Raw genomic sequence first — 57062 nt, 5'->3', positions numbered from 1 at the left:
GCTTGAGACCCTAAAGGAGCGGGAGATCACCTTTGTGGTGACGACCCACCACAAACGTCTGGCTTCCCTGATGGCAGGGGAGGAGGATGTGGAGCTGGTGGCGGCACTCTACGACGAAGAGCGTCGGCAGCCCACCTTCACCTACCTGGAGGGGAGCATTGGCAAGAGCTACGCCTTCGAGACGGCGGAGCGCTACGGGATCCCCGCCAGTGTGGTGGCCAAGGCGCGGGAGCTCTACGGGGAGGACAAGGAGCGGCTCAATGAGCTGATTGAGCAGTCTACACGCCTGGAAGCCGAGATGCGGCGCAAGATCGACGAAGTGGAGCGCAGCACCGAGGCGCTGCGGCGCAAAGAGGAGCAGCTCAAGGCACTGGAAGAGAAGATGCGCGAAGAGCAGCGCAAGGCGCTCTCAACCCTGGAAAACCGCTACAACGCGGCGACCAAACGGGCCCTGGCCGCTCTCAAAAAGGCGGAGAACCCCGAAGCGAGGCGCCTGCTCAACGAAGCCCACCGCCACAAAAACCGGGCCAGGATGCGGGAATCCAAGGCCGAGCCACTTCAGCTCAAAGTCGGTGACCGGGTCAAATACCGCTCCCACACCGCCGAGATCCTTTCGCTGAAGGAGAAGGAGGCGATGATCTCCGTCGACGGCCTCAAGATGCGGGTGCCCCTCTCAAAGCTTCGCCCTGCCGCCGCGACCCCCAAGGTCAAAAAGCCCAAGCCCGTCAGTCAGGTCAAGGTCGAAAAGAGCGATCGGGCCCCGCTGCACATCAAGCTCCTGGGGATGCGGGCCGACGAAGCCGAGGAGGCGCTGGACGCCTTCCTCTCCAATGCCCTGCTGCACGGTCTGGGCGAAGTGGAGATCATCCACGGCACGGGCACCGGAGTGTTGGCCAAAGTAGTGAGCGACTATCTCAAGCGCCATCCGAGGGTGAAGAACTTCTACCGTATGCCCGGCAATATGGGGGCGACGATTGCGGAACTTTAAGCGCACCCGCTATAATTATCAAAAGATATTTTTAACCAAGGAGTACCGGTGAGCCTCAAAGAGGAATTGAACTATGTCAAAGAGGAGCTCAGCAGCGACGAAAAACTGCTGGAGAGCGCCTTCAAACTGGAACGCTTTTATAAAAAGAACAAAGTGGCCATCTGGGCGGTAATCCTTGTTGCGGTCCTGGGATTCGGAGGCAAAGCGATCTACGGGGCCTATCAGGAGCATCTCGAAGCCAAAGCCAACGAAGCGCTGCTGCGGCTGGAGAAAAACCCCGCTGATCAGGCGGCTCTGAAGGAGCTGGAGAGTGCCAACCCCAAACTCTACGCCCTCTATCGCTATTCGACGGCGGTAGATCAGGGAAAGGTCGAGCCGCTGAAATCCCTCGAGGGTTCCGAGGATCCCAGACTCAAGGATTTGAGCACCTACCACGTAGCGGTACTCTCCAAAAAGCCCGGGAACTCCCGCTACTATCACGATTTGAGCCTGGTGGAGCAAGCCTACGAAGCCCTCAAAGCCGGCAAAAAAGCCGAGGCCCGTTCCAAGCTGGCCCTCATCGGCGAGAACTCTCCGGTGGCGGGGATTGCGCGGTTGCTGCGTCACGCGACACTTCAATAATCCAAGAAGAGGTTCCTCTATGAAATCATCACTCATTCTCAGCGGGGCGCTTGCCGGAGCGCTTCTTCTTGGCGGTTGCGGCAGTTCCTTTTTCAACAGCCGCAAGAGCTTCGAACCGGAGCAGACCCTCAGCGCCTCCTCCGCCATCACCCCTTTCGACAAAGAGGCGGTAGATGTACGCCGTGACGGGGTGACGTTTGAGGACGGAAGCTTCCTGACACGCAGCGGGCTGAGCTCCATCCGGCTGCCCAAGGGCTTCCGCTTCGTCACCCGTTCGGGCAACAAGGTCCTGGCCGCCGACGATACTGGAGCCTTCAAAGTGATCGACGCCCGCAGTGGCAAGGTGATCCACAGCGGCAAACTCAACTATCCTCTGGTCTCGGCGGCGATCCGGGGGAACCGGATCTTCTATGTGAGCCAGGACAACCGCTTCGGCGTCTACAGCCTCTCCGCCAAAAAGAGCCTCATCTCCGCCAAGGTGGGCCGGGCCTTTGCGGTGGATACCCGCATCGCCAATCCCATCAGCCTCGGGAATATGCTCGTGGTCCCCACCCTCGACGGCAAGCTCCTGATCCTCAATCCCGCCAACCCCCGTCAGGCCGGGGGAATCGCCATCGGCAGCTCTTCCAATCTCAACAATGTCATCTTCCTGACCAAGCTGGGGAATCGGATCATCGCCGCGACCCCCGGCAAACTCATCAGTGCCGCTCCGGGATCGAACCACAAATATGAAGCTCCAGTGGCCGATGTCACCGTCTCGGGCCACACAATCTATTTGCTAACGGTCGACGGCCGGGTCATCAAGCTTTCCCCGACGCTGAAGGTCCTGGCCCAGAGTAAATTCCCCTACGCCCAATTCGCCACTATCGCTGTGGTCGGCGGCAAAGTCTACGCTCTGGACCGCAGCGGCGCATTGATCGTGATGGACCCCTCCCTGAAGAAGAGCCGAATCTACGATGTGGGCAGCGTGGATGATTACGCTTTCGTCGCCGGCCACAAGCTCTACAAGGATGATGAGGTCATCGACCTCTCCAAACTCGGCTACTGAGATGGATCGTTCGGCAGCGGAGATCCTCGAAGCCTTCGCCGAGTACCTCCAGATCGTCAAAGGGCTCAGTCCAAAGAGTATCGACTCCTATCTGACGGACCTGCGGCAGCTGGCCGAGGAACAGGGAGACCTCCTGAAGCTGGAAACCGAATCGATCCTCGCTTTTCTCTCCCGATTTGACAACAAACGTACCCTCAACCGCAAACTCGCTTCCATCAACGCCTTCGTCAACTTTTGCCATCGTGAAAAGCTGGGCACTTCAAGGGTCAAGATCCCTATGGCCAGGGTCCCCAAAACTTTGCCGAAATATCTAAGCCACGAAGAGATCGAGGCGGGGCTGAGGTACATCGACCGCAGCACCCCGATCGGGCGGAGGGACTATGCGCTGATCCTCTTCCTCTACGCCAGCGGCTGCCGGATCAGCGAAGCCCTGGCGGTACAGCGGGGGGATCTGGTCGATGGATGGTTGAAGATCCGCTACGCCAAAGGAGCCAGGGAACGGATGGTACCGCTGGCTCCCGCGGCGCTCAAGGCTCTGGAAGAGCACCTGAAAGAGAGTGATATCGCCTCTCCCTATCTTTGGCTCAACTATCGGGGGGAGCCCCTGAGCCGGGTGAGCGCCTACAAGATCGTCCGAAAATATCTGGGGGTCTCCCCCCACGTATTGCGCCACTCCTTCGCCACGGCGCTCATCCTCGGCGGGGCGGATCTGAGGGTGGTGCAGGAGCTCTTGGGGCACAGTTCTCTGATCACGACCCAGATCTATACCCATATCGAGCGGCAGCATCTGCGCCGCACGGTGGAAACGTATCATCCGATCAACCGGATCTGATTGGGTGTTATCGGGTCGGGTTATTCGGAGGCTTTGAGGATGCGGGGAAGGGTGATGCCGGTCTGTTGCTGGTATTTGCCCCGGCGGTCGGCATAGGTGGTTTCACAGGGTTCATCCCCCTGGAGGAAGAGTACCTGGGCGATCCCCTCGTTGGCGTAGATCTTGGCCGGAAGGGGAGTGGTATTGGAGATCTCGATGGTGATGTGCCCTTCGAAACCAGGCTCGAAAGGGGTGACATTGACGATGATCCCGCAGCGGGCGTAGGTGCTCTTGCCCAGGCAGATCGCCAGCACGTCAGGGGGCATGCGGAAATACTCCACCGTCCGCGCCAGGGCGAAAGAGTTGGGAGGGACAATGCAAATGTCGCCTTTGAAATCGACCACGTTGTTTTCGCTGAAATCCTTGGGGTCGACCACTTCGGCGTTGATGTTGGTGAAAATTTTGAATTCGTCGCTGACCCGGATATCGTAGCCGTAGCTGCTCAATCCGTAGCTGACGACCCCTTCCCCGACCAACCCTTCGCAAAAGGGTTCGATCATCTTATGTTTGAGTGACATTTCCCGGATCCATCTGTCGGCTTTGAGTCCCATCTCTCTCCTTCGATTTTTACGGTTTTTCGACGATAATCTGCCGATTTTTTACAATTATTCCGCGAAAACGCATTGTTTATGCAAGTATGGATATAATATGCCATTATATCTCAAGGGCTGTTTCCCACCCTTGAAAACAGAGGAGAAAGAATGAAATTTGATGAAATCAAAGAGTTGATGCGCCTCTTTGGCAAAAGCAAACTCGATCGGATTCAGATCAAGCAGAAAGATTTCGAGATCGAGATGGAAAAGGGCGGAGAGACTGTCGTCGTGGAAGCGGCTCCCTCGGCGCAGGTTCAGGCTACACCGGCTCCCGCGGCGATTCCCGCCTCTTCGGGTAGTAATGCTGCTGAAGCGGCTCCCGCTCCCGAGGCCAAGAAGGGAGAGCTGATCACTTCACCCATGGTCGGGACTTTCTATGCTTCCCCCTCTCCGGATTCTCCTCCGTTTGTGAAAGTAGGAGACACGGTCCGCAAAGGCCAGACCCTTTGCATCCTCGAGGCAATGAAGATCATGAACGAATTGGAGGCGGAGTTCGATTGTAAGATCCTGGAAGTCCTGGTCGAAGACGGGGAACCGGTAGAGTATGACAAGCCCCTCTTCCGGGTGGAGAGACTCTAAATGGCCGAGATCAAACGTATCCTCATCGCCAACCGGGGCGAGATCGCCCTGCGGGCCATCCGCACCATCAAAGAGATGGGCAAAGAGGCGGTAGCGGTCTACTCCACCGCCGACAAGGACGCCCACTACCTCAAGCTGGCCGATGCCGCTATCTGTATCGGCGGCCCCAAGTCCCAGGAGAGCTATCTAAATATCCCTGCCATCATCTCCGCGGCGGAGCTGGCGGAGTGTGATGCGGTCTTTCCCGGTTACGGCTTTTTGAGCGAGAATCAGAACTTCGTGGAGATCTGTGAGCATCACGGCCTCAAATTCATCGGTCCCAGTGTCGAAGTGATGCAGATGATGGCCGACAAATCCAAAGCCAAGCAGGTGATGGCCGAAGCGGGAGTCCCCACCATCCCCGGCAGTGACGGGGCGGTTGCAAATGCCGAAGAGGCCAAAAAACTGGCCAAGGAGATCGGCTACCCGGTAATCCTCAAAGCCGCCGCCGGCGGCGGAGGCCGGGGAATGCGCGTGGTCGAGGATGAGAGCTACATCGAAAACGCCTTCCTCGCCTGCGAAGCCGAAGCGGTCAACGCCTTCAGTGACGGGACGCTCTATATGGAGAAGTTCATCGAAGCCCCCCGCCACGTGGAGGTGCAGGTAATGGGTGACAGCCACGGCAACGCCATCCATATCGGGGAGCGGGACTGCTCCATGCAGCGGCGCCATCAGAAACTCATCGAAGAGTCACCCGCCCTGGTGCTCGACGACGCCCGGCGCAAAGAGCTCCACGAAGCGGCGGTTCGGGCGACGAAACATATCGGCTACGAGGGGGCCGGGACCTTCGAGTTTCTCGTGGACAAGCACAAGAATTTCTACTTCATGGAGATGAATACCCGTCTTCAGGTAGAGCACTGCGTCAGCGAAATGGTCAGCGGCCTCGATATCATCGAATGGATGATCCGGGTCGCCGAAGGAGAGGCGCTCCCTCCCCAGGAGGCGATCACCCTCAAGGGCCATGCCATCGAGTGCCGCATCACCGCCGAGGACCCCGTGAGCTTCCTCCCCAGTCCCGGCAAGATCCAGAAATGGATCGCCCCCGGAGGCAAGGATGTCCGCCTCGATACCCACGCTTATTGCAACTACATCATCCCCACCTACTACGACTCCATGATCGGCAAAGTGATCGTCTGGGGCGAAAACCGCGATCGGGCCATCGCCAAGATGCGCCGTGCCCTGGACGAGTTCGAAGTGGGGGGTGTGCGCACCGTGATCGAATTCCACCGCAAAATGATGCGCAACCCTGATTTCATCTCCAACAACTTCGATACCAAGTATCTGGAAAATTACAAAGGCTGAGAGCGTGAAAATTCTCGTCACCGGCACCGCCGGTTTTATCGGTTTTCACCTCGCCAAGCGGCTCCTGGAACGGGGCGATGAAGTGGTGGGCCTGGACAATATCAACGACTACTACGATCCGAAAGTCAAGTACGGCCGCCTGCGGGAGACCGGGATCGAAGGGGATGAGGCGATCGAGTATGCCAAACCCGTTCAAAGCAGCCGCTACGAAAACTACCGTTTCATCAAGCTCAATCTCGAAGACCGTGCCGCCATCGAGGAACTTTTTGAAAAGGAGCGTTTCGATGCGGTGTGCAATCTGGCCGCCCAGGCGGGGGTGCGCTACAGCCTGACCAATCCCCATGCCTATGTCGACAGCAATATCGTCGGTTTCGTCAACATCCTGGAAGCCTGCCGGCATAATGGAGTGGGCCACTTGGCCTATGCCAGCAGTTCCAGTGTCTACGGGCTGAATGAGACGATGCCCTTCAGTACCCACGACAACGTGGATCATCCCATCAGCCTCTATGCCGCCAGCAAAAAGTCCAACGAACTGATGGCCCACACCTACAGCCACCTCTACGGTCTTCCTACCACCGGCCTGCGCTTCTTCACCGTCTACGGCCCCTGGGGACGCCCCGATATGGCCCTCTTTCTCTTCACCAAAGCGATCCTGGAAGATCGTCCCATCGATGTCTACAACTACGGAGAGATGCAGCGGGATTTCACCTATGTCGACGATATCGTCGAAGGACTGGTCCGGGTGATCGACCATCCCCCCAAAGGCAATCCTGAGTGGAGCGGCAAAGCCCCCGATCCCGGCAGCTCCAGAGCTCCCTACAAAATCTACAACATCGGCAATAACAACCCCGTCAAACTGATGGATTTCATTACGGCTATCGAAGAGGCGATCGGGAAGGAAGCGAAAAAGAATCTTCTGCCGATCCAACCCGGTGACGTACCGGCCACCTATGCCGATGTCAGTGACCTGATCGAGGACCTGGGTTATAAACCTGAGACTCCCATCAAAGAAGGAATCAATCGTTTTGTAGAGTGGTATCGTCAGTTTTACAATGTGTAATATTGAAACAGAAAGGGACTAGCTGCTTCAATTGTGTTTAAAATATTATATAGATTTGTCGTCATTAGCTTACAATTGATGATCAATAATCAAAAGGAATAATTATAAAAAAAATTCTATTGGCTACTCTCTGTGTCGTGGGTCTGCTTTCTGCTTCCGTGGATATCAACAATGCTACTGTCGAAAATTGACAACGCTCAAAGGAATCGGTGCAGCTAAAGCTAAAGCGATCGTCGAGTATCGGAAAAACCAATGTTTTAAAAAGGCTGAGGATTTGACGGCGGTGAAAGGGATTGGAAAAGCCATAGTGGCAAAGAATAAAGATGAAATCATCGTTGGAAAATGCCCGGCCAGAAAATAGTTTGGAAGCATGATCTTCCCTTTGCCTGATCCCCTCTCACGAAGAGATGGGAGATTGGCCTTTCTTTTATAAATTGTAATATACTCTCTCAACATTTCGACTTGTTTTATTTCAGTCTCTACATTTCTTAAAAAATGCCCATAACTTTATTCCATAGATAATGATACAATATATCTACAAATCAAATAGAGAGGAATAGGTATTTTTGAAGTCGGTAAAATATGAATCTGATTCAATAGAAAGATTGATTGATTGTAAAGATAGTATGACATAAATATAAAAATACAATCAATTGGAATTTATAAATAACTACGATGAAATAATATTTGATATGAAGAAAAACAACTTAATTAAAAAAATATATAGTTTAATGGGAGAAAGTGATAAGAGGTTTTTTGCAATTCTTTTCTTATTTTCCATTGTTGTTTCTATTGTGGAAATTCTTGGTGTTGCTGCCATTATGCCATTTATATCCGTCGCAACGGATTTTGATTTGATTCATGAAAAATGGTATTTTTACTTTTTTTACAAAACATTTGGTTTTTCAAACCCTGTGAATTTTGTCATAGTATTTGGCTTAGTATTGTCAGGATTCTATATCTTTCGCAGTGTAATAAACTATTTATATTTTCATTTACTCGCGCGATTTTCAAAAGGAAGATATTATTCAATTGCTATAAAACTTTTTCAGAAATATTTAGATAGAAGCTACCGGGATTATATTGCAAGCAGCAAAGCGGAGTTGACAAAAGTACTTGTAAGCGAAGGTCAAAATATGACACAAGTCCTCTCATCACTCCTATTTATGATGAGTGAGATTATCATCATCATTATTATTTATGGAGTTCTTTTATGGCTTGACTGGAAGATTACTCTTTTGATTACACTTTTTTTATTGATCAATTTTATTATTCTTTTTAAATTGGTATCATTGAAGATTAAGGAGGCGGGGAAGGCGAGGGAAAAATATGAAAGGGATTTTTTTAAAATCATTCATGGTGTATTGGGGAATTTTAAAATTATAAAACTGAGTAATTCAGGAGAAAAATATCTAAATAGATTTCAACAAGCAATTGATCGTCTGTCAAAATCACATATTCTTTATGATTCACTTAGAGAGTTACCTCGGCTTTATCTTGAATCGATGGGATTCATTATTTTAATATTCATTATTTTATATTATATTTATATAACAAAATCAGATATTACAAAATATCTTCCTATTGTTTCGGTTTTCGTTCTTGCTTTATATAGATTATTGCCATCTTTTCATAGAATTTTTGGTTCCTACAATCATATTCTTTACAATTATCGTGCGATTGAACAGATTTATGATGAGATGCTTTACAAAAGTGAAAATTATGGAGATAAACCAATAATATTTAAAAAAGGCATACAATTAAAAGATATATATTTTTGGTATCGGCCTGGTAAAATTGTGCTCAACGGTATCAGTTTTAATATTCGAAAAGGTGAGAAGGTTGGCATTATAGGAGAAAGCGGGAGTGGAAAATCGACATTGGTTGATATTCTTATCGGCTTGTATCGTCCTATGAAGGGATCGATTTATATCGATGATATAAAATTAGACGAGAATAATATCCGAAGCTGGCGTAGAAAGGTTGGATATATTCCTCAAAAAATAGAATTGATGGATGGTACGGTGGCGGAGAACGTGGCTTTGGATGATGCTTATGATGAAAAAAAAGTAAAAGAGGTACTCAAACAGGCTAGTTTGTTGGATTTTTTTGAGAAGGAGCATGAGGGGATAGAAACACCGATAGGAGAAGATGGTATTAAATTGAGCGGTGGACAGAGACAGAGAATCGCTATTGCAAGAGCGCTCTATCATGATCCTGAGGTCCTTGTGCTTGATGAAGCCACCAGTGCATTGGATATGGAGACCGAGCAAGAGATTATGAGGGAGATCTATAGTTTAAAAGGAGGGAAAACACTAGTTATTGTTGCCCATCGTTTGAGTACGCTCGAGGCTTGTGATACCATTTATCATTTGAAAAACGGGAAAATCTATAGAGATGAACCGTAGAACCCTTTCCCCTTTGGTGACTGTGCTGATGCCAGTTTATAATGGAGAAAAATATCTTAAGCAGGCTATTGAAAGTATATTGAATCAGACATTTTCCGATTTTGAGTTTATTATTGTGGATGATGGTTCAACGGATGGTTCAGCCAAGATTGTTACCAGTTACAATGACCCTAGAATTAGATACGTGAGAAATAAAAAGAACATGGGGATTGTTTACTCCTTGAATTTAGGTACTGATCTGGCGAGGGGGAAATATATAGCGCGGATGGATGCAGATGATATTTCTCTACCGGAAAGATTGGAAAGACAGATCCATGTTTTAAAAGAAGATAATACAAAAGTATTATTTTCAACGATTAGACTTATAGATGAGCATAATAGATTTATAGGAATTTGGCAAGATGATAAAAATTGTAGAAAATTGAATGAACTTATTGAGATGCTACCTGTCAGAAATTGCTTAGCGCATCCAACCTTGATGACAGAGGCTTCATTGCTGAAGCGTTATCGATATAATCGATATGCAAAACATGCTGAAGATTATAATTTGTGGTTGCGAATGATTTCTGATGGTATTAAATATGTGAAAATTGATGAAGAACTCCTCTATTATCGTGTGCATCAAGATTCAATTACCAAATCTCAAAGTAGGGATCAAATATCAAGTTACAAAAAGAACATATTAGCCAAATTTTGGCACTTACTATACAAGATAAAAAAAATCTCCATCAATGCTTTCGACTGGAGGGTCGCTAAATATTTGATCGTGGATATAGGTAATATGTCGAAAGAAATATTAAAAGAGCCTTTGAAAAATATATTGATGATGATGGGGAGATATGGTTGGTACCTATATCCAATGCACATCGATACGGATATATTGTTTGTTTTTAATACGTGCGATATGGGGGGTGCAGAAAAGGTACATTCGGAAATATTAAAGGTGGCTCAGAAACATAAAAGCATTACCCTGTTGACGAGTAAAAGCAGGGATAGACATTTTTGTAATGAATATAGACGATTGACACAATTGATAGATTTGTCCTGGTTGTCGAATTATATTTTGGGGAGATGGCTCGTTGCGGGATATATGCAAATAATGATTGAAAACTCGAATTTAAAAATATTATTTGGCTCCCGTAGTGGCCTTTTTTACGATGTTTTAAATACAAGAATTTATGACAAATTAAAAGTAATAGAATTGTTTCATGCAATGGATGGTAATCTTGAATATTATTCTATCTACAAAAGTGACTTGATCGATACACATATATTTATTGATGAGGGTACAAAAGAAAATTATTCCTATTTAATGGAAAAGCTTGGAATCGACCCTAAGATGAAAAATAAGAATATTTTGATAGAAAATGGTGTATCTATTCGTAATTTAGTGGATTCGCATCAAGATAAAAAGTCTTTGAAGGTTCTATATGTTGGAAGAGATGCCCCTGTAAAACGGTTGCATCTTATTCGGGATGTTGCAAAAAAATTAAAGGATATCTCATTTAAATTCGTAGGAGTTTCTCCTAATCATATGGACAGTAAAAATATAGATGCTATTGGAAAAGTCTACGATCTTGATCCATATTATTCTGATGCGGATATTCTACTGATGACATCAAGTAGAGAAGGGTTCCCAATGGCTATTATGGAGGCGATGGCACATGGAGTCGTCGTCATTTCAACAGATGTTGGTGGGATCTCGAAGCATGTAAAAAATGCGTATAATGGTTTTCTGATCAAAGGAGATGACGAGAAGATGATCATTGAAGATGCGGTGTCCATTATTGGATCCTTGGATCGAGATAGAGATAAACTGAAGAGTATGTCAATCTATGCCTATGAGTATGCCAAAAAACATTTCGATATAAAGCATTTTTACAAAAAATATGAATCTTTGTTCGAAGATGCTCTTTACGGAGCGAGTCTTGAGTAACATAGATTTTGTTCTCTTGTGGGTGGATGGTAACGATCCTGAGTGGCAAAAAGATAGAGAAAGATTTTCAGGGGAAAATGGAGATAACCGTAATATTCGTTTCAGAGATTGGCAAAATCTTAAATACATCTTCAGGGCATTTGAAAAGTTCACACCTTGGGTAAGAAAGATACACTTTGTCAGTTACGGTCATCTGCCTACTTGGTTAAATAGAGAACACCCCAAAATCAACATTGTCAATCATCAGGACTATATTGACAAAGAATATCTCCCGGTATTTAATGCCAACCCTTTGGAAATATCTATGCATAAAATCAGAGATTTATCTGAACAATTTGTTTACTTCAATGATGATACATTCATTATAAAGGCTGTAAAAGAGGAGAGATTCTTCAAATGGGGGTTGCCACGTGATGTGGCAGTCAGTAATGCACTCTCATCCTCAATAGGTGTAGGGCATTTTGTATTAAATGCCGTGGAGATACTTAATAGACATTTCAGCAAACATCAGGCGATAAAAGAGAACTTGCCCAAGTGGTTTTCTCTCTTGTATGGGAAAGAGATGATCCGGAATGCGGCATTACTCCCCTGGCCCAGATTTACAGGATTTGTAGATCCTCATATGCCTCAGCCCTTTCTTAAGTCAACTTTTAAAGAAGTGTGGGATTTGGAGAGGGACAGACTGGAGAAAACTATGCGATCCCGTTTTCGAGATTGTGAAGATGTCAATCAATACCTTTTTCGTTATTGGCAGCTTGCAAAAGGAAATTTTATTCCTGTTTCTATGAAAGATACGAAGTATCTAACCTTAACACCCGAAGGGATTGAACGAGGAGAGCTGGAAGAGGCATTGCTCTCGGGAAGATACCGAATGGTATGTCTTAACGACAGCGAAGCTATTGGGGAGGAAGAATCATTCGAGTGGGCCAAAAAAAGGGTCATTGAGATTTTTGACAAGCTTTTGCCTGAGCCATCATCATTTGAGGTGGATCAATGAGAATTGCTTTTGTCGTTCCCTCTCTGATTCGAAGCGGGCCCATCAAGGTGGTCCATCAACTCGCTCATGGTCTGGCTTCGGAACATGAAGTAGTTGTTTTCTATCTGGAAGAGCGCACGGACAGGGAGAAGCTTGATTTTTCTGTACCGACAAAAAAACTCTCTTTTTTCTCGCCTCTAGATTTTTCGAATTTCGATATTGTCCATTCACACACGATCAAGGCAGATCTTTTCGTCGCAATACACCGAAAAAATTTTAGCAGCACAAAAACCGTTACCACTTTACATAATTATGCAAAAGAAGATCTGTTATTTTCTTATGGGAAAGTGAAGGGAGGGTTGCTCCTTTGGCTTTGGGAATGGGCTACAAACGGGTATGATCGAATCGTTGTTCTTTCTCACCATGCTGAATCCTATTATCGTAAGCTCTGGCAAAAGCGAGATTATTATTGCATCTATAATGGAGTTGAGTGTCCTTCCCCTATTAGTGATAAAAAAAAGATATACACTGAGAAGAGGGTGCGTATCGGAGTTATCGCTTCTGCAGGGGGGCTTAACCGGAGAAAAGGAGTCGATCAGATTATCCGGGCATTGACAAAGCTCCCTCGCTATGAGCTTCACGTAGCTGGGGCCAGAACGGAAGAGACCAGGAGTCTTGAAGCACTTGCCGAAACACTTGGAGTAAAAAAGAGAGTTCTGTTTCACGGATATGTCAGCGATATCGCTTCGTTCATTGCCGAGATAGATTTTTTTATCGTTGCTTCCCGCTCTGAGGGCTTTCCTTTGGCACTTCAGGAGATCGCTTGCAAGGGAAAGCCGCTTATATGTTCGGATATTCCCCTCTTTCGGGAGATCTTTACCGAAGATGAGGTGCGTTTTTTTGAATTGGAAAATATTGAAAGTCTTGTGCGGGCTATCGATGGATATGAACAGGTGGGGGCAGGATATGCTCAAAAAGCACATTCCCGTTATTTGGCGGAATATACACCTCAAAAAATGGTCGAGAATTATCTGCGAATATATGAGGAGCTGATGAAATGATAAATAGACAACAAATCTAATGTATAATTGTTGAAAACAGAGGATGAATAATGTCTGACGAAATAGATTTTGTATTGCCTTGGGTTGATGCAAATGATAAGGATTGGCAAAAATCAAAAGACTATTATTCTCCTGATTTGTGCAATATGTATGATAATGATAAAGGTATCATTAGATACAGGGACACAAAGACACTTAAATATGCCTTGAGAAGTATAGAAAAATATTGCCCTTGGTATAATAAAATACATTTGATAACAAATGGGCAGAAGCCGGAATGGTTGAATTTCGATCATCCGAAAATAAATCTTATAATACATGAAGAATTGTATTTTGATAAAACCCATTTACCTACTTTCAATTCTTCTTCAATAGAAATGAATTTGGCAAACCTAAAAAATGTCAGTGAAAAGTTTATTTATTTAAATGATGATTTTCTTATATTTAATAGACTTACTAAAGATAGATTTTTTGTGGATGATAAACCTGTTGATTTTCTGGTGCACGGCTGGATTCCGAGAAATAGGATATATCAATTTTTAAGAGATGACTCAAGCTGGGTAAAATCCCTTAATAATAATATTAAACTAATAAATTCTATAACCACCCCAAGTAAAATAAAAGACAAGAGGAATGTATTTTTTAATCCTACTTATTCCATGAAGGATAAAATAAGTAATTTTCTATTACTTAACTTATATAGGAGATATTTTTTTATATCCCACTGGCATAATGCACAGCCATACACTCTCTCAGTTCTCAAAGAGGTCTATGAAAGATTCAAAAAACCCATGCTTGAGTGTTCCAAGAATAGATTTAGGAGCGACAATGATTTAACTCAATATCTTTATAGATATTATCATTTAGCAACCGGAAAATTTTATCCATATAAATATAATGATTTTTACTATGCCAATATCACTTCTTATACAGCTCTTGAGTCCATCTTGGAAGAATTAAAAGATGCTAATTTTAATTTTGTTTCTATTTATGACAACTATAGAGATGAAGAGTCTGATGATATTTTAAAGAAATTGACAAATTTTTTAGAAGATAAATTCCCAGAGAAAGCAAGTTTTGAATTATGAAAAGTATAGTTGTTATAATGAGCGTTTATAAAGGGGACAGCTTGCCTCTTCTAAGAGAATCATTAGGAAGCCTATATGAGCAGACCATTAAAGCCGATATCCATATATGGATTGATGGTCAAATTAATGAAAATATAAAAAATTTCCTTTATTCTGAATTTAAAAAAGGAAATATTAAATTTATTGGAGAAAATAAAAAAAATCTTGGTTTGGCTTATAGCCTCAACAGTTTACTTAAGTTGGCTGTAGATAAATATAAGTATATTGCCAGAATGGACGCAGATGATATATCTATGCCTTACCGTATAGAAAAACAGTTTAATTTTATGGAGGCTCATCCTGATATCGACGTAGTGGGGGGATATATTGAGGAGTTTTCTGATGATGGTGAGTACATAAAAAAGGTAACCTATCCTCTGACTCACGATGAAATGTATTGTTTTTTCAAAAAGAGGGTGCCATTGGCGCATGTCACCGCTTTCTACCGTCGCACATTTTTCGAAAAAGCGGGGTTCTACCCCACGAAATCACTGCGGAATGAAGATACCTTAATGTGGATGAAGGGTTTTGAGGATGGATGTCGTTTCGCCAATATCCCCGAGGTGCTTGTTCGGGTTCGGGTCAGCCCCTCTTTTTTTGACCGCAGGGGAGGCATCAAGAAGGCTTGGCGTGATTTTCGTGACCGAATCGAAGTAATACGGACGCTAGGCTATAATTTTGATGCTTATCTTTATGCCTTGGCTCTTTTTCTGGTCAATATCTCTCCAGGAAGTGTCAAACGATATTTATACAAGAGGCTACGATGAAATTTTGGAATGAAAGTCACCAAGGAAGAATCCATAATGGGAAATTGCTTTTATTGATAGCGATAGCCTACTTCTTTAGTGTGGTCGTACGTTTTATATGGATACAGTGGGCCATCCGGCATCCCGAGTTTTTCTGGAATGGTCAATTGATGATCAATACCAACGACGGTTATTTCTTTGCTTCGGGAGTGCAGCAAGCACTCTATGGAATGCATATAAATAACCCGAGAATTCCCCGGTTCTGGGATTACGGCCTTGTGGCGATCAGTACGTGGATCGTCAAATGGACCCATTTAAGTCTAGAGACGGTTATTCTCTACCTTTCCGGTTTCATTTCTTCATTGGTTGTCATCCCTGTGGTCCTCATCGGAAGCTTGTTCGGCCGGACTCTTTGGGGATTTTTGGCGGCTTTGCTGGCTTCGATCACCTGGAGTTACTACAACCGCACGATGTTCGGTTATTACGATACAGATATGTTCAGCGCTATGGCGCCGATGTTCATTCTCTATTTTTTGATGAAGAGTGTTGTCGACTTTCGGCTTCAGACTGCCCTTTACGCTGCGATCGCTATTGCTCTTTATCCTTTTCTCTATGATCAGGGGAGGGCGATCGTTTTCGCGATGGGCTTGATTTATGCCGCCTATCTCATTTGGCAGCATCGAAAAGAGCGGGTGACCTATGAATCTCTGATCCTTGTCTTCGTTGCTCTGACCCCGTTCAAACTTCCGGTTCCCTGGGAGTATGGGGTTCATCTGCTCCTGATCGGAGGGCTCTATATTTTTCTGTGCCGGGCGAACATTCCACTTCAAAAACTCATTTGGAGTGCTGGGGGACTTTTTGTGCTCTTTCTGGTCCTGGGGGATGTCTTCCCTCTGATCTGGCACAAGGTCCAAACCTATGTGGTTACCGGAACCAATACCGAAGGGAAACTACACTTCTTTGCGGTCAATCAGACGGTTCGGGAGGCCGGGAGGATCCCCTTTGAAATTTTTGCCGATCGTATCAGCGGATCGATTCCTGCCTTTTTCCTCGCGCTGATCGGTTATTTGCTGCTGCTTTGGAAATATCGGCCTTTCGTTTTATCGTTGCCATTGATGGGAATCGGCTTCTTTGCCTGGTGGGGTGGTTTGCGTTTTACCGTTTATGCGGTTCCTGTGGCGGCATTGGCGGCGGTTTATCTCTTTGTGTGGATTGGAGAGCAGCTCAAAGATCGTCGCCTGGCACTCGGACTGCCTGTTATTGCCACACTCGCGATGCTTTACCCCAATATTACACATATCATCGGATATAAAGTCCCTACAGTGTTTAACCGGGACGAGGTGAAAGATTTGGTGAAACTGGATCGGAATGCCTCTTCCCGGGACTATACGATTTCTTGGTGGGATTATGGCTATCCGATCTGGTTCTACTCCGATACCTGTACGCTCATCGATGGCGGGAAACACGACGAAGACAATTTTATCGTTTCGAAAATCCTTCAGACCGATTCTCCGACTTTGGCGGCGAATTTGGCACGCTTGGCAGTTGAGAGTTATGTCACGGACCCCGAACATCGAAAAGTGGCCCCTAGGATTTTTTCCAAGAATGATCCGAGCCTGCTACTCGACCGTTTGGCTGCCGATTCGTATCCCCTTCCAAAAAAGAGTCGGGAAATCTATCTCTATCTTCCCTATCGGATGATGGGGATCTTCCCGACGGTTATGCTCTTCGGCGACCTGGATCTGAAGACAGGAAAAGCTCTGAGGAAACCTTTGTTTATGACGACGACCCCTATTGGAGGGGAGGGAGATATGATCCGACTCTCCAATGGCCTTCTCCTTGATCTGAAATCGGGATATCTTCTTGAGGGGCGAGAGAAAAAGATTCCGTTAAAACGTTTGGCAGTAGCGGCCCTGCAGAAGGACATGAAGATCAAGACAGAGACCTTTAACTATCGTCCGGAGGGGAAATACAGTGCCGTTTATCTGAAGAGCTACCGCCGGATCATTTTGATGGACAATCAAACCTTTAGGTCGCTCTATGTGCAAATGTTTATGTTGGGCAATTATGATGATCGTTTGTTCGAGCCGGTTGTTCTTTCTCCCTATACCCGGATCTATCGTCTCAAGAGGTGAGGATGTTTACACGGCATAAAAGGCGAATTAAAAGGCTCTTTGATTTGTCGTTCTCACTCCTGCTCCTTCCTGCGCTGCTTCCCGTGATTGCTGTGGCGTGGGTCATCGCTGCTCTTGAAACGGGAGAAAACGGGTTTTTCCTTCAGGAGAGGATTGGAGAAGGGGGACGCCCTTTTCGTCTTATCAAGATTAGAACGATGAAGCAAATCGAAGGATTCGATTCGACGGTGACAACCGGGATCGATCCCCGGATTACCCGGAGTGGAAAAATCTTTCGCCGTCTCAAGATCGACGAGTTGCCGCAAATCTTCAATGTCTTAAAAGGGGAGATGAGCCTGGTGGGCCCTCGTCCCGATGTGCCGGGTTTTGCCGATCGATTGGAGGGAGAGGATCGAATCATCCTCTCCGTACCTCCCGGGATCACCGGCCCGGCATCGCTGAGGTTTCGAAACGAGGAGGAGCTTCTGGCCAGAGTAGAAGATCCGGAGCGTCACAATCGCGAAGTGATCTGGCCTGAAAAGGTCCGGATCAACCGTCAATATCTCGAAGAGTGGTCGATCAGGAAAGATTTGTCCATTCTATGGCAGACAATAAAGGGTGGCCATGTCTAAACGTCTTTACCTCTCTCCTCCTCATATGGGTGGGAATGAACTTCGTTATATCCAAGAGGCTTTCGAAAGCAACTACATCGCGCCGCTGGGGGCCTTCGTGGATCGCTTCGAGGAGGCGGTTGCTTCTTTTTCCGGGGTAAAGGCTGCAGCGGCGCTCTCATCGGGGACGGCGGCGATTCATTTGGCCCTGCGCCTCACCGGAGTGGGAGAGGGGGACCGGGTGCTCGCCTCGACTTTTACGTTTGTCGGATCGGTAGCTCCGATCCTCTATCAGGGGGCCGAGCCGGTCTTTGTCGATTCCGACAAGCATTGGAATGCCGATCCCAAGCTGGTGGAAGAGGCGATCCTGCGGGAGAAACCCAAGGCTTTCATTCTGACCCATCTCTATGGCCAATGTGCCAAGGTAGATCAAATCGCCGAGCTTTGTGAAGCCCACGGAGTCACTCTGATCGAAGATGCGGCCGAAAGCCTGGGGGCTACACTGAATGGACGCCAGAGTGGGACCTTCGGCCGCTTCGGAATCTATTCTTTCAACGGCAACAAGATCATCACCACCAGTGGTGGAGGGATGCTGGTCTCCGATGAAGAAGAGGCGATCGCCCATGCGAGAAAACTTGCCACTCAGGCGAGGGAGCCTTTTCCCTGGTATGAGCACGAAGAATTGGGATACAACTACCGTATGAGCAATGTCCTGGCGGCTATCGGTGTGGGGCAAATGGAAATTTTGCCGGAGCGGATCGAGGAGAAGCGGCAGATCTTCGAGTGGTACCGGGAGGCACTCAGTGATTTGGAGGGGATCGAATGGATGCCTGAGATCCCCGGTAGCCGGGGCAACCGATGGCTGACAACCCTGACCTTGGCCCAGGGGGATCCGATGCGGATCATTCAAGCCTTGGAAGAGGCGAATATCGAGGCGCGTCTTCTCTGGAAACCGATGCACCGCCAGCCCCTCTTCGCCGGGGCAAAATGTTACGGGGGAGCAGTGAGCGAGGAACTTTTCGCACGAGGACTCTGTCTGCCCAGCGGAACCGCGATGGGCCGAGAAGATGTGGAACGGGTGGCGTCGGTCTTGCGGCGGGAGTTGGTATGAACCTGGAAAAGTGGCTGCATCCTACTGCCGGAAAACGCTTCATCTTTTTTCTATTGGCGGATATCCTACTCTCATTATTTACACTCTACAGCGCCTATCTTCTCCGTTTCAATTTTCATATTCCTCCCAAATATTTGGACCACTTTTGGCTCATTTATACCGTGCTAACGGCTCTGAAGATCGCGGCAATGGCTTGGCGGGGGCAGTATCGAATTGTCTGGCGTTTTTTCGGTTTAGGAGATGTGCGGCGTGTGCTGGAAGCCCACATCGTGGCTTATGGACTCTTCGGTATTGTTCTCTATTTTTTCCGTAGCGACTTCCTGCCCTTTCCTAGAAGTGTTTTTATCATCGACTTTTTCCTCTCTTTCCTGCTCCTGAGCGGTCTGCGTATGGCCAAAAGGGTGCTGATGGAATCGGGGATACGTGGCGGGTACAAACCGACCCTGATTGTGGGGACGGGTGGAGGTGGTCCCGCTGTGATCAAGGCGGTCACCCAGGCCGAATCTGCTTACAAGCCGGAGGCGATTGTCGCCTGGAAGGACCCCGGTCTGGAGGGAAGCCGCATTGAAAATCTGAGGATATACGCTCCGGACCGGCTTGAAGAACTGATCGGACGTTACCGGATCCATACGGTGATCGTCGCGGAGGAACTGGAAGCGAAAGAGCTCAACCGTCTGATCGAACGTCTTGAAAATCTGGGGGTCCGGGAGATCAAGAAAATTCGTCTTCTGGGTGAGGGGAAGGAGCGTTTGGAAGAGATTCCCATCGAAGAGCTGCTTGCCCGTCGGCCCAAGGATCTGGACCGGGAGGCCATCGGGGCATTTCTTCAGGGAAAAAGGATTCTCATCACCGGCGCCGGGGGGAGTATCGGAAGTGAAATTTGCCGTCAGTGTCTCGCTTATGGGGCGAAGCGTCTGATTCTGGTGGAGAATTCGGAATACAATCTCTACCGCATCAGCGAAGAGTTGGAAAAGGATCGGATCGTTCCCCGCCTGGTTTCTGTGCTGGACAGGGAACGGCTGGAGGAGGTTTTCAAAGCGGAGCACCCCGACGTTGTCATCCACGCCGCTGCCTTCAAACATGTGCCCCTCTGTGAGCTCAATCCCGATACAGCGATAGAGAACAATATTCTGGGAGCGATGAATGTCATCGATCTGAGCATCCGCTACGGGGTGGAGAAAGTGGTGAATATCTCCAGCGACAAAGCGGTGCGCCCGACGAATGTGATGGGGGCCACCAAGCGGATCATCGAGCTTTATGCCCAGAATGTTCCCAATGACAGGACAGAGATCGTTTCGGTACGTTTCGGGAACGTCCTGGGTTCCAGCGGAAGTGTGGTCCCCAAATTCAAAGCCCAGATCGAAGCGGGCGGTCCGGTGACGGTGACCCATCCGGAGATGACCCGCTATTTTATGCTGATCCCCGAAGCGTGTCAACTGGTTTTGCAGGCGGCGGCGATGGCCCAGGGGGGAGAACTCTTTATCCTCGATATGGGGGAGCCGGTCAAGATCGTCGATCTGGCCCGGAAAATGATCCGCCTCTACGGTAAAGAGGGGGAGGTGGATATCGTCTACACCGGATTGCGCCCGGGAGAAAAACTCTACGAAGAGCTTTTGATTAATGATGCCGAGTGCAAGACCCGTTACGAGTCGATCTATGTGGCGGGACGGAGCAACTATCCCATCGAAAAGCTCCGCGCAGATATCCGGCACCTATTGGAGGCGAAAGATAAGCGGGTCTTACTCAAAGAGATTGTTCCCGAATACACTCCTTCCCAAAGGTGCATCTAAAGCCCACCCTTTTGGCATTCACCAGCTTTCGCCTATGCGTCGTTGCACTTTTTCGACTTGGCTATGGTCAGGACTTTAAAAGTGCGCCTTGCTTAGACAAAAGCCGGTGATGTGATGCACATCCAGGGGCTTCAGAGGTGCCCTTAACCCTTTTGGGGTAAAATTCCCTCAAAGATTTCTTGACAAAGGCACAATGATGGTTGTTACCCGTTTCGCCCCCTCTCCCACGGGGTATTTGCATATCGGGGGCCTGCGCACGGCCCTCTTCTCCTGGCTCTGGGCCCGCCGTAACGGCGGAAAGTTCCTTCTGCGGATCGAAGATACCGACCTGAGCCGGAACAAGGAGGAGGCGCTTTCCGCCATTCTGGAAGCCTTCGACTGGGTAGGTCTCGATTATGACGGAGATGTGGTCTATCAATCCCAGCGTTTCGACCTTTACAAAAAATACATCGATCAGCTCCTGGAAGAGGGTAAAGCCTACAAGTGCTATATGAGCAAAGAGGAGCTCGACGCTCTGCGCGCGGGGCAGATGGCGCGGGGCGAACGTCCCCGCTACGATGGCCGCTACCGGGATTTCACCGGGACGCCTCCGGAGGGGGTGGCCCCGGTGATTCGGATCAAAGCCCCCACGGAAGGGGAGATCGTCTTTACCGACGGGGTCAAAGGGGAGATCCGGATCGCCGCCAGTGAAGTGGATGACTTCATCATCGCTCGCAGTGACGGGACGCCGACTTATAACTTCGTCGTCGCGATCGATGATGCCCTGATGGGATTGACCGACGTAATCCGGGGAGACGACCATCTCTATAACACTCCCAAACAGCTGGTGGTTTACGAAGCGTTGGGTTTGACCCCGCCGCGCTTCTACCACGTGCCGATGATCCACAACGAGCAGGGCCGCAAGCTCTCCAAACGGGACGGTGCGATGGATGTGATGGAGTACAAACGTCAGGGCTTCCTGCCCGAAGCGCTACTCAATTTCCTGGTGCGCCTGGGCTGGAGCCACGGGGATCAGGAGATCTTCAGCCGCGAAGAGATGCTGGAGTGGTTCGATCCCCACGAGATCAACAAGAGCGCTTCGAGCTATAATCTGGACAAGCTCCTCTGGCTCAACGCTCACTACATCAAAAACACCCCCAATCAGAAGCTGGCGAAACTCCTGGAGGATTTCGGGGTTTCGATCGGCGATCACGACCGGATGGAATTTCTGCTCGATGCTACCAAAGAGCGGAGCAAAACCCTTGTGGAGCTGGCGCAGAATATCCAAATGATCCTCGAAGCCCCCGCCGAATACGATCCCAAAGCGGTCAAAAAGGCATTCAAAGGGGAAGCCTTCGAGATTCTGCGTGCCTTTGCCGCCAAGCTTCGGGAGGCTGAGGGACTTCATCTACCCAGCGATTACCATAGGCTGATGGAAGAGTTTGTCAAGGAGCGGGAGATCGGTTTCGGAAAGATCGGCCAGCCTCTGCGGGTGGCTTTGCTGGGGAAGATGAGCGGTCCCGGGATGGATGAGGTGATGGCGATTTTGGGCAAGGAGGAGACGATCGCGCGGATCGAAAAGGCGATTGAAACGCTGGAGCCCAAAGAGTAGGGTGAGGCCTCCGCAACCTCTATATTCCTTTTTCTCCTCTCCTCGTTCCCACGCTGCGCGTGGGAATGCATATGCATATGCTTGTAATAGCTATCGTGTGGATTCCTACGTTAACGTGGGAACCAGAAAAAAAGAATCCTAAATTCGCCATTCTCAATTTTCCATTCTCAATCGTCTAGCCGCTTTCAAGAAGCGCTGAAGGCTCTTTTTCTCTTTCCATCCGAGGCGGTAGTCGATATGTTCCAGATACCACTGCAGCTCTCTGGGAGAGATATCTCGCTTGGCCGCCGCGCGTTTGAGTAGATAGCCCGGAATGCGGTGCCGTTCCCGGCGGGCGAAGTCTCGGGCCAGCCGGCGGATTTTTTTGCCGTTGCGGGTGTAGCAGAGGCGGGCAAAGACAAAGGGGAGTCCGGTGCGTTCTTTCCAAACCTCTGCCAGATCGATTCCCTCACCTCCCTCGAGATAATGGACCAACGCCTTATCTCCGATGAGGACTCTTCCTTCCAATCCCAGAACCTGTGCCAGGGCATTAGAGCTGGCGGATTCCCGGTCATCCTGCCGGCTCCCGGGGATCAACAGCACACTGCGTACCGCCCCGTCGGCGACGATGCCTAGATCGGTGCAGGGCGCTTTGGCGCTGGCGATGCTGGAGATAAAGGCTGCATCGATCTCGTGGCGTCTGAAGCGGCGGTTGATGACACTGGGAACCGCCCGCTGCCAGCGAAGCATTTGGGCAAATTGGGTCGAAGGGGTGCGCCGCTTCATATAGACTTGAAAGGGAAGGAGGTTGAGATAGGAGATGGAGCCGAATTTCAGCATAAGGCTCCTTTGAGAGTCTTATGCCGGATGGAAGATAGAAGATGGAGGATGGAAGATGAAGGATGAAAGATTTTGGATTTTGGATTTTGGATTTTTTTTGATGTAAATACCTTCTTACGCAAAGTGTTCTCTAATTCCTCATTCCTCATTCCTCATTCCTCATTCCTCATTCACTCGTGCCATTATATCCCAAGCTTCCCTTTTGGTATAATCGTTCCGATTCCGAGTGAGGGGGGTTAGTATGGTCAAAGTGGAGTTTCTGGGGCCGATCGCACGAGAGCCGATGGAGCTGGAAGTCTCTTCCCTAGCGGAGCTCTCCAAGGTGCTCTTTGAAGAGGAGACGATCCGCCCCTGGCTGGAGAAGTGTGCCGTGGCCGTTAACGATGTGATGGTCAAAGATCCCAACCATCCTCTAAAAGACGGGGACAGGGTTTCGATCTTGCCGCCGGTGTGCGGCGGATGAGCGAATTCACGAGTGAGGAGTGAGGAGTGAGGAGTGAGGAGTTTGAGAAAGAGAATGGTTCTGGAGGGATGGAGCTTTACAATGGTCCGCTAGATGTGAAAGAGATCTTCGGGCGCTGGCTGGATGAGGAGTCTGAATCCAACTATGGGGCCTATGTCCCCTTTGTGGGGACGATCCGGGCGGAGGATGGGATCGAAGCTCTGAGTTTCGACATTTACGAGCCGGTGCTGCGCAACTGGTTCGATGCTTGGCAGGAGCGGGCTGCACAGCGGGGGGCGAAGATCAAAATGGCCCACTCCATCGGTGATGTCCCGGTGCATACTTCTTCTTATGTGGCGGCGGTCTTTTCCCCCAGACGCCGGGTGGCATTGGAACTGATCGACGAGTTCGTGGAGGATTTCAAAGCCAACGCTCCCATTTGGAAGTATGATGTTGTCGGCGGGAAGCGGATCTATGCCGAAGATCGCAGCACGCCGATGGAGGGAGCGGGGCTTTTGGCCGGAGGCCAAAAGCGGTGAATGATGAATGGTGAAAGGTGAATGATTTCGGTTTGCGTTGCAGCGCAAAGCCTTTATTTTAAACGCGGGCATAGTCCGCACCATAACTTTTCACTATTAACTGTTAACTATTAACTTTGAAAAGGAACTTTTCAATGTCTTTTATGCATTTTGATGAATCGATGAAAATTTTAAACGAACAGCAAATCGGAACCTATAAAATGGAGCGTCGGCCTCTGCTTTCGGCCCGGGGATATATTCTCGCGGAGGATATCGTCGCCGAGGAGAATTCTCCCGAAGCCCCCACTTCGGGGATGGACGGTTATGCGGTGCGTCACGAGGATTTGGCGCTGGGTCGATTGAAGATCTCTGGGATCAACCCCGCCGGAAACTCTGAGCTGGAGGAGCTTCGGCCTGGGGAAGCGATCAAAACTTTTACCGGCTCCCTGATGCCCCCGGGGAGCGATACTCTGATCCCGATCGAGAATGTCACTGTCGAGGGGGATGAGATCATCATCGACGAGCCGGTGCCCTATGGTTTTTCGGTCCGGCCGGTGGGGGAGAACTATGTCGAAGGTGAGCGGCTGATCGCCGCGGGAACCCCCATCGACTATCCCCAGATCGGAGTGCTCTCCAGTCTCAACCGCTGCCACGTGACCGTTTATGCCAAGCCGAGGGTGGCGATCCTGGCCACCGGATCGGAGCTCTTGGAGCTGGGGGAGCCCCAAAGTCACACCGGGCAGATCCGCAGCTCAAACAATTACACCATCGGTGCTATCGTCGAGCGCTACGGGGCCGAGGCAATCCATATGGGATGTGTGGGGGATGATCGGAAACGGATCGCCGCAGCGGTGGACAATGCCCTGGTCCAGGCCGATATCGTCGTGAGTACCGGCGGGGTGAGCGTGGGGGATTTCGATTTCGTCAAAGATGTGGTCTATGCCCTGGATGCCGAAGTCCTTTTCAAAGGGGTGAGGATCAAGCCCGGGCAGCATATTATGGTGGCCCGCCGGGGAGATCAGTTCATCGTGGCGCTGCCGGGTTTTGCCTACTCTTCGACGGTCACGGCGCTGCTTTATGTCGTTCCGCTGATTATGAAGCTCCAAAATACCCAAAACCCCATCGAACGGGTGAGGGCCACATTGCGAGAGCCCTTTAAAAAGCGCTCCAAAAAGGCAGAGTTTACCGCCTGCAATCTGCGCCTGGAATCCGGGGAGTATTTCGTGGATTTCCAGGGGAAAAAGAGCGGGACCAGCGCCATCCTGACCAATATGCTGGGGCCGGTGGGTCTGCTCTATACTTCCGAAGATGAGGGAGACAAAGATGCCGGGGAAACGGTGGAGGTTCTCAAAATTCTTTAGACGCCCACTTTTCACTTTGCCCTCTTTTTAGCCCTTCAGCAACCTTTTTTCGATATAATCTAATGATTTTATAATTTTTCCGGGACATTCCCGGGATATGGAGCGTGATTTATGGCTGAATACGGTGCCGGAAATATCAAAGTACTCAAAGGGCTCGAAGCGGTCCGCAAGCGCCCGGGAATGTATATCGGGGACACTTCGGTCAAAGGGCTGCACCATCTGATTTACGAAGTGGTGGACAACTCCATCGACGAAGCGATGGCGGGCTATTGTGACAAGATCAAAGTGACCCTCACCGGCGAGGGTTCGGCGATCATCGAAGATAACGGGCGGGGGATTCCCGTCGCAGAGCACCCTACCGAGAAGATTCCTGCGGCGACGGTGGTTCTGACGGTGCTTCACGCCGGTGGAAAATTCGACAAGGATACCTACAAAGTCTCCGGGGGTCTGCACGGCGTCGGGGTCTCTGTCGTCAATGCGCTTTCCGAAAAACTCCATTTGACTGTTTTTAGGGAAGGACAGGTTTATGAGCAGTGGTTTGAGAAGGGGATCCCCGTCACACCCTTGGAAGTGACCGGTAAGACTCGCAAGACAGGAACCAAGATTGAATTCTGGCCCGATCACACCATTTTCACAGAAACGGTGGAGTTCAAAGACGAGATTCTCACCAAGCGCTTCAAAGAGCTAGCCTATCTCAACTCCCGTATCACCATTGATTTCAAAGATGAGCGCAACGGCCTCAAAGAGAGTTACCACTTCGAGGGGGGTATCCGCCAATTCGTCGAGGATATGCATACCAAAGAACTCCTCTCCTCCCCCCAGCTCTTCGAGGGGAAGGCGGACGATATCGAGATGGATCTGGCCTTTATGTACCAAAATGCCGACAGCGATAAAGTTATTAGTTTCGTCAACAACATCAAAACCGCTGACGGCGGGACCCACGAAGCGGGATTTCGTGCCGGATTGACCCGGGCCATCTCCAACTACATCTCCAAAAACGCCAACGCCAAAGAACGTAACACCAAAATCAGCGGTGATGATACCAAAGAGGGCTTGGTGGCCGTCGTCTCCGTTCGGGTTCCCGAGCCCCAGTTCGAAGGGCAGACCAAAGGAAAGCTGGGGAGCAGCTATGTCCGTCCCCTGGTACAGAAATTCACTTATGAGCGGATAAGCAAATACCTCGAAGAGAACCCCATTGAAGCCAAAGCGATCATGAACCACGTCCTTCTGGCGGCCAAAGGGCGCGAAGCGGCCAAGCGGGCCAAAGATTTGGTCAAGCGCAAGGACTCCATGAGCGTCGGTACTCTCCCGGGCAAACTGGCCGATTGCCAGAGCAAGGACCCCGGTATCAGCGAACTCTATCTGGTGGAGGGTGACTCCGCCGGCGGTTCCGCCAAGCAGGGGCGTGACCGGGTCTTCCAGGCGATCCTGCCGCTGAAGGGAAAGATTCTCAACGTCGAAAAGGCACGTCTGGAAAAGATCCTCAAATCCGACGAGATCAAAAATATGATCACGGCCCTGGGCTGCGGGATCGGTGATGAGTTCAACGAAGAGAAGCTTCGCTACCACAAAATCATCATCATGACCGACGCCGACGTCGACGGGAGTCACATTCAGACCCTGCTGATGACCTTCTTCTTCCGCTTTCTGCGTCCGGTGATCGAAAAAGGCTATCTCTATCTGGCCCAGCCCCCCCTCTACCGCTATAAAAAGGGGAAGAATGAAACCTACCTCAAGGACGACAAGGCGCTTAACGATTTCCTGATCGAGAACGGGATCGATGTGCTGGAGTCGGAGAGTATGGGCAAGCAGGATCTGATCGAACTCTTCAAACTGGTCGCCTATTATCAGATGACCCTCAAAGAGTTGGACAAACGGTTTGCCCTGGCCGAAGTGATCCGCTATATGATCGAACATCCCGATATGGTGGGAGAAGAGAACCAAAAGTTGGCGGCGGCACTCGAAGAGTATATTCTGAGTCTCGGTTACAATATCCTCAACCGCAATGTCACCGAGGAGAAGATCCATTACTATGTCCAGACCAACGAGGGATTGGAGGAACTGATCGTCGATGACCAACTCTTCACCAACCCCCACTATAACGAAGCCCTCTACATCTACGACAAGATCCGGGAGCGGCTCACCGACGAGTTCCGCGACAAGGACCTGTTGGAGCTGCTGGATAAAATCCTGGCCTCTGCACGAAAAGGCGCCTATATCCAGCGTTACAAGGGTCTGGGGGAAATGAACCCGGAGCAGCTTTGGGAAACCACAATGGATCCAGAGAACCGCCGCCTCCTGCAGATCACCATCGAAGATTTCGAGGAGGCGGATAAAACCTTTATGCTCTTTATGGGTGACGAAGTGGAACCGCGTAGAAACTACATCGAAACGCATGCCAAAGATGTCAAACACCTGGATGTCTGATGTTGCGTTCCGTCCGTGAAGAACGCGCCCGTCACTTCAAGCTCGCTCTGAGGATTACCGTTCCGGTTTTAATTTTCGTTTTGCTTCTGACCTATGTCTTTTTCTTCAGAGAAGAGCCCTTTAAAATCGGAACGGAATCGATCCTTGTTTTTAGCGGTATGGTTTTCGTTGTCGTCTATTTTGTCTTCTTCGCTCTCGAATTGAGTAGAAAAGAGACACTCTTGGACCGGACCACCGAAAGTTATCACTATGACGCTTTTTTGGAAAGAATCTACCGATATCGTCCTAAAACACTTGCCGCGATACAGATTAAAAACCTGAATGTTATTAATGAAAATTTTGGTGTCAGGCGTACCGACAATATTCTGAAGCGATTTGTCGAGGTGCTCGATGATGCAATCGTTGAGCAGAATATAAAGGATGGATATATCGGCAGGAAAAACGGAGGAGAATTTCTTCTGGCGCTCAACGATGAACCTGAAACGGTGCGGAAAGAATTAGAGCGATTCTGTAGGACTCACACCGAGATCGACGGAATAGAAATAGATTGCGCTTTTGCTGTGATACGAAACAATATCGACGATCCGGACAAAGCGGTAGAGCAGTTGAGAGATCTCCTGGCTCAAAGGGAGAGTTTTGATCGTGCACTTCAAACGGCTAAAATCTCTGATGCGCGTAGTCTCTCCGAAGAGGAACAGGCGGTAGTCGATGCTTTGGAGCGAAAAGATTTGGAATTTCATTTCCGTCCCCTCCAAAACCTGAAGACCGGGAAGAAGGATATCTATGAAGTGGCGGTAAAAATGCGGGATGCTTCGGGAAATCCGATCGCCCCACGCGATTTTCTTCCTATCATCAACCGCCGGGATCTCGGGGATGTTTACGATCTTTTGATCTTGGAGCGCGTTTTGGAAGATGCTTTGCTCTTGGACGAGGAACTCTCTCTGAGTTTCAATCTCTCTCCTTTTTCCCTGCGCAAAGAGCATTTCATGGAAGAGTTTTTCCAACGGATCGAAAACTCGCGTATCACGCCCCGCCGCCTGATCGTCGAACTCTATGAGCGGCAGCGGCACCATCGGCTGGAGGAGTATCTGGAGCGTTTGAAGCGAATCAAGCGCAGCGGCGTTCGGCTCTGCCTGGACAATTTCGGTTCCAGCAATGCCTCGATGGAATATCTCAGGCATTTCCCCTTCGATATGATCCGATTCGATCGGGAATATACCTTCGATGTGGAAGCGGGAAAAAACCTCTCCATACTGAAGTCTTTCATCAATATGGCTCAGGAGATGGGGATCACGACCGTGGCCAAATGGGTGGACAAAAAAGAGAAAATCCATCAGCTTGAAGAGTTGGGGGTCGACTATATCCAGGGATTTGCCACCGGAAGAGTCCTCAAAGAGGAGGAGCTCATTGAGCGCTACAATCCCCTGAGAGACAATAAGGAGTCTTAGAATGAAATACGGCGAGAAAGAGATCAAAGATTTCGATATCAATAGGGCAGAGAATTTTTGGTCCAATGAGCATGAAAAAGAGTATACAATCGATATTGAGCTTCCTGAGTTTATGTGCAGATGCCCCCGCTCGGGCTATCCCGATTTTGCGACGCTCCATCTGAGCTATGTTCCGGATAAAAAGGTCATCGAGCTCAAAGCGCTGAAACTCTATATCAACAGTTTTATGGACCGTTACATTTCCCACGAAAATGCGGCCAATGAGATTTTTGACACGCTCTATGGAAAACTAAAGCCAAAACATATGAAGTTGGTTGCGGATTTCAATCCCCGGGGGAATGTCCATACGGTGATCACGATTGATAGTGATACGATGTAATTACTTTGCAACTTTCTCTTTATATTTTGTGGCATAATATAATCGTATCCACAGAACAATAATAAGGAGGAAGGAACATGAGCAAAAAAGATGAGAAGCTGGCCCTTTACAAAAAAGCGGCCAAAGAACTCAACCTCAATCTAGACGAGGAGTTGATCGAGAAGGTAACCAACGGCTTGGGGCCATCGATCTACAATAGAGATGCCGAGACCGTTTCCTGCTCCGATGCTTCGGAGTTGGAACGAGTACGGAAGAACTTTTTGAAAAAGAAACTGGGGCTTACGGAGAGTGATGACAAACTTGATGCGGTGATCAAAGAGGTGTGTCAAGAGATGGGCAGCTCAAACCGCAACAAATATCGTGCACTCTTCTATGCTCTCCTGGCTAAGAAGTTAAAAAAAGAGTCCGTTTACGCCTGAGAGCTGAGGCTAAGCCTTGTCGAGGCACTTTCAAGTCTGCGAATATAGGCGGCAAGCTCTGCAGCTGTCGACAAGCCCGACTTCAGGGCTTGAAGAAGGATTTTTCTATCTTTCCTGATTTTCATTTCATCCCTTTCCAAATCTTTTATTTTAGAATTGTTTCATAAATTTAAAATACACACTCACAATATTTCAATATGACATATTTTAAAGAAATTGATACTATAATTAAGAATATTAATGCACTAAGGAGCAGTTATGGTGGATTTCAATGAAGTGATCGAGAGAATAAAGGATATCATTTCGACGAAAAAGATCGGCGGAAAGGTTTACGACAAAGATGTCGCGGCGGAACTGGGGATCGGGCAAGCGACATTCGCCACGATGAAAAAAAGGGGCTCCATTCCCTACAAGGAGATCATGGAGTTCTGTGCCCGGCGAAAGATCAGCATCAACTGGCTATTTTTTGATCAGCCGGCGGAGATGCTGGTGGAAGAGACAGGGAAATTTTTCCGAGTCCGCTATTTCGCCGATATCCGAGCCAGTGCCGGGGGAGGGGCGGATGTCTTCAATGAGAATTATGAGTATATCGATGTGGACCGCACGCTGATGGAGAATCTGGTCGGAGCTTATCCTTCCAAAGGAATCGAAGCGATTCATGTGGAAGGTGAATCGATGGAGCCTACACTGCCTGACGGTTCGATCGTCTTTATCGATCGAGAGCAGACGGACCCGAGTAAGGACGGGATTTTCGTGGCGGCGACGGGAAACGGTCTTTTCATCAAAAGAATACGCCGCCGCGCGGACGGGATGGTGGAACTGATTTCGGATAATCCTCTCTATACTCCGGAAGTATTGTCTCCCGATCAGGTAGAGATCGTGGGGCGGGTGGTCGGAAACATTGAAAGACTTTAAAGGAAGATCAATGACTTCTTGCCAGACTGCCCTAGATATGAAGTAGCGAGGAGTGAAAATGATATGTGATAGCGTGGCTGAACATATCCGGGAATGCAAAATCACACAATGGGAGGAGATTGTGGAAGATCGGGATTTTTTCTGCGTGGACAGAAGTGAAAAATGTCACGAAGTAGGATATAACAATGACGGCTACTCCCTGGCGATGGCTGCAGGGATAGTGAAAAGGGGGTATCTCTGATGTCTGAGAAAGCACTGGATCTGAGTCGGGGAAATATTTTGAAACTTCATACCCGGGCACAATTGCAGGATCGGGATCTCTATAGTTTTTTGAGTGAGACCTTCCCCGAGCTTCCGGTAGAGGATCGGCTCAAATATTTGGCAGCCATTCTCAATGATTTTTTTGAAGAGTACGATTTCGATCCGGAAGACGAGATGAGCCGAGACGGATACAGGATCAAGCGTTTCTATCCCCGAAAGGTTCTGGACAATGCCGAGGGAGAATGAAGATCTCGATGGGGCTTTGAGAGCATTTTGCCATTGTCTGAGCCGGGGGGAATTTTTCGAAGCGCACGAAGTGCTGGAGGAGGCGTGGCATCCCCTCCGCCGGCGCAATGACCCCCTGGCTTCGCCGGTCAAGGGACTGATCAACGCAGCGATCGCCTTCGAGCATCTGCGACGCAAGCGCCCCAAGTCCCGCCGTGTCGCTGCGATGGCGATGGAGGGGTACCTCAAAAGAATTCGACGGGAGAAACGCTTGGATGCGGCCTATGAACTGGTCGAATCTCTGAGACGGTCCTGGGAGATCTGAGTCAGTTTGTTTTGGAAAAGCCTCTCTGTTTCAGGGCTTGCCGGAGCTCTTCGGATCGTTTCCCCTGAAGCTCGAGTGTTTCCTCTTTGAAAGTCCCGCCGCAGCCGAGCTCTTTTTTCAAAGAGGAGAGGAGTCGAGATTTCTCTTCGCGGGGAAGCCGGAAAGGGCTGCACAGGGTGACCCATTTCCCCCGCCTCTTTTCCAGGCGGATTTTCAGTGTATGCTTTTCGGGAGGCAAAGCGTCTTCCGAGCTCTTCGATTTCTTTTTCTGCTTGTTGTCGCTGGACCATCCCGCATCTATTTTTGCACCTATTTCGAACATACTTCTCCTTTTCCTAGCTAAAGATTGCCTAGATATTTAGACCGCTCAAAGCGCATCCTCATCGATTGCATAGAGGATTTCTCTGCGGATTTTCTTTTCCCGGATCTCCAAAAGCTCCAATCCCGGGATCGGGAGGGCTAAAAGCTCCTCGAGACTTTCGACCCTGTTAAGCGCCAAATGACGCAAGACCCATCCCCGATAGGCTTTGGCCCAATGGCTGACCACTTTGCCGTTTTTGAGAAATTTCATCGTTGTATGAGGATGGGAGGGTTTGTAGAATTTGTCGTAGTAGCCGGCGCGAAGATCCAGAATATCTACCGAATCGAGTGATCGGTCCAGCAGCGGTGTGGCTGCCGCTTTGTATTCCTGTTCTGTGCGAAGTTCACCCAAGGGGTTTCCCTGTTTCAGGCGGTATTCCGGAAGGGGATCGCTGGCCCGGACCGGACCGAAAAGATTGGAGAAGATAATGAGCTGTCTGTCGACATACTCTTTCGCTTCGGCGGGGAGGGAAGGGTAGTCCAGATATTGATAGGCCACTCCCGAGTAACGCTCGACCGCTTTGAGTACGGGACTTTTCAGGGGATCCAATGCGGCGTAGTATTTGATCTCCTCCTCCTTTTTAAGACCGAAGAGGGTTTGCAATCTATGAGGATCACCGCTTTGCAGTATATCCCGGTAAACCGAGAGAAGCCTCTTGCGAAGCGGGCAAAGTTCTTCAAAGAGGAGTGCGCAGGGATCAAAGGTTCCGGAACCGCCCTGCCGCTTTCCTTCGCTTGGAGCCAGGAGTATTTTGAGCATAGAAAATTTCTCCAATCTTATGTAATGGATGAATTATACCCCATTGCCTGAAAGAAAATTGTCAAAATCTCGCTTGTTTAATGATTGTTTAAGGAACTCTCGATTATAATTCGGGTCCATTTTGCGATGGAACACGGTGCTGGTGTAGCTCAGTTGGCTAGAGCAGCTGATTTGTAATCAGCAGGTCGCGGGTTCGAGTCCCATCACCAGCTCCATTGCAAAAAAGAATCGTGTCAGTGTTTGACCGGTATTATTTTATCGATGGTGAGATACTCAAGTGGCCAACGAGGGCAGACTGTAAATCTGCTGGCTTTTGCCTTCGGAGGTTCGAATCCTCCTCTCACCACCATAATGACGCGGGAGTAGCTCAGTTGGCTAGAGCGTCAGCCTTCCAAGCTGAGGGTCGCGGGTTCGAGTCCCGTCTCCCGCTCCAAAGATACTGGGAGCTGAATAACTGTTCTGCATTTTTCTTTGAAAATGTATCTTCACAGTTGAAGCTTACACACTGATAACAATTCACCATATCTTTTCAACGCCCAGATAGCTCAGGGGCAGAGCACTTCCTTGGTAAGGAAGAGGTCGGCGGTTCAAATCCGCTTCTGGGCTCCAGACTACCATACTAATCGGCTGAATATGGACAGGAGTACAACCTCGGGGTTGGAGTCTTGTCCATAGTGTTGGGCATGGGGTCTAAGCAGATTCTGATATAATATCAGCCGCAAATTACAAAGCTAGGAGAACACAATGGCTAAAGAAAAATTTGAGCGTACCAAACCTCACGTCAACATTGGTACCATCGGTCACGTTGACCACGGAAAGACTACGCTGACCGCTGCCATCACTGCAGTGCTTGCCAACAAGAACAACTCGGAGATGATGGACTACGATCAGATCGACAACGCTCCCGAAGAGCGCGAGCGCGGTATTACCATCGCAACTTCTCACGTTGAATATGAGACTGACAAGCGTCACTACGCTCACGTCGACTGCCCCGGCCACGCCGACTACGTCAAAAACATGATTACCGGTGCGGCTCAGATGGACGGTGCGATCCTGGTTATCGCCGCGACCGACGGCCCGATGGCTCAGACTCGTGAGCACATCCTCCTCTCCCGCCAGGTTGGTGTTCCTTACATCGTTGTCTTCCTGAACAAAGAAGATCAGCTTGATGAAGAGGACAAAGAAGAGATGCTCGAACTGGTCGAGATGGAAGTTCGCGAACTCCTCAACGAGTACGAGTTCCCCGGTGACGACACTCCCATCGTAGCCGGTTCCGCCTACCAGGCACTCGAAGAGGCCAAAAAAGGTCAACTGGGTGAGTGGTCTGAAAAGATCCTCAAGCTGATGGAAGAGGTAGACAACTACATTCCCGATCCCGAGCGTGAGACCGACAAGCCCTTCCTGATGCCCATCGAGGACATCTTCTCCATCCAGGGGCGTGGTACCGTTGTTACCGGTAAGATCGAGCGTGGTAAAGTCTGCGTCGGTGACGAAGTAGAGATCGTTGGTCTGAAAGATACTCAGAAGACGACCGTTACCGGTGTCGAGATGTTCCGTAAAGAGATGGATTGCGGTGAAGCAGGTGACAACTGTGGTGTCCTCCTCCGTGGTACTGCCAAAGAGGATGTTCAGCGCGGTATGGTTCTCTGCCAGCCCGGTTCCATCACTCCTCACACCAAGTTCGAGGCTGAGGTTTACGTCCTGACCAAAGAGGAAGGTGGTCGCCATACTCCTTTCTTCAACAACTATCGTCCTCAGTTCTACGTCCGGACAACCGACGTAACCGGTTCCGTTATCCTCCCCGAGGGTACCGAGATGGTTATGCCCGGTGACAACGTTAAGCTGAATGTTGAGCTGATCGCTCCGATCGCTCTCGAAGAAGGAACCCGCTTCGCTATCCGTGAGGGTGGTCGGACCGTTGGTGCCGGTGTTGTTACCAAGATTATCGAGTAATTACACCCAAAGCCGGTTTAACCGGTAAAGATTGGAGTAACGATGAGAGAAACTGTTCATCTCGGTTGTGAAAAGTGCACACGTCGCAATTACCACACAACCAAAAACAAGAAAAACACCACAGAGAAACTCGCCCTGCGCAAGTATTGCAAGTGGTGTAAGACCCATACGGTCCATAAAGAGATGAAGCTCTAAGAGGCTTCGCTCTTCTTATCAGATAGGCCAATAGCTCAGTTGGTAGAGCACTGGTCTCCAAAACCAGGTGTCGGGGGTTCGAGTCCCTCTTGGCCTGCCATCAAGAAGGTAGATATGAACAAACTGATAAAGTTTATCAAAGACGCAAAAGTAGAACTTGATAAGGTCATCTTCCCTACCAAGGTACAAGTCCGTCAAGCTTTCGTAGCTGTCGTGCTTGTAGTGACCGTAATATCTATTTTCCTGGCACTGGTCGACATGCTGATGTCGGCCATTGTCTCTTCAACCCTATAAGCAAGGCTTTCAACGATGGCTCATCAATGGTACGCAATCCAAACCTATGCGGGAAGTGAACGCTCCGTCAAACGCGCGATCGAACAGATGGTCGAGGATTACGGTCTTCAGGACCGCATCGACAAGGTCGTTGTCCCGACCGAAGAGGTGATCGAGGTCAAAAACGGCCAGAAAAAGATCACGGAACGTTCGCTCTATTCCGGATATGTCTTCGCACATATCGATCTGGATACCGATCTCTGGCACAAAATCCAGAGTCTTCCCCGAGTCTCCCGCTTCATCGGTGAGCAAAAGACGCCGACTCCCCTGAATGAATCGGACATAAAGCTGATTCTGGAGAAGATGGAGAACAAAAAACCTCCCCGTCCGAAAGTCGATTTCGAACCGGGTGAGATGGTACGTATTATTGATGGACCATTTGCGAACTTTACCGGAATGGTTGAGGAGTACGATCTTGATCACGGAAAGTTGAAGCTCAATGTATCGATCTTCGGGCGGAACACTCCTGTCGAGATCGACTATACCCAAGTGGAAAAAATAATCTAAAGTAAGGAACAGACGATGGCAAAGAAGATTGCTGAAAAATTCAAATTGATGATTCCTGCCGGACAGGCCAACCCCTCACCTCCGGTCGGTCCCGCTCTCGGTCAGCGCGGTGTAAACATCATGGAGTTCTGCAAAGCGTTCAACGAAAAAACCAAAGACAAGATGGGGTTCAAAATCCCCGTCGAAATCACCGTGTATACCGACCGCAGCTTTACCTTCGAAACCAAGCAGCCGCCTGCTAGCGACCTGATTATGAAGGAAGCCGGTATCAAGAAGGGAAGTGATAACCCCCTTCTGAACAAAGTAGCTACCATCACCAAGGAACAGCTGCTCAAAATCGTCGATCTGAAGATTGAAGACCTCAATACCGACGATCGGGAACAAGCGGCGAAAATCATCGCCGGTTCCTGCCGAAGTATGGGTGTCGAAATCGTCGACTGATCCTTTGACCACTTGGATCCAAAAGAAAGTGGGAGCCTATTTAAGCGGAGAATGAAATGTCCAAGAAAATGAGTAAAAGAAAACAAGCTCTTCTCGAAAAAATCGATAAGAACAAAGCTTACGGTGTCGAAGAGGCTGTCAAGACGGTCAAAGACTTGAAATCTGCCAAATTCGACGAAACCGTTGAGATCGCGATGAACCTGAATGTCGATCCACGCCATGCGGATCAGATGATTCGCGGTTCTGTCGTCCTTCCCCACGGAACGGGAAAAAATGTCCGTGTCGCCGTTTTTGCCAAAGGTGACAAGGTCGACGAGGCCAAAGCAGCCGGTGCCGATTTGGTCGGTAGCGACGAATTGATCGAGCAGATCCAAAACGGAAATATCGATTTCGATATCGTTATCGCCACTCCCGATATGATGGGTGTCCTTGGTAAAGTCGCACGGATCCTTGGGCCCAAAGGTCTGATGCCAAACCCCAAGACGGGAACCGTAACCATGGATGTCGCCCAGGCTGTCAAAAACGCCAAGGGTGGTCAGGTCAACTTTCGGGTCGACAAAAAAGGAAATATGCATGCCGGTATCGGCAAGGCAAGTTTCGGTGAAAAAGAGTTGATCGAAAACCTCACGGCGTTTGTTGAAAAGATCAACCGCGCCAAGCCTGCCAGTGCCAAGGGGCGCTACATTCAGAATGCAGCCCTCAGCCTGACAATGAGTCCTTCTGTCAAGCTCGATACCAACGAGCTGATGGAGATCAAATAAGGCCTGATCGGGCCTTCATCTTGACTGAAGACAATAGGGGCGCAAGCTTAAATACGATCTTCCATCTTTGGGAGATCGCCCTGTCAGGGGAAGCCCTGTTGGAAGTCTGAAAGGAGAAACGATGACCAGAGCAGAAAAAGAGCAGCTTGTCGCTGAGCTGACTGCAGCTTTCAGCGAGTCAAACGCTATTGTAGTCTGTGACTACAAAGGTTTGACCTGCCAGGAGCTCGAGCATGTTCGCCATTTGGCGGCGCAGAACGATGCGCACGTCAAAGTCGTCAAGAACACGCTGGCAAGCCTGGCACTGAAAAATGCGGGCATCGACGATCTGCAGCTTCGCGATACCAACCTGATGGTTTGGGGCGAAGATCAGATTTCGACCTGCAAAACAGCCGACAAAGCCGCAACCGAGTTCAAGAACCGCTTTGTAATCAAAGCCGGTGCCCTGGAAGGCAAATCTGTCGACCTGGCTACCATCATGGCTATGGCTAAACTGCCCAGCCGTGACGAACTGATCGGTATGCTTCTAAATGTCTGGATGGCTCCGATCCGCAACTTTACGATTGGATTGGATGCTCTTCGACAGAAAAAAGAAGAAGAGGCATAAGCGAGGGTGAGTCACGCCTGGTGCGATGACTCTTTTGTAAGTGATAATATATAAGCAAAAGGATAGAACATGGCATGTACAAAAGAAGATGTACTTGAATTCATTTCCAATCTGAGCGTTCTCGAGCTCAGCGAACTGGTCAAAGAGTTTGAAGAGAAATTCGGCGTTTCCGCCCAGGCGACTGTCGTCGCTGCCGCTCCCGGTGCTGCCGGTGGTGAGGCTGAAGAAGAGCAGACTGAATTTGATGTCGTTCTGACCAGCCCCGGTGCGAAGAAGATCAACGTCATTAAAGTAGTCCGTGCTGTCACCGGTCTTGGCCTCAAAGAAGCTAAAGCCGCTGTTGAAGAGACTCCTACTGTTATCAAAGAGGGTGTCTCCAAAGAGGAAGCCGAAGAGCTCAAAAAACAATTCGAAGAAGCCGGCGCTACCGTCGAACTCAAGTAAGAAACCTTTTCGGGGCTTGGCCCCGGTTCCTCCCTGATACGGATGCAGAGAGAAACTATTTTCAATAGTTACTTTGTGTATCTGCGTACAGTACCAACCACAGAAACCATACATTAAGGTCTGCCAATGTTAAATTCACTCCACTCCGGAAACAGGCTTCGTGTCGACTTCTCCAAAACCCCACGACAGATCGAGATTCCTCACCTACTTCAGCTCCAGCAGAACAGTTACGAGAATTTTTTGATGATGGATGCGAAAGATCGCTCCAACAGTATCATTGAGAAGGTCTTCCGTTCCTCGTTCCCGATCCACGATCAGCAGAACCGTATCACCCTCAGCTACAAGGGGAGTGAAATCATCAAGCCCAAGTACACCATTCGCGAATGTATGGAGCGGGGATTGACCTATTCGGTTTCCCTCAAGCTCAAGATCGCTCTGACCATCTGGAACCGTGACGAGAGGACCGGAGAGCGCCTCGATCCCAAAGAGATCAAAGAGCAGGCGATCTATGTTCGTGACATTCCTCTGATGACCGATCGAACCTCCTTTATCGTCAACGGTGTCGAGCGGGTCATCGTCAACCAGCTCCACCGCAGTCCCGGGGTTATCTTCAAAGAAGCTGAGGCGGCGACGGTCGCGAACAAGCTGATCTACTCCGCCCAGATCATCCCCGACCGGGGGAGCTGGCTCTACTTCGAGTATGACGCCAAAGACATCCTCTACGCCCGGATCAACAAGCGCCGGAAGATTCCTGTAACGATCCTTTTCCGTGCGCTCGACTACACCAAAGAGGATATTATCAAACTCTTCTACCCCACCAAAGAGATTCATATCCGCGACGGACGGTTCATCGTCCGTTTCGACCCGGCCGATTTCGTCGGAAGGGCAGAGTATGACATCCGGGACGTCGACGGCAACGTGATCGTCAATATGGGCAAGCGTTTGACCAAGAAGAAGGCCCAGAAGCTGGCGGATGAGGGGCTCGAATGGGTTGAGTATCCCGTGGAGATCCTTATGGATCGCCATTTGGCGGAACCGATCATCGACCAGGAGAGCGGTGAAGTTATTTACGATGTCATTACCCAGCTCGATGAGAACAAGATCCGCAAAATCGTCGAAATGGGGATCGAATCTTTCAAAATCGCCGACGATCTTGCCGAAGGCACCGACAGTTCGATCATCCGTTCCTTTATCGCCGATCAGGAGAGTCTGAAACTTCTGAAACAGACCGAAGAGATCGATGACGAGAATCTGCTCTCCGCGATCCGCATCTATAAAGTGATGCGCCCTGGAGAGCCGGTGACGCCCGAAGCGGCCAAAGCCTTCCTGCGGCAGCTTTTCTTCGATCCAGAGCGTTATGACCTGACCAAAGTCGGTCGGATGAAGATGAACCATAAACTGGGTCAGGATGTTCCCGAGTATGTGACCGTCCTGACAAGCGAAGATATCATCAATACCGTCAAATACCTGATCAAGGTGAAAAACGGCGAAGGGCAGATCGACGACCGGGATCACCTGGGGAACCGGCGGATCCGTGCCATCGGGGAACTTCTGGGCAATGAACTGCACAACGGCCTGATGAAGATGCAGAAGGCGATCAAAGACAAGATGACCACCGTCAGCGGTTCTCTGGATGATCTGATGCCCCACGATCTGGTCAACTCCAAAATGATCACCAATACCATTTTGGAATTCTTCTCCGGCGGTCAGCTGAGCCAGTTTATGGACCAGACCAACCCCCTCTCGGAGGTGACTCACAAGCGTCGTCTCTCGGCCCTGGGAGAAGGCGGACTGGTCAAAGAGCGTGCCGGCTTTGAAGTCCGGGACGTCCACCCGACCCATTATGGCCGGATCTGCCCCATCGAGACGCCGGAAGGTCAGAACATCGGTCTGATCAACACCTTGGCAACCTACGCCAAGGTCAACGATCTGGGCTTCATCGAAGCGCCCTACAAGGTCGTCAAGGATCGCAAGGTCACCGACGAGATCGTTTACATCACGGCGACGCAGGAAGAGAACAAGGTGATCGCTCCCGCTTCGACCAAAGTCGATGAGAACGGTTACATCGTCGAGGACCTCATTGAGACACGCCTCAACGGAAACATCGGGCTCAACGAAGCGGAGAAGGTCAACCTAATCGACGTGGCTCCCCTGATGGTTTCCGGTGCGACCGCGGCCCTGATTCCCTTCCTGGAACACGACGACGCCAACCGGGCCCTGATGGGATCGAACATGCAGCGCCAGGCCGTTCCTCTGCTCAAACCCGAAGCTCCCATGGTGGGAACCGGAATGGAAGCGATCGTCGCCAGAGATGCCTGGGAAGCGATCAAAGCCAAGCGGACCGGCGTGGTAGAGAAAGTCGACGCCCGGAACATCTATGTCAAAGGTGAAGACGAGAACGGTCTCTTTATCGACCACTATGTTCTCGAGAAGAATATGCGGACCAACCAGAACACCAGTTTCGGTCAGGTCCCCATCGTTCACGTGGGCCAGGAAGTTAAAAAAGGGCAAGTGATCGCCGACGGTCCCAACATGGATCAGGGGGAGCTCGCCATCGGGAAGAACATTCTCGTCGCCTTTATGCCCTGGAACGGTTACAACTACGAGGATGCGATCATTCTTTCCGAGAAACTGATCCGTGAAGACACCTTTACTTCGGTGCACATTTACGAAAAAGAGATCGAAGCTCGGGAACTCAAGCACGGAACCGAGGAGATCACCCGGGATATCCCCAACATCCGCGAAGAGGATCTGATGCACCTCGATGAGAGCGGAATTGTCAAGATCGGAACCCATGTCAAACCCGGCATGATCCTGGTAGGAAAAGTCTCTCCCAAGGGTGAGATCAAACCGACTCCCGAAGAGCGGCTGCTGCGGGCGATCTTCGGCGACAAAGCGGGCCACGTGGTCAACAAGTCCCTCTACTGCCCCGCATCGATGGAGGGAGTCGTCGTCGACATCAAGATCTTTACCAAAAAAGGTTATGAGAAGGATGCCCGGGCGATCCGCGCTTACGAAGAGGAGCGGGCCCGCCTCGATCGGGATCACCATGACAAACTGCTGATGATTGACCGGGAGGAGATTCTCCAGATCACTTCGTTCCTGGCCAAACAGCCCCTGGCTCAGGATGTGACGGTCGGTGAGAAGACTTACAAGGCGGGGGAGAAGATCCCCGAAGAGGAGATCGCTTCCATCAACCGCTTTGCTCTGAGAAACGTAGTCGCTTCCTATCCCGAAGAGGTGCAAAAAGAGTATGAGGCGATGAAAAACTCCTTCCTGAAGCAGAAGAAGCGCCTCAAGACCGAGCACGAAGAGAAGCTGCAGATTCTGGAGAAGGACGACATCCTTCCCAGCGGTGTGACCAAGCTGGTCAAAGTCTACATCGCCACCAAGCGGAAGATCAAAGTCGGGGACAAGATGGCGGGACGCCACGGAAACAAAGGTATCGTCTCCAACATCGTTCCCGAGATCGATATGCCCTATATGGAAGACGGCACGCCGGTCGATCTGATCCTCAACCCGCTGGGGGTCCCCTCGCGGATGAACATCGGTCAGATCCTGGAGGTCCACCTGGGGCTCATCGGCAAAAAGCTTGGAGCCCAGATCCAGGAGATCTACGAGAGCAAGCGCGCCGATTTCGTCAAAGAGCTGCGTGCCAAGATGAAAGAGATCGCCGACACCGCCAAGCTGATGAAGGCCAAGAACGAGCTGGAGACGATGAGCGACGAGGAGCTCCTGGAGTATGCCCGCGATTGGGCCAAAGGGGTTAAGTTCGCCGCTCCCGCCTTCGAATCACCCAACGAAGAGGAGTTTGCCAAACTCTTCGAACTGGCCAAGATCGACAGTGACGGCAAAACGGTTCTCTACGACGGTAAGACCGGTGAGAGGATGCTCGAGCGGGTCAATGTGGGCTATATGTATATGCTCAAACTTCATCACCTGGTCGATGAAAAAGTCCACGCACGGAGCACCGGCCCCTATTCGCTGGTCACCCAGCAACCGGTGGGCGGTAAGGCCCTCTTCGGAGGCCAGCGTTTCGGAGAGATGGAAGTTTGGGCCCTGGAGGCATACGGTGCCGCCCATACCCTCAAAGAGATGCTCACCATCAAGTCGGACGACGTCGAAGGACGTGCCCGGGCCTACCGCGCCATTACACGGGGCGAGAGCGTACCCGAGTCGGGAATTCCCGAGACGATGTTCGTTCTGACGAAAGAGCTGCAGGCACTGGGTCTGGATGTGGAGCTGTATGAGAAGAAAAATGAAGAGGAAGAGAGTGAAGCATGAGTAAGAGTCTTGAAAACCTTGTCCCCATCGATATGAGTGGTGAAGAGCGTCCCCGTGACATCGAGGCGCTCCAGCTTCGGGTCGCCAGCCCCGAAAAGATCCTCTCCTGGAGTTACGGCGAAGTCAAAAAGCCCGAGACCATCAACTACCGGACCCTCAAGCCGGAGCGTGATGGACTTTTCTGTGCCAAGATTTTCGGACCGATCCGGGATTACGAGTGTCTCTGCGGTAAATACAAAAAGATGCGCTACAAAGGCGTCGTCTGTGAAAAGTGCGGGGTTGAAGTCACCAGCTCCAAGGTCCGCCGCGACCGTATGGGCCACATCGAGCTGGTCGCTCCCGTCGCCCACATCTGGTATGTCAGCTCCCTTCCCTCCCGGATCGGAACCCTGCTCGGGATCAAGATGAAGGATCTGGAGCGCGTGCTCTACTACGAAGCCTACATCGTCAAAACCCCCGGGGAAGCCTATTATGACAGCGAAGGGACTTCTCCTGTTCAAAAATACGATGTGCTCAACGAAGAGCAGTATCAGCACCTGAGCAAGCATTTCGCCGAGACGGGATTTGATGCCCGGATGGGCGGTGAAGTGGTGCAGGAACTGCTGGCGGAGCTGGACCTGGTTGAAATGCTGATGCAACTCAAAGAGGAGATCGCCGCGACCAAGTCCGAGGCCAAGCGCAAGACCATCGTCAAGCGTCTGAAGGTCATCGAAGCTTTCCTCGATTCGGGCAACCGCCCCGAATGGATGATGCTGACCTACCTGCCGGTTCTGCCTCCCGATCTGCGTCCTCTGGTCGCCCTCGATGGCGGTAAATTCGCCGTCAGTGACGTCAACGACCTCTATCGCCGGGTTATCAACCGCAACCAGCGTCTGAAGCGCCTGTTGGAGCTTGAAGCCCCTGAGATCATCGTCCGCAACGAGAAGCGGATGCTGCAGGAGGCGGTGGACGCCCTCTTCGACAACGGACGCCGCGGCAACGCCGTCAAGGGAGCCAACAAACGTCCCCTCAAGTCCCTGAGTGAAATCATCAAAGGAAAGCAGGGGCGTTTCCGCCAGAACCTGCTGGGTAAACGGGTCGACTTCTCCGGACGTTCCGTCATCGTCGTCGGTCCCGACCTGAAGATGGATCAGTGCGGACTGCCCAAGAAGATGGCTCTGGAGCTCTTCAAGCCCCACCTGATGGCCAAACTGGAGGAGAAGGGGTACGCCACGACCCTCAAGCAGGCCAAGAAGATGATCGAGATGCAGACCAACGAAGTCTGGGAGTGCCTCGAAGAGGTGGTCGAGAGCTATCCCGTCCTCCTCAACCGGGCACCGACGCTGCACAAACTCTCGATTCAGGCTTTCCACCCCCGCCTGATCGAAGGGAAAGCGATCCAGCTCCATCCTCTGGTCTGTGCCGCGTTCAACGCCGACTTTGACGGGGACCAGATGGCGGTCCACGTACCTCTGAGCGACGAAGCGATCGCTGAGGCGAAAATCCTGATGCTCAGCTCGATGAATATTCTGCTGCCCGCATCGGGTAAGGCGATTGCCGTGCCCTCCCAGGATATGATTCTGGGACTCTATTATCTTTCTCTGGAGAAAGCGGACGTCAAGGGAGCCCACAAGCTCTTCTCCAATGTCGATGAAGTCCTCATCGCCTACGAGCAGCAGACCCTCGACCTCAATGCGCGGATCCGTACCGTGGTCGACGGCAGCATCGTCACCACTACCGTCGGTCGTCTGATCCTCAAGTCGATCATGCCCGACTATGTGCCCGAAAACCTCTGGAACCGTGTCCTGAAGAAAAAGGACATTGCCGGCCTGGTCGACTATATCTATAAGCACAGCGGGATCAAGCTGACGGCGGAATTCCTGGACAACCTCAAGGATATGGGATTCAAGTACGCCACCCACGCCGGCGTCTCCATCTCCGTCGACGATATCAAGACGCCGGAAGCGAAGGAGCGGATCGTTCGGGAAGCCAAAGAGAAGGTTTACGAGATTCAGAAACAGTTCGCTGCCGGTTTGCTGACCGAGCAGGAGCGCTACAACAAGATTATCGATATCTGGACCGATGCCAACAACGCCATCGCCGATGAGCTGATGAAGCTGATCAAGGAAGACAAAAACGGATTCAACTCCGTCTATATGATGGCGGACTCCGGAGCACGGGGTTCGGCGGCTCAGATCCGCCAGCTCTCCGGTATGCGGGGATTGATGGCCAAATCCGACGGATCGATTATTGAAACGCCCATTACTTCAAATTTCCGGGAAGGGCTCAACGTGCTGGAGTACTTCATCTCCACCCACGGTGCGCGGAAAGGTTTGGCGGATACGGCGCTCAAGACGGCCAACGCCGGATACCTGACCCGGAAGCTGATCGACGTTGCCCAGAATGTCAAAGTCTCGATGGAAGACTGCGGAACCCACGAAGGGGTCGAAGTCTCCGACATCCTGGTCGGTAACGAATTGATCGAATCCCTCGCCGACCGTGTCTACGGTCGTGTGGTAGCCAAGGATGTTCTTGACCCTGTCACCAATGAAGTGCTTCTGGTCGAGGGACAGCTCATCGGTGAAGAGGAAGCCCGCCTGATCAAAGAGGCCGGTGTCCGCTCGGTCGTGATGCGTGCTCCCGCTACCTGTAAAGCGCCCAAGGGAATCTGTGCCAAGTGCTACGGATTGAACATGGCGGAAAACCGCTTGGTCAAACCCGGCGAAGCGGTCGGAGTCATCGCTGCCCAATCCATCGGTGAGCCCGGTACCCAGCTGACCCTGCGGACCTTCCACACCGGGGGTACCGCGACCGCGGGCAAAGAGGAGCGCCAGGTCGTCGCGACCAAAGAGGGCTTTGTCCGCTACTACAACCTCTCGGTCTACCGGAACCGTGAAGGGAAGCTGATCGTCGCCAACCGCCGTAACGCGGGTGTCCTGCTCGTCGAGCCCAAGATCAAGGCACTCTTCGACGGGAAACTCTCCGTCGTCAACACCCACGACGAGGTCGTCCTACTTCTCAAAGGCAAGGATGAGGAGAAGAAATACACCTTCCGCCGCTCCGATGTCGCCCGGGCCAACGAACTGGCCGGTGTCGGCGGTAAAGTGGAAGGGAAAGTCTTCCTCCCCTATGAGAACGGGACCGAGATCAAAGAGGGCGATTCCATCGCCGAAGTGATCAAAGAGAGTTGGAACGTCCCCAACCATATCCCCTTCGCCAGTGAGTTGAAGGTGGAAGACGGCGCTCCCGTTACTCAGCCGGTCAAAGCCGACGCTCGGGGTCGTGTCGAGTATTTCCTGCTCGTCGGGGATTACCTCGAGCCTACCGACACCATCAAAAAGGGTGAACCGGTGGAAGAGAAGGGGCTTTTCGCCGTCATCGTCGACGAGAGCAACCGCGAAGCGGCGCGTCACTATATCTCCCGGGGCTCCATCATCCAGGTGGATGCCGGAGAGCAGATCGAACGGGGTGGCTTGATTTCCCAGCCCAAGGAACAAACCCAGATCGTGATCGCCGAGTGGGACCCCTACTCCGATCCGATCATCGCCGAGCAGAATGGACGGGTCAAATTCGAAGACATCATTCCCGGTGTGACCGCCAGCGAGCAGTTCGACGAACTCACCGGAGAGTCCCGCCTGGAGCTCAACGAGTATATTCCCGCGGCCTACAAACCGTCGATTCTGTTGGCCACGGAGGATGGAGAGATCGTCCGGTACAACCTGGATCCCAAAACCATTCTCTTCGTCCAGGACGGTGAAGAGGTCCAGATCGCCGACATCCTGGCCAAGAAGCCCAAAGCGGCCATCAAATCCAAGGATATCACCGGCGGTCTTCCCCGGGTCTCCGAACTCTTCGAAGCCCGCCGCCCCAAAGACATCGCCCTGATCGCCAAGATCGACGGTGTGGTCAGTTTCGGTAAGCCTCTGCGCGGCAAAGAGCGGATCATCATTACCGGAGACAACGGCCAGGTGACGGAGCAGTTTGTCGACAAAGGCAAGACGATCCTCGTCCATCCCGGCGAATATGTCCACACCGGTGAGCGCCTGACCGACGGTTTCGTCTCCAGCCACGATATTCTCGAAGCACTGGGTGAGAAGGCGCTCTACGAATACATCGTCAGCGAAGTCCAGCAGGTCTACCGCCGCCAGGGGGTTAACATCTCCGACAAGCACATCGAGATCATCGTTTCCCAGATGATGCGCCAGGTCAAGATCATCGACAGCGGGGATACCCGCTTTATCGCCGGAGATATCGTCTCCAAGCGGAAGTTTATGGAAGAGAACGCGCGGATTGTCGAGCGGGGCGGTGAGCCCGCCATCGCCGAGCCGATGCTGGTGGGAATCACCCGGGCCGCGGTCGGTGCCGACAGTATCATCTCCGCCGCCTCCTTCCAGGATACCACCAAGGTCCTCACCTCCGCCTCCATCGCCGGAACGGTAGATTATCTGGAGGACCTCAAGGAGAACGTCGTCATCGGACGTCTGATCCCGGTCGGTACCGGAATGATCCAGCCGGATAAACTGAAATTCTTTACTGCCGAGTAACTCCGCTACGCCTGGAACGGAATTCCCGGCCGGTACGGGATTCAATGATTTTTAAGTCTTCTTGACTATAATTACTGCCTATTTTTCCGTCGACAGCTCAAGAAGAGGCTCGCAGCGAGCCGCTTCTCGAGCTGTCTCAGCCCGGATTCAATTCTCTTAGAGAAACTCTATATAAAACAAGCATGAAAGGATGCAACTTTGCCTACCATCAACCAGTTGATCCGCAAAGAGCGGAAAAAGGTGATCAAAAAGTCCAAATCACCTGCCCTAGTAAACTGTCCTCAGCGTCGCGGTGTCTGCACCCGCGTCTATACCACGACCCCCAAGAAGCCGAACTCCGCGCTTCGTAAGGTCGCGAAAGTCCGCCTCACCAGCGGCTTTGAAGTCATCTCCTACATTGGCGGTGAAGGTCACAACCTTCAGGAACACTCCATCGTTCTGGTCCGCGGCGGCCGGGTCAAAGACCTTCCCGGTGTGAAGTATCACATCGTCCGCGGTGCCCTCGATGCCGCTGGAGTCGCCAACCGGAAGGTTTCCCGCTCCAAGTACGGAACCAAGCGGCCCAAGTAAGCCGAATTTTTTGCACGCGGCTCTGTCCGCCAAAATCAGGCTTCACCGATCAACCTTCGCGGGTGAAGTTTGAGTAAATCAATTGTCGATTGAAGAAAGGAAAGATTGATGAGAAGAAGAAGAGCGCCTCAGCGTCCGGTCATGCCGGATCCTGTTCACGGAAGTAAAGTCCTGACCAAGTTTATCAATGCCGTCATGCTTGACGGCAAAAAGAGTGTCGCCCAGAAGATCATGTATGGTGCCCTGGAGAGAATTGAATCCAAAACCGGTGAAAAGGGTATTGATGTCTTCAACAAGGCGATGGAGAATGTCCGCCCTGTGATGGAAGTCAAAAGCCGTCGTGTCGGTGGAGCCACTTACCAGGTTCCCGTCGAAGTTCGCCCCGTTCGCCAGCAGTCTTTGGCGATCCGCTGGATCGTTGAAGCGGCACGCAAGCGTAATGAGCGGACAATGGTCGAGCGCCTGGCCAACGAGCTGATGGATGCCGCCACCGAAAAGGGTGCGGCATTCAAGAAGAAGGAAGATACCTACAAAATGGCCGAAGCCAACAAAGCCTTCGCCCATTATCGCTGGTAAGAAGAAGGAAAAAACATGCCCAGATCACATCCCCTGGAAAAAGTACGAAACATCGGAATCGCAGCCCACATCGACGCCGGAAAGACCACCACGACCGAGCGGATCCTCTTCTATACCGGGGTCAGCCACAAGATCGGTGAAGTCCATGACGGTGCCGCCACCATGGACTGGATGGAACAGGAGCAGGAGCGCGGGATCACCATTACCTCCGCGGCGACCACCTGTGAATGGAAAGGTCATCAGATCAACATTATCGACACTCCGGGCCACGTTGACTTCACCATCGAAGTCGAGCGTTCTATGCGTGTCCTTGACGGTGCGGTCGCTGTCTTCTGTTCGGTCGGCGGTGTCCAGCCCCAATCCGAAACCGTTTGGCGTCAGGCCAACAAATACCATGTTCCCCGTATGGTATTCGTCAACAAGATGGACCGGACCGGTGCGGACTTCTTCGAAGTCGAGCGTCAGATCAAAGATCGCCTCAACGCCAATCCAGTTCCCATTCAGATCCCCATCGGTGCCGAAGAGGATTTCAAAGGGGTTGTAGACCTGGTCGAGATGAAAGCGGTCATCTGGGACGACGATCAGTCTCTGATGGGGCAGAAGTACGAGGTCGTCGATATTCCCGAAGATCTTGTCGAACTGGCTGAAGAGTACCGTGAAAAGATGATTGAAGCGGTCGCCGAAACCAGCGACGAACTCCTCGACAAATATATGGAGGGCGAAGAGCTCACCAAAGAGGAGATCAAAGCGGGTCTGAAAAAGGGATGTATCGATCTGAGCATCGTTCCCATGACCTGTGGAACCGCCTTTAAAAACAAAGGGGTCCAGACACTGCTCGACGCGGTCGTCGATTACCTGCCTTCTCCTACCGAAGTTCCTCCCATCCGCGGTGAGTACGAAGACGGTACGGAAGTCTATGTCGAGTCGACTGACAACGGTCCGTTCGCCGCACTGGCGTTCAAGATCATGACCGACCCCTTCGTGGGTCAGCTGACCTTTATCCGCAGCTATCGGGGGGTCCTGAAGTCCGGTTCCTATGTCTACAATACCAGTAAAGACAAGAAAGAGCGCGTAGGTCGTCTGCTGAAAATGCACTCCAACAAGCGCGAAGAGATCAGTGAACTCTACGCCGGTGAAATCGGTGCCGTCGTGGGTCTGAAATATACTCTGACCGGCGATACTCTGGCCGATGAGAAAGACAAAGTCATTCTCGAAAAGATGGAGTTCCCCGATCCGGTTATCTCTGTCGCCGTCGAGCCCAAGACCAAGGCCGACCAGGAGAAGATGGGAATCGCCCTTCAGAAATTGGCACAGGAAGATCCCTCTTTCCGTGTAACAACTGACGAAGAGTCCGGCCAAACCATCATTTCCGGTATGGGTGAGCTTCACCTGGAGATCCTGGTCGACCGGATGATGCGTGAATTCAAGGTCGAAGCGGAAGTCGGTGCTCCCCAGGTCGCTTACCGCGAAACCATCAAGGCTCCCGTCAACCAGGAGTACAAATACGCCAAGCAGTCCGGTGGACGCGGTCAGTATGGACATGTTTTCCTGAAGATCGAGCCTCAGGAGCAGGGTGCCGGATACGAGTTTGTCGACGAGATCAAGGGGGGAGTCATTCCCAGAGAATATATCCCCGCCGTCGATAAAGGTATTCAGGAAGCGATGCAGCGCGGTATTCAGGCGGGCTATCCCGTCGAGGATGTCAAGGTGACCCTCTACGACGGAAGTTACCACGAAGTCGACTCTTCGGAGATGGCCTTCAAACTGGCCGGTTCTATGGGCTTCCGCGAAGGGGCCAAAAAGGCCAACCCCGTTATCCTCGAGCCGATCATGAAGGTCGAAGTCGAAGTCCCCGAAGAGTATATGGGTGACGTCATCGGCGATATCAACAAGCGCCGCGGTCAAATCAACGGTATGGGTGATCGTGCCGGTAATAAAATCGTCGACGCCTTCGTTCCCCTGGCGGAGATGTTCGGTTACTCCACCGACCTGCGCTCCATGACCCAGGGCCGGGCTACCTACGCGATGGAATTCGATCACTACGACGAAGTTCCCGCGAACGTGGCCAAAGAGATCATCGAGAAGCGCAACGGCTGATCGGGCCGGACCGCTTAAACGATACTCTCGATCTTTCGATAGATCGAACCTCCTTTGCAGAGCGTACTTTCATAAAGTGCGATCTCGGGGAGAATCTCTCCAAGAATTTCTTCTCTGTATTTTTCCAACAACTTTTTGTATTCCCGCCAATTAACGATCTTTTCAATCCGACAGAGGGTTACATGGGGAGTGAAACGATAAGGTTCCAGTCCATTGTTTTTCATTTCCCGGGCTTTTTTGTAGAGGAGGGGATCATGGGCTTTTAGGTGAAAGACCCTGGGTGGCCTGCCGAAGCTGCCGAGCCCCTGGAGTGGAATCGGTGCTTCCAATGCTGTGAGATGACGCAATTTTTTCCGCCAGGGTTCGGCCGCAGGTTGATCGCCGAGAAAGATCCACGTCAGATGCAGGGCATTCTCTTCGACCCATCTGCCCTTCAAGACAGCGGAGAAATCCTGACGCAACTGCGTATAATTGTAAATAAGAACGGGTGAAGCGATAAAAAGGCGCATAGGGTATTGTGCCATAACAGGATAATTCGACAGGAAGAAAAAGTTTGAAGATGCTTCGCGTTGAAAAGATGACGGAGAGATCGGTGAACTATCGGAAAAAGCCTTTTATCCTGTATCCCTGCTGATGAAGGGTCATACTTTTGAGTAGTTTGTTGATATTGATCATTCCGACGTACGTACCGTCGGGCTTGACATATGGAACGTGATCGGCATTTAAAATGGAAATAGCTTTGTAGAGGTCCTCTTTGACCGATTGGTCACTGATTGCAAACGGGCGCTTACTCATCAGGTTGCTTACTTTAAGAGCCTTTCTCTTTTTCGTTCTGATAAGTCTGCTCTTTCTGACATCGCGAAGTGAGAGAATGCCGATGAGTTTGTTCTCCTCGTCGACTACCGGCAAATAGTTACTGTGGGCCTTTCTGAAACGACGCAGGATTTTGTTCAGGACATCATTCGGTTTGATGGGCTCAATTTTATCGAGGTAGTTTTCAAGTTTGCACGTGTTGAAAAAATTCAAAACACCCGGATCTTCAATGTCGATACCTCTTTGAAGCAAACCTCTCTTGAAGTAGGATCCGGATTCCGACTTGGCTACGATATAGGCAGCGATGGATGATGTAATCAAAATGGGCAGAAGCATCTGATATGAATGTGTCAATTCAGTAATGATGACCGCGCTTCTCAATGGGGCCCTCGATACGCCCGAAAGCATCGCGGCGCTTCCCACGAGGGCAAAAACCCTGGGATCTATCGCTGTCTGGAAGTGGCTGATCTCCCCACCCAGCCAGTATCCTCCAAAGGCACCGATGAAAATTGACGGTGACATCATCCCCCCGAATATTCCGCTACCGATGCTTAAAATGATGGCAAGAAGTTTTGACGCCATAATTTCGAATGCCGTATCGGATTTGTATCCGGCAGAAAAGATTTGATTGATATACTCATATCCGACCCCCTTTATTTGGGGCTCCAATACAATCAGCACCCCCACAAAGAAACCGATGAAGACGATGATATATTTCCACTTGTAGCGATATTTGTAGCGGAGTTTTCTCATCCGTTTGAGTGAAAAGGTCAGAACAAGAGCGATGAGGGCGAAAAATATTCCCGCAAGAGGCATGTATTTGAAATAGGCGTCGCTGTAGTGCAGGGGAGGAACATAAAAGGCGGTATAGTCACCGATAAATTCCCTGGCGACCATGGTCGAGGTTGCACAGGCAACGACCAGCGGAATAATAATATATGAGTTGATACGGCCGATGATGATTTCAATGCCGAATATCACACCGGCAATAGGCGCATTGAAGGTTGCCGCGATCGCGGAGGAGACTCCTGCACTGAGATAAATCGGCATATTGATACGCTGAGTTTTTACCGTCAGCAGAAAAACTTCGCTCAAAAGCCCTCCCAGTTTGGCGATAGGTCCCTCCCGGCCTATGGGGACACCGAACCCGATGCTCAAGGAGGTAAAAAGCAGGACCAGAAAACCTTTGATGAATGAGAATCGCCCGCTAAGGAGTGAAATCTTTTTGGCAATTTCATCTATGGTCACATTGGCGCGATCGCGCAAAAAGTTGTTGATGGTGATGTGGGAGAGATAAAAGAGAAGAGGCATGCTCAGCAGATAGAAATCTATCGATCCTATGGCGTCGATTTTATCGTACTGATAAGAGAAGAACTGTATAAAAATTCGAAACAGATATGCGGAAAAACCGCCTATCAGGCCGATGATGATCGGCAATATGAAAAAATGCAGCAATTCCGGAATGAACATTATGCCTCTTTGGGCGGATAATTTCTGGTCGTAGGAGTGAAATCCTTGAGATTACTGCGGAAAATATTCTCCTGGCCAAGGTATAGGCTGTAGCCGAAACTCACGATATAACTGGTGATGACAGCAGCCGTCATGGGGATGACCACATCATCATGGCTCATTTCGGTAATCATTACTATGGCTGCGAGCGGTGTTTTGGCTCCGGCCGAGAGTCCCGCCCCCATACCCGCAAGAGAAAACATAACGATCTGATCAGGGAAAATGTGCCCAAAAATATTTCCCGTAGCGGCGCCTATAATCAAGACAGGCAGGATCAGTCCTCCGGGAATACCGAAACCGAGGGTAAAGCTGGTGATAATGATCGTAAAGAAAATAATTGCCATGTCGATCAGAATGGAAAACTTTATCTGGGCGAGATTTGAGAGTATATTCATATGCACAGGCGCGGAGAGTATATCGGGGTTTTTACTGATAAGATAGAGCAGCACCATAAAAGGAATCGCCATGACGGTGCCGACAACCGGTCTTCTGCCAATCGGTATCATTCTCGAGACTTTGACAAAAAAGTGAAAAAACAGAGTGTAGGCGTAGATAATCAAAGAGACGACAAAACCCATCGCGATGATATAGGGGATGCTGTCGAGTGTCCAGACCGCTTTATGGGAAAGCCTTATGAAAGCATGGTTGCCGCGAAAAAAGGAAAAGGTAAGATAACTCACGATGGAAGAGACGATCATCGGCACGAAAGGCCTGTAGTCGAAATCGTACATATTCTCAATTTCCATTGCAAAGATCGAGCTGCCCAGAGGCGCTTTGAGGAGTGCGCCGGTAAAAGCGCCTCCCCCGATAAGCCCAAGCATGTTTTTGAATTTTTTCCCAAAACCGTAGGCTTTTCCTACCCACTCTCCAATCGCTATTCCGAGAAAGAAGGATGGCCCCTCCCGACCGGCTATGAAACCGCCCGAAAGTGTCAAAATCGAAACCAGAAGTTTCCCGATGATCGTTCTGAACCTTATATACTTTTTCGTTCGGAGATGCAGAATGGAAAATCCGATACCGGGTCCGGCTACTTCCGGATTGTTTTTGATCACCGCCCCCGTGACTGCCGCGACGAGGATGGGATAGATGAAAAGATAAATCGTATCGGTTTTTAAATAACTGTTGATCCCGACCAGAAGCAGATCCATGAACGATGCGATGATCCCCATAGTTATACCGATCGCGATGGAAAGAGGAAGCCATCTTCCAAGAAAAAATATAATCGAGATGGAGTCGATTTTTATATTCATGTTTATAGAGCAGAGATCTTTTTTGCACAATCTTTTTAATCTCTCTCGGACCTCCACTTTCCGGTCACCGAAAATCAAATGCTTAATAAGTCTTTTCATCATCTGGGTCCATTCTCAATCTTTATGCCAAGCAACCCTCAATCAAACAGCGAAAAATTCAAACACACCTATATAATAGCAGATGGCTTATAAGGAATATAAGGGAATGGAATTTTCACGTTATACACGATGACCTCTCCCCCTCCCGGGTTCTGTCGGTTTGGGGTAGGTGGGGTATCGCGTCATAAGGGGAGTTTGGCTTTGGAACCAAAAAAATCGAAGGTAGCGGCCTGGGTGGTCTTTTATGGAGTGAGCCTGACGCTGACGGGGCTCCTGGCGGCCTTTTTCGAACCGGCGGCATCGGTTTTGAGGAATTTGGCCCGGAACACGGGCCAGGGGCCGGCGATTTTGATCCCCCTGGCTTTTCTCCTGCTGAGCTTTCTCTACGCTTTTATCCGGGCACGCTCCGAAGCGAAAAAGGAGCGCTGGGTGGCGGCCTATGGATGGCTGCTGGGGAGTGCGGCGCTTGCGGTGATCCTGCTCTATCTCTATCTGAGCCGGCAGGCCGCCTCTTGATCAGAGATCCATCTTCCGCACATCGAGGAACGTGCCGCTGGGATGACGCAGTGCAGCTTCACAGGCTGTGAGGAAACGCTCTGCAGCGGTTTCAGGGCGCAGAATGGGGCCGTCTTTTATCCGGCGGATCGAAGGAAACTCTTTCTCGTCTTCACGGTGAAGGATCTTTTCCAGCATCGGGGTCAGGACGACTCCGGGGGCGATGGCGCTGTAATGGGTCCAGGGCTTTTCGGCGGCATAGACTTTGATCATCATATTGAGTGCTGCTTTGGAGATGGAGTAGGGGCCCCAACCCTTGGAACCGTTGACCGCGGCCCCGGAGCTGACGGCGACAACCTGTTTGGGACGTGCATGGCGGTCCAGGGTATCGATGATCTGCTTGTTGGCCCAGACGTTGAGGTCCATCACCTCTCGGATCTCCGGAAGCGTGAACTGATCCATTTCGCGGATGTCTCCCAGGATTCCGGCGTTGAGAATAGCCAGATCGAAGTTGTGCCTGTCGATAAAAGCCTTGATGTTTTCGGGGATCATCTCCACATCACTGAGGTCGGCAGGCAGAAAATAGTAGCCGGGCCGGTTGGCGAATGCCCGGTTTTCATGCTGTCCGATGGCGTAGACGGCATCACCGCGCCGAAGGAGGGCCTCGGCCAGGGCGGCGCCCAGCCCCGTGCTCACCCCTGTGATCAAAACCTTGCGCATTCTTCACCTCCAGGAGGATAATGTATAATGCCTATGATACATGATCGAACACTACTTGTCAAAACGGATGGAAACGGTGAAAAAGAATATTATCCTGATCGGTTTTATGGGGGTAGGAAAGGGAACCACCGCCCGGGCCTATGCCAAAAAATACGGCATCTACAATATCGATACCGATGATCTGATCGAATCGAAGGAGAACCGGAGTATTCCCCGGATCTTCAAAAAGAAGGGGGAAGCCTATTTCCGGCGGCTGGAGCAGGAGACCGCCGACTGGATCGAATGTTGTGTCGATGGGACCCTGATCAGCTGCGGCGGAGGTTTCTACCAGGTGGACAACCTCAAAAAACTGGGGACGGTCGTGCTGCTGGATGCTTCCTACGATTGGATCTACCATCGGCTCAGCAGTGCCAAAAACGCCAAAAAGAAGCTGGCGAAGCGCCCCCTATTCTCCGAACCGAAAAAAGCCAAAAAGCTCTACGAAAAACGGGAAAAGGCTTACAGGAAAGTAGCTGACCTGATTGTCAACGTGGAGGGGAAAAGTATGGACGAGATTTTGACGGAGATTCATGAAGGGGTTGAGCAGCTGCAAAAGAGAAAGGGTGTTCGATCTTAGCTCGTTTCCTGATCTCCCACGGGGAGGGTCTCCACGATGGAAATGAGTCGGAAAGAGACTTCAGGCGCGACCTGTTCCTCTTGATTCGGCGATAGTCTCAGGATCTGCTTTTCTCGTCCCGCTTCACGAGACCATTTTAGCCTATTTTGCTATAATTGCTCCACTTTTCCGGAAAGGAAACCATGCAGGATTTCGAAAACTTCCTGACACAAAACCTCCCCGTTGTCGATACCTTTCATCCCGATTACAACGAAGCGCTGAGGGCGATGGTCCTGGCCGGGGGCAAGCGGTTCCGCCCCCGTCTGCTTCTGGGGATCGTGGAAGCCTATGCGCCCCTTCTTGTCGAGTCGGCGATGACGCCGGCATTGGCCTTGGAGATCTTTCATACCTATTCCCTGATTCACGATGACCTGCCGGCGATGGATGATGCCGATCTGCGCCGGGGAGAACCGACCCTGCATACGCGTTTCGATGAAGCGTTGGCGATCCTAGCGGGGGATGCCCTCAATACCCATGCTTTCGAGATGCTCTCCCGTAGCGCTTTTCGGGCGGATGTGCGGATCGAGCTGGTGCGGATCCTGGCGGAAAACGGCGGCAGCGGCGGAATGGTCCTGGGACAGGCGATCGACTTGGAATTTGAGAAAAGCCCTCTGAGCCTGGAACAGGTGGTGGAACTGCATACCAACAAGACCGCCAAACTGATCGCCGCGGCGCTCGAGATGGGGGCGGTGATCGTGGACCTGCCCAAAGAGACACGCCGGGCGCTCTACCGCTTCGGGATCGATCTGGGGCTGCTCTTTCAGGTCCAGGATGATATTCTGGATGCGACCCAGAGTGCCGAAGAGGCGGGCAAGCCCACCGGCCATGACAGTGAGAAGAACAGTTTCGTCACCCTTCTGGGCCTGGAAGGGGCGATGGCCTATGCCGACGGACTGGCCGAGGGGCTTCGGGAACGTTTCGAGCTTTTCGACGCTCCATTGAAAGAGGCCCTCTCACCGCTGATGGAGCAGTACCTCTTTCGGCATGCGCTTAAAAGCA

General features: G+C 50.6%; 54 protein-coding genes and 5 tRNA genes (2 of these 59 only partly in view). 51 read left to right on the top strand and 8 right to left on the bottom strand.

What is annotated here, in order from left to right; all coding sequences use genetic code 11:
• The 4 genes in view from NITSA_RS10105 to NITSA_RS10090 are tightly spaced (at most 48 nt apart) and all read left to right on the top strand, a layout consistent with a single transcriptional unit that may run on beyond the window.
• On the top strand, positions 1-988 hold the final stretch of the coding sequence (locus tag NITSA_RS10105) for an endonuclease MutS2 (protein ID WP_013554933.1). It extends 1211 nt beyond the left edge of the window; 988 of the gene's 2199 nt are visible here — the last part of the coding sequence; the start codon falls outside the window, past its left edge; it ends in the stop codon at positions 986-988.
• Positions 989-1036: 48 nt separating this feature from the next.
• Positions 1037-1609, top strand: a complete 573-nt coding sequence (locus tag NITSA_RS10100; protein ID WP_013554932.1) for a hypothetical protein — start codon at positions 1037-1039, stop codon at positions 1607-1609.
• Between the two features lie 19 nt (positions 1610-1628).
• Positions 1629-2657, top strand: coding sequence for an outer membrane protein assembly factor BamB family protein (locus tag NITSA_RS10095; protein ID WP_013554931.1), 1029 nt, complete (start codon positions 1629-1631; stop codon positions 2655-2657).
• Position 2658: 1 nt separating this feature from the next.
• Entirely contained in the window at positions 2659-3489 is an 831-nt protein-coding gene (locus tag NITSA_RS10090; protein WP_013554930.1) for a tyrosine-type recombinase/integrase, read from the top strand.
• Positions 3490-3509: 20 nt separating this feature from the next.
• Here NITSA_RS10090 and dcd read toward each other — a convergent pair whose 3' ends face one another.
• On the bottom strand, positions 3510-4079 hold the full coding sequence (gene dcd / locus NITSA_RS10085; protein WP_013554929.1) for a dCTP deaminase: 570 nt from the start codon (positions 4077-4079) through the stop codon (positions 3510-3512).
• 150 nt (positions 4080-4229) lie between these two features.
• Here dcd and accB point away from each other — a divergent pair, with 150 nt between their 5' ends.
• From accB to gltX, 15 genes are all read left to right on the top strand, one after another.
• Positions 4230-4700: an acetyl-CoA carboxylase biotin carboxyl carrier protein gene (gene accB, locus NITSA_RS10080; RefSeq protein WP_013554928.1), complete on the top strand. Its 471-nt coding sequence runs from the start codon at positions 4230-4232 to the stop codon at positions 4698-4700.
• The gene (locus tag NITSA_RS10075; protein WP_013554927.1) at positions 4701-6041 is read left to right on the top strand and encodes an acetyl-CoA carboxylase biotin carboxylase subunit; all 1341 of its coding nucleotides are present in this window, start codon (positions 4701-4703) and stop codon (positions 6039-6041) included.
• A gap of 4 nt (positions 6042-6045) precedes the next feature.
• Positions 6046-7101 carry an NAD-dependent epimerase gene (locus NITSA_RS10070; RefSeq protein WP_013554926.1) on the top strand — a complete coding sequence of 352 codons (1056 nt, stop codon included), beginning with the start codon at positions 6046-6048 and terminating at the stop codon, positions 7099-7101.
• Between the two features lie 187 nt (positions 7102-7288).
• Complete coding sequence (locus NITSA_RS10065) at positions 7289-7462, top strand: ComEA family DNA-binding protein (protein ID WP_169308545.1); 174 nt, start codon at positions 7289-7291, stop codon at positions 7460-7462.
• Positions 7463-7793: 331 nt separating this feature from the next.
• On the top strand, positions 7794-9509 hold the full coding sequence (locus NITSA_RS10060) for an ABC transporter ATP-binding protein/permease (RefSeq protein ID WP_013554925.1): 1716 nt from the start codon (positions 7794-7796) through the stop codon (positions 9507-9509).
• Entirely contained in the window at positions 9499-11445 is a 1947-nt protein-coding gene (locus NITSA_RS10985; RefSeq protein WP_013554924.1) for a glycosyltransferase, read from the top strand. The genes NITSA_RS10060 and NITSA_RS10985 overlap by 11 nt, the downstream gene beginning before the upstream one ends.
• Positions 11438-12442, top strand: a complete 1005-nt coding sequence (locus NITSA_RS10050; RefSeq protein WP_052296623.1) for a Stealth CR1 domain-containing protein — start codon at positions 11438-11440, stop codon at positions 12440-12442. Before NITSA_RS10985 ends, NITSA_RS10050 begins: the two co-directional genes overlap by 8 nt.
• Positions 12439-13482, top strand: a complete 1044-nt coding sequence (locus tag NITSA_RS10045; RefSeq protein WP_013554922.1) for a glycosyltransferase family 4 protein — start codon at positions 12439-12441, stop codon at positions 13480-13482. The genes NITSA_RS10050 and NITSA_RS10045 overlap by 4 nt, the downstream gene beginning before the upstream one ends.
• A gap of 50 nt (positions 13483-13532) precedes the next feature.
• Positions 13533-14570: a Stealth CR1 domain-containing protein gene (locus tag NITSA_RS10040; protein WP_013554921.1), complete on the top strand. Its 1038-nt coding sequence runs from the start codon at positions 13533-13535 to the stop codon at positions 14568-14570.
• Between the two features lie 17 nt (positions 14571-14587).
• A complete protein-coding gene (locus tag NITSA_RS10035; protein WP_169308544.1) occupies positions 14588-15376 on the top strand; it encodes a glycosyltransferase in 789 nt (262 codons plus the stop codon).
• Positions 15373-17490 carry an STT3 domain-containing protein gene (locus tag NITSA_RS10030; RefSeq protein WP_013554919.1) on the top strand — a complete coding sequence of 706 codons (2118 nt, stop codon included), beginning with the start codon at positions 15373-15375 and terminating at the stop codon, positions 17488-17490. The genes NITSA_RS10035 and NITSA_RS10030 overlap by 4 nt, the downstream gene beginning before the upstream one ends.
• A gap of 2 nt (positions 17491-17492) precedes the next feature.
• Positions 17493-18101 (top strand): sugar transferase, encoded by a 609-nt coding sequence (locus NITSA_RS10025; RefSeq protein WP_013554918.1) that lies wholly within the window; start codon positions 17493-17495, stop codon positions 18099-18101.
• Positions 18094-19191: a UDP-N-acetylbacillosamine transaminase gene (gene pglE, locus NITSA_RS10020; RefSeq protein ID WP_013554917.1), complete on the top strand. Its 1098-nt coding sequence runs from the start codon at positions 18094-18096 to the stop codon at positions 19189-19191. Before NITSA_RS10025 ends, pglE begins: the two co-directional genes overlap by 8 nt.
• Positions 19188-20981 (top strand): polysaccharide biosynthesis protein, encoded by a 1794-nt coding sequence (locus tag NITSA_RS10015; RefSeq protein ID WP_013554916.1) that lies wholly within the window; start codon positions 19188-19190, stop codon positions 20979-20981. Before pglE ends, NITSA_RS10015 begins: the two co-directional genes overlap by 4 nt.
• Before the next feature lie 196 nt (positions 20982-21177).
• Positions 21178-22572, top strand: coding sequence for a glutamate--tRNA ligase (gene gltX, locus NITSA_RS10010; RefSeq protein ID WP_013554915.1), 1395 nt, complete (start codon positions 21178-21180; stop codon positions 22570-22572).
• A 153-nt stretch (positions 22573-22725) separates the two neighbouring features.
• On the opposite strand, the gene NITSA_RS10005 is transcribed toward gltX, so the two are convergent.
• Positions 22726-23391 (bottom strand): MqnA/MqnD/SBP family protein, encoded by a 666-nt coding sequence (locus NITSA_RS10005; protein WP_013554914.1) that lies wholly within the window; start codon positions 23389-23391, stop codon positions 22726-22728.
• A gap of 241 nt (positions 23392-23632) precedes the next feature.
• Between NITSA_RS10005 and NITSA_RS10000 the strand changes: the two genes are divergently transcribed.
• The 11 genes from NITSA_RS10000 (at position 23633) to NITSA_RS10980 (ending at position 32111) form a co-directional block, all read left to right on the top strand.
• A complete protein-coding gene (locus NITSA_RS10000; protein WP_013554913.1) occupies positions 23633-23854 on the top strand; it encodes a MoaD/ThiS family protein in 222 nt (73 codons plus the stop codon).
• 68 nt (positions 23855-23922) lie between these two features.
• Positions 23923-24372: a molybdopterin synthase catalytic subunit gene (locus NITSA_RS09995; RefSeq protein WP_042204445.1), complete on the top strand. Its 450-nt coding sequence runs from the start codon at positions 23923-23925 to the stop codon at positions 24370-24372.
• A 134-nt stretch (positions 24373-24506) separates the two neighbouring features.
• The gene (locus NITSA_RS09990; protein ID WP_013554911.1) at positions 24507-25712 is read left to right on the top strand and encodes a molybdopterin molybdotransferase MoeA; all 1206 of its coding nucleotides are present in this window, start codon (positions 24507-24509) and stop codon (positions 25710-25712) included.
• Between the two features lie 111 nt (positions 25713-25823).
• A complete protein-coding gene (gyrB, locus tag NITSA_RS09985) occupies positions 25824-28139 on the top strand; it encodes a DNA topoisomerase (ATP-hydrolyzing) subunit B (protein WP_013554910.1) in 2316 nt (771 codons plus the stop codon).
• A complete protein-coding gene (locus tag NITSA_RS09980) occupies positions 28139-29587 on the top strand; it encodes an EAL domain-containing protein (RefSeq protein WP_013554909.1) in 1449 nt (482 codons plus the stop codon). The genes gyrB and NITSA_RS09980 overlap by 1 nt, the downstream gene beginning before the upstream one ends.
• 1 nt (position 29588) lies before the next feature.
• Positions 29589-29966, top strand: coding sequence for a preQ(1) synthase (gene queF / locus NITSA_RS09975; RefSeq protein WP_013554908.1), 378 nt, complete (start codon positions 29589-29591; stop codon positions 29964-29966).
• A gap of 77 nt (positions 29967-30043) precedes the next feature.
• The gene (locus tag NITSA_RS09970) at positions 30044-30385 is read left to right on the top strand and encodes a DUF2853 family protein (RefSeq protein WP_013554907.1); all 342 of its coding nucleotides are present in this window, start codon (positions 30044-30046) and stop codon (positions 30383-30385) included.
• 258 nt (positions 30386-30643) lie between these two features.
• Positions 30644-31300: a LexA family transcriptional regulator gene (locus NITSA_RS09965; RefSeq protein ID WP_013554906.1), complete on the top strand. Its 657-nt coding sequence runs from the start codon at positions 30644-30646 to the stop codon at positions 31298-31300.
• 58 nt (positions 31301-31358) lie between these two features.
• Complete coding sequence (locus tag NITSA_RS09960) at positions 31359-31541, top strand: hypothetical protein (protein ID WP_013554905.1); 183 nt, start codon at positions 31359-31361, stop codon at positions 31539-31541.
• Complete coding sequence (locus NITSA_RS09955) at positions 31541-31807, top strand: hypothetical protein (protein WP_013554904.1); 267 nt, start codon at positions 31541-31543, stop codon at positions 31805-31807. Before NITSA_RS09960 ends, NITSA_RS09955 begins: the two co-directional genes overlap by 1 nt.
• On the top strand, positions 31791-32111 hold the full coding sequence (locus tag NITSA_RS10980; protein WP_013554903.1) for a DUF309 domain-containing protein: 321 nt from the start codon (positions 31791-31793) through the stop codon (positions 32109-32111). Before NITSA_RS09955 ends, NITSA_RS10980 begins: the two co-directional genes overlap by 17 nt.
• 1 nt (position 32112) lies before the next feature.
• On the opposite strand, the gene NITSA_RS09945 is transcribed toward NITSA_RS10980, so the two are convergent.
• Both NITSA_RS09945 and NITSA_RS09940 read right to left on the bottom strand, forming a co-directional pair.
• Positions 32113-32433, bottom strand: coding sequence for a translation initiation factor (locus NITSA_RS09945; RefSeq protein WP_013554902.1), 321 nt, complete (start codon positions 32431-32433; stop codon positions 32113-32115).
• A gap of 45 nt (positions 32434-32478) precedes the next feature.
• On the bottom strand, positions 32479-33231 hold the full coding sequence (locus NITSA_RS09940) for a YaaA family protein (RefSeq protein WP_013554901.1): 753 nt from the start codon (positions 33229-33231) through the stop codon (positions 32479-32481).
• A 138-nt stretch (positions 33232-33369) separates the two neighbouring features.
• Between NITSA_RS09940 and NITSA_RS09935 the strand changes: the two genes are divergently transcribed.
• The 18 genes from NITSA_RS09935 (at position 33370) to fusA (ending at position 50522) form a co-directional block, all read left to right on the top strand.
• Positions 33370-33446: transfer RNA gene (locus NITSA_RS09935), tRNA-Thr, on the top strand.
• Positions 33447-33494: 48 nt separating this feature from the next.
• Positions 33495-33580 (top strand) — tRNA-Tyr (locus NITSA_RS09930).
• 7 nt (positions 33581-33587) lie between these two features.
• Positions 33588-33664 (top strand) — tRNA-Gly (locus NITSA_RS09925).
• 101 nt (positions 33665-33765) lie between these two features.
• Positions 33766-33840, top strand: a tRNA-Thr gene (locus NITSA_RS09920).
• 135 nt (positions 33841-33975) lie between these two features.
• Complete coding sequence (tuf, locus tag NITSA_RS09915; RefSeq protein ID WP_013554900.1) at positions 33976-35184, top strand: elongation factor Tu; 1209 nt, start codon at positions 33976-33978, stop codon at positions 35182-35184.
• A 42-nt stretch (positions 35185-35226) separates the two neighbouring features.
• Complete coding sequence (gene rpmG, locus NITSA_RS11205; RefSeq protein ID WP_013554899.1) at positions 35227-35379, top strand: 50S ribosomal protein L33; 153 nt, start codon at positions 35227-35229, stop codon at positions 35377-35379.
• Between the two features lie 24 nt (positions 35380-35403).
• Positions 35404-35479: transfer RNA gene (locus tag NITSA_RS09910), tRNA-Trp, on the top strand.
• A gap of 14 nt (positions 35480-35493) precedes the next feature.
• The gene (secE, locus tag NITSA_RS09905; protein ID WP_013554898.1) at positions 35494-35673 is read left to right on the top strand and encodes a preprotein translocase subunit SecE; all 180 of its coding nucleotides are present in this window, start codon (positions 35494-35496) and stop codon (positions 35671-35673) included.
• A gap of 15 nt (positions 35674-35688) precedes the next feature.
• Entirely contained in the window at positions 35689-36219 is a 531-nt protein-coding gene (gene nusG, locus NITSA_RS09900) for a transcription termination/antitermination protein NusG (protein WP_013554897.1), read from the top strand.
• 15 nt (positions 36220-36234) lie between these two features.
• Entirely contained in the window at positions 36235-36660 is a 426-nt protein-coding gene (rplK, locus tag NITSA_RS09895; RefSeq protein ID WP_013554896.1) for a 50S ribosomal protein L11, read from the top strand.
• Between the two features lie 56 nt (positions 36661-36716).
• Entirely contained in the window at positions 36717-37421 is a 705-nt protein-coding gene (gene rplA / locus NITSA_RS09890) for a 50S ribosomal protein L1 (protein ID WP_013554895.1), read from the top strand.
• 121 nt (positions 37422-37542) lie between these two features.
• Positions 37543-38028: a 50S ribosomal protein L10 gene (gene rplJ, locus NITSA_RS09885; RefSeq protein ID WP_013554894.1), complete on the top strand. Its 486-nt coding sequence runs from the start codon at positions 37543-37545 to the stop codon at positions 38026-38028.
• 69 nt (positions 38029-38097) lie between these two features.
• Positions 38098-38472, top strand: a complete 375-nt coding sequence (gene rplL, locus NITSA_RS09880) for a 50S ribosomal protein L7/L12 (RefSeq protein WP_013554893.1) — start codon at positions 38098-38100, stop codon at positions 38470-38472.
• 126 nt (positions 38473-38598) lie between these two features.
• Positions 38599-42756 carry a DNA-directed RNA polymerase subunit beta gene (gene rpoB / locus NITSA_RS09875; RefSeq protein ID WP_013554892.1) on the top strand — a complete coding sequence of 1386 codons (4158 nt, stop codon included), beginning with the start codon at positions 38599-38601 and terminating at the stop codon, positions 42754-42756.
• Complete coding sequence (gene rpoC, locus NITSA_RS09870; RefSeq protein ID WP_013554891.1) at positions 42753-47279, top strand: DNA-directed RNA polymerase subunit beta'; 4527 nt, start codon at positions 42753-42755, stop codon at positions 47277-47279. Before rpoB ends, rpoC begins: the two co-directional genes overlap by 4 nt.
• Positions 47280-47477: 198 nt before the next feature.
• Positions 47478-47849 (top strand): 30S ribosomal protein S12, encoded by a 372-nt coding sequence (rpsL, locus tag NITSA_RS09865; RefSeq protein WP_013554890.1) that lies wholly within the window; start codon positions 47478-47480, stop codon positions 47847-47849.
• A 108-nt stretch (positions 47850-47957) separates the two neighbouring features.
• Positions 47958-48425, top strand: a complete 468-nt coding sequence (rpsG, locus tag NITSA_RS09860) for a 30S ribosomal protein S7 (protein WP_013554889.1) — start codon at positions 47958-47960, stop codon at positions 48423-48425.
• Between the two features lie 15 nt (positions 48426-48440).
• The gene (gene fusA, locus NITSA_RS09855; protein WP_013554888.1) at positions 48441-50522 is read left to right on the top strand and encodes an elongation factor G; all 2082 of its coding nucleotides are present in this window, start codon (positions 48441-48443) and stop codon (positions 50520-50522) included.
• A 14-nt stretch (positions 50523-50536) separates the two neighbouring features.
• On the opposite strand, the gene NITSA_RS09850 is transcribed toward fusA, so the two are convergent.
• The 3 genes from NITSA_RS09850 to NITSA_RS09840 form a co-directional block, all read right to left on the bottom strand.
• Positions 50537-51046 (bottom strand): 2'-5' RNA ligase family protein, encoded by a 510-nt coding sequence (locus NITSA_RS09850; RefSeq protein WP_148224979.1) that lies wholly within the window; start codon positions 51044-51046, stop codon positions 50537-50539.
• Between the two features lie 73 nt (positions 51047-51119).
• Positions 51120-52805 (bottom strand): chloride channel protein, encoded by a 1686-nt coding sequence (locus NITSA_RS09845; RefSeq protein ID WP_013554886.1) that lies wholly within the window; start codon positions 52803-52805, stop codon positions 51120-51122.
• The gene (locus NITSA_RS09840; RefSeq protein WP_483466521.1) at positions 52805-53992 is read right to left on the bottom strand and encodes a chloride channel protein; all 1188 of its coding nucleotides are present in this window, start codon (positions 53990-53992) and stop codon (positions 52805-52807) included. The genes NITSA_RS09845 and NITSA_RS09840 overlap by 1 nt, the downstream gene beginning before the upstream one ends.
• Positions 53993-54394: 402 nt before the next feature.
• Here NITSA_RS09840 and NITSA_RS09835 point away from each other — a divergent pair, with 402 nt between their 5' ends.
• Positions 54395-54709, top strand: coding sequence for a hypothetical protein (locus NITSA_RS09835; RefSeq protein WP_042203971.1), 315 nt, complete (start codon positions 54395-54397; stop codon positions 54707-54709).
• On the opposite strand, the gene NITSA_RS09830 is transcribed toward NITSA_RS09835, so the two are convergent.
• Positions 54710-55408 (bottom strand): SDR family NAD(P)-dependent oxidoreductase, encoded by a 699-nt coding sequence (locus NITSA_RS09830; RefSeq protein ID WP_013554883.1) that lies wholly within the window; start codon positions 55406-55408, stop codon positions 54710-54712. It abuts the gene before it with no gap.
• A 67-nt stretch (positions 55409-55475) separates the two neighbouring features.
• Here NITSA_RS09830 and NITSA_RS09825 point away from each other — a divergent pair, with 67 nt between their 5' ends.
• Together NITSA_RS09825 and NITSA_RS09820 are read left to right on the top strand one after the other, a co-directional pair.
• Positions 55476-56024, top strand: coding sequence for a shikimate kinase (locus NITSA_RS09825; protein ID WP_042204440.1), 549 nt, complete (start codon positions 55476-55478; stop codon positions 56022-56024).
• 182 nt (positions 56025-56206) lie between these two features.
• Positions 56207-57062 carry the 5' portion of a polyprenyl synthetase family protein gene (locus tag NITSA_RS09820; RefSeq protein ID WP_013554881.1) on the top strand. The gene runs 29 nt beyond the window's last position, so 856 of the gene's 885 nt are visible here — the first part of the coding sequence; it begins with the start codon at positions 56207-56209; the stop codon falls past the right edge of the window.

Origin of the sequence: Nitratifractor salsuginis DSM 16511 (assembly GCF_000186245.1) — a bacterium.
In the GTDB taxonomy this organism is placed as follows: Bacteria; Campylobacterota; Campylobacteria; order Campylobacterales; family Sulfurovaceae; genus Nitratifractor; species Nitratifractor salsuginis.
The sequence above is the reverse complement of the archived record's forward strand: the minus strand, read 5'-3'. Positions and strand labels throughout refer to the sequence as shown.

What these genes read in the sequence shown, in the direction of transcription:
- NITSA_RS10095 (WP_013554931.1), top strand. Translation starts at nt 1,629, where the DNA reads ATGAAATCATCACTCATTCTCAGCGGGGCGCTTGCCGGAGCGCTTCTT.
- gltX (WP_013554915.1), top strand. Translation starts at nt 21,178, where the DNA reads ATGGTTGTTACCCGTTTCGCCCCCTCTCCCACGGGGTATTTGCATATC.
- NITSA_RS09845 (WP_013554886.1), bottom strand. Translation starts at nt 52,805, where the DNA reads ATGTTCATTCCGGAATTGCTGCATTTTTTCATATTGCCGATCATCATC.
- NITSA_RS10985 (WP_013554924.1), top strand. Translation starts at nt 9,499, where the DNA reads ATGAACCGTAGAACCCTTTCCCCTTTGGTGACTGTGCTGATGCCAGTT.
- rplA (WP_013554895.1), top strand. Translation starts at nt 36,717, where the DNA reads ATGTCCAAGAAAATGAGTAAAAGAAAACAAGCTCTTCTCGAAAAAATC.
- NITSA_RS09850 (WP_148224979.1), bottom strand. Translation starts at nt 51,046, where the DNA reads ATGGCACAATACCCTATGCGCCTTTTTATCGCTTCACCCGTTCTTATT.
- rpsG (WP_013554889.1), top strand. Translation starts at nt 47,958, where the DNA reads ATGAGAAGAAGAAGAGCGCCTCAGCGTCCGGTCATGCCGGATCCTGTT.
- NITSA_RS10075 (WP_013554927.1), top strand. Translation starts at nt 4,701, where the DNA reads ATGGCCGAGATCAAACGTATCCTCATCGCCAACCGGGGCGAGATCGCC.
- NITSA_RS10060 (WP_013554925.1), top strand. Translation starts at nt 7,794, where the DNA reads ATGAAGAAAAACAACTTAATTAAAAAAATATATAGTTTAATGGGAGAA.
- NITSA_RS09840 (WP_483466521.1), bottom strand. Translation starts at nt 53,992, where the DNA reads ATGGATCTGCTTCTGGTCGGGATCAACAGTTATTTAAAAACCGATACG.
- NITSA_RS10015 (WP_013554916.1), top strand. Translation starts at nt 19,188, where the DNA reads ATGAACCTGGAAAAGTGGCTGCATCCTACTGCCGGAAAACGCTTCATC.
- NITSA_RS10030 (WP_013554919.1), top strand. Translation starts at nt 15,373, where the DNA reads ATGAAATTTTGGAATGAAAGTCACCAAGGAAGAATCCATAATGGGAAA.
- gyrB (WP_013554910.1), top strand. Translation starts at nt 25,824, where the DNA reads ATGGCTGAATACGGTGCCGGAAATATCAAAGTACTCAAAGGGCTCGAA.
- rplJ (WP_013554894.1), top strand. Translation starts at nt 37,543, where the DNA reads ATGACCAGAGCAGAAAAAGAGCAGCTTGTCGCTGAGCTGACTGCAGCT.
- dcd (WP_013554929.1), bottom strand. Translation starts at nt 4,079, where the DNA reads ATGGGACTCAAAGCCGACAGATGGATCCGGGAAATGTCACTCAAACAT.
- rpmG (WP_013554899.1), top strand. Translation starts at nt 35,227, where the DNA reads ATGAGAGAAACTGTTCATCTCGGTTGTGAAAAGTGCACACGTCGCAAT.
- NITSA_RS10000 (WP_013554913.1), top strand. Translation starts at nt 23,633, where the DNA reads ATGGTCAAAGTGGAGTTTCTGGGGCCGATCGCACGAGAGCCGATGGAG.
- fusA (WP_013554888.1), top strand. Translation starts at nt 48,441, where the DNA reads ATGCCCAGATCACATCCCCTGGAAAAAGTACGAAACATCGGAATCGCA.
- NITSA_RS09945 (WP_013554902.1), bottom strand. Translation starts at nt 32,433, where the DNA reads ATGTTCGAAATAGGTGCAAAAATAGATGCGGGATGGTCCAGCGACAAC.
- NITSA_RS10035 (WP_169308544.1), top strand. Translation starts at nt 14,588, where the DNA reads ATGAGCGTTTATAAAGGGGACAGCTTGCCTCTTCTAAGAGAATCATTA.
- pglE (WP_013554917.1), top strand. Translation starts at nt 18,094, where the DNA reads ATGTCTAAACGTCTTTACCTCTCTCCTCCTCATATGGGTGGGAATGAA.
- NITSA_RS10005 (WP_013554914.1), bottom strand. Translation starts at nt 23,391, where the DNA reads ATGCTGAAATTCGGCTCCATCTCCTATCTCAACCTCCTTCCCTTTCAA.
- NITSA_RS10090 (WP_013554930.1), top strand. Translation starts at nt 2,659, where the DNA reads ATGGATCGTTCGGCAGCGGAGATCCTCGAAGCCTTCGCCGAGTACCTC.
- rpoC (WP_013554891.1), top strand. Translation starts at nt 42,753, where the DNA reads ATGAGTAAGAGTCTTGAAAACCTTGTCCCCATCGATATGAGTGGTGAA.
- secE (WP_013554898.1), top strand. Translation starts at nt 35,494, where the DNA reads ATGAACAAACTGATAAAGTTTATCAAAGACGCAAAAGTAGAACTTGAT.
- queF (WP_013554908.1), top strand. Translation starts at nt 29,589, where the DNA reads ATGAAATACGGCGAGAAAGAGATCAAAGATTTCGATATCAATAGGGCA.
- NITSA_RS09980 (WP_013554909.1), top strand. Translation starts at nt 28,139, where the DNA reads ATGTTGCGTTCCGTCCGTGAAGAACGCGCCCGTCACTTCAAGCTCGCT.
- NITSA_RS09960 (WP_013554905.1), top strand. Translation starts at nt 31,359, where the DNA reads ATGATATGTGATAGCGTGGCTGAACATATCCGGGAATGCAAAATCACA.
- accB (WP_013554928.1), top strand. Translation starts at nt 4,230, where the DNA reads ATGAAATTTGATGAAATCAAAGAGTTGATGCGCCTCTTTGGCAAAAGC.
- NITSA_RS09995 (WP_042204445.1), top strand. Translation starts at nt 23,923, where the DNA reads ATGGAGCTTTACAATGGTCCGCTAGATGTGAAAGAGATCTTCGGGCGC.
- NITSA_RS09825 (WP_042204440.1), top strand. Translation starts at nt 55,476, where the DNA reads ATGGAAACGGTGAAAAAGAATATTATCCTGATCGGTTTTATGGGGGTA.
- NITSA_RS09830 (WP_013554883.1), bottom strand. Translation starts at nt 55,408, where the DNA reads ATGCGCAAGGTTTTGATCACAGGGGTGAGCACGGGGCTGGGCGCCGCC.
- NITSA_RS10025 (WP_013554918.1), top strand. Translation starts at nt 17,493, where the DNA reads ATGTTTACACGGCATAAAAGGCGAATTAAAAGGCTCTTTGATTTGTCG.
- NITSA_RS09970 (WP_013554907.1), top strand. Translation starts at nt 30,044, where the DNA reads ATGAGCAAAAAAGATGAGAAGCTGGCCCTTTACAAAAAAGCGGCCAAA.
- rpoB (WP_013554892.1), top strand. Translation starts at nt 38,599, where the DNA reads ATGTTAAATTCACTCCACTCCGGAAACAGGCTTCGTGTCGACTTCTCC.
- tuf (WP_013554900.1), top strand. Translation starts at nt 33,976, where the DNA reads ATGGCTAAAGAAAAATTTGAGCGTACCAAACCTCACGTCAACATTGGT.
- rplL (WP_013554893.1), top strand. Translation starts at nt 38,098, where the DNA reads ATGGCATGTACAAAAGAAGATGTACTTGAATTCATTTCCAATCTGAGC.
- NITSA_RS09955 (WP_013554904.1), top strand. Translation starts at nt 31,541, where the DNA reads ATGTCTGAGAAAGCACTGGATCTGAGTCGGGGAAATATTTTGAAACTT.
- NITSA_RS10045 (WP_013554922.1), top strand. Translation starts at nt 12,439, where the DNA reads ATGAGAATTGCTTTTGTCGTTCCCTCTCTGATTCGAAGCGGGCCCATC.
- NITSA_RS10040 (WP_013554921.1), top strand. Translation starts at nt 13,533, where the DNA reads ATGTCTGACGAAATAGATTTTGTATTGCCTTGGGTTGATGCAAATGAT.
- rplK (WP_013554896.1), top strand. Translation starts at nt 36,235, where the DNA reads ATGGCAAAGAAGATTGCTGAAAAATTCAAATTGATGATTCCTGCCGGA.
- NITSA_RS10980 (WP_013554903.1), top strand. Translation starts at nt 31,791, where the DNA reads ATGCCGAGGGAGAATGAAGATCTCGATGGGGCTTTGAGAGCATTTTGC.
- nusG (WP_013554897.1), top strand. Translation starts at nt 35,689, where the DNA reads ATGGCTCATCAATGGTACGCAATCCAAACCTATGCGGGAAGTGAACGC.
- NITSA_RS09965 (WP_013554906.1), top strand. Translation starts at nt 30,644, where the DNA reads ATGGTGGATTTCAATGAAGTGATCGAGAGAATAAAGGATATCATTTCG.
- NITSA_RS09990 (WP_013554911.1), top strand. Translation starts at nt 24,507, where the DNA reads ATGTCTTTTATGCATTTTGATGAATCGATGAAAATTTTAAACGAACAG.
- NITSA_RS09940 (WP_013554901.1), bottom strand. Translation starts at nt 33,231, where the DNA reads ATGCTCAAAATACTCCTGGCTCCAAGCGAAGGAAAGCGGCAGGGCGGT.